We start from the raw sequence: 55770 nt of genomic DNA on the forward strand, positions 1-55770 counted from the left end.
CTCGAGGCCGGCAAGGCACCCGCGAGCGAGCTCGCATTGGCGCAGGCCGAACAGGCTGCGCTGCGTGCACGACAAGGCCGCAAGGACGAAGCGCGCAGCCTGCTCAAGTCGGCGCTGCCGCTCTTGCGCGAAGCCTATCTGCCGACCCAGGTCGGCTGTGTCGCCGCCGAACGACTGGCGCACCAACTCGGAATCCACTGATGTCGGGTGTCGAACACGCGCCGGCGCGCGCGACGCCCCGCCCCGACCTGATGCAGCGCCTCGCCGCGGAACGGTTGCGGCGCGAACAGGCGCAACTCCTGCGCCGGGTGCGAACCTGCATGCCGCAACAAGGCGCGTGGGTGCTGATCGAGGGCCAGCTTCAACGCGATTTTTCCAGCAATGACTATCTCGGTCTCGCGCGCGATCCGGCGCTGGTCGCGGCACTCACGCGCGCCGCGCATGCGAGTGGCGTCGGCGCCGGCGCCGCGCATCTGCTCGGCGGTCATCGCGACGAGCACGCGCAACTGGAAGCCGCGCTCGCGGAGTGGACCGGACGCGAGCGCGCGCTGCTGTTCTCGACCGGCTACATGGCCAACCTCGGCGTGCTCGCCGGCCTGCTCGAAGCCGGCGACCTGTGCGTGCAGGACAAGCTCAATCACGCCAGCCTGATCGATGGCGCGCGGCTGTCGGGCGCGACGCTGCGCCGCTATCGGCATGCGGACGTCGAGTCGGCGGCACGCCAGTTGGCGAGTCTGCCGCAGGCGGCTGCGCTGCTCGCGACCGACGGCGTGTTCAGCATGGACGGTGATGTCGCGCCGCTCGCGCAGCTCGCCAGCCTCTGCGCGGACACGGGTGCACTGATGCTGGTCGATGATGCGCACGGCTTGGGCGTGTTCGGCGCAGACGGCGCCGGCAGCCTTGCCGAAGCCGGCCTCGGACAAACTCAGGTGCCGCTCTTGATGGGCACGCTGGGCAAGGCACTCGGCTGCTTCGGCGCCTTCGTCGCCGGCCCGGCCATGCTCATCGAAGCATTGGTGCAGGGTGCGCGCAGTTTCATCTACACCACGGCGATGCCTCCTGCGCTCGCCTCGGCCACGCTCACCGCGCTCGGCATTGCACGCAACGACCACGAACGCCGCGCGCGTCTGCACGCACGCATCGCGCAGTTCCGCGACGGCGCACGGACGCTGAACTTTCCCGTGCTCGAATCGCACAGCGCGATCCAACCGATCCTGCTTGGTAACGCCCAAGCCGCGCTGACGGCTTCATCACGCCTCGCGCAACGTGGTTTCCATGTGCCGGCGGTGCGCCCGCCGACCGTGCCCGCAGGCCAGGCCCGCCTGCGCGTCACCCTGAGCGCAGCGCACTGCGAAGCCGATGTGGCGGCCCTGCTCGACGCACTCGCTGCGGTTGCGCGATGAGCGAGGCCGCCCGCGCCGAGGCACTGCGCGCCTTGTCGTGGCTGTATCTCGATCAGCCGCTGCGCGGAAACATCCGCTGCGCGCTGCCGATTCTGGCGGCCTCACCCTTCACGCTCGCGCAACTGCGCAGCCTCTTGCTCGATGAGGTCCATCCCATCCTGCACGGAAATCTGTGCGCCACGGCCGGCGTGTGGGACGCCTTCGATCCGGACTGGCTGGCCGCGCAGATCGCACGCAACCTCGCGCGGCCACGCTGGCTGCGCGCGCGGCCGCTGCCAGCGCACCCACGCGCAGCGACTGTGGCGACTGCTGGAGCCGCGCATCGTAAAATTGCGCGCTCAGGCCGCGTCCGGCGGCGGCAACACGCAAGCTTTGCACTGACATGCATATCGAAACCATGGGCGCGCATGATGCGCGCCACGACCTCGTGCTCATCCACGGCTGGGCGATGCACGGCGACATCTTCGCGCCGCTGCTCGAGCAGCTCGGCGATGATCTGCGCGTGCATCTGGTCGACTTGCCCGGTCACGGTCGCAGCAATGGCGAATCGCGCTTCGAACTGGCCGATTGCGTGGCTCGCATCGCCGCACGCGTGCCGCGCGCGATCTGGGTCGGCTGGTCGCTGGGTGGCATGGTCGCCCTGCGCGCGGCAATCGAGCATGCGCCGCAGGTCCGCGGCGTGGTGCTGATCGCATCGAGTCCGTGCTTCGTGGCCGCGCCCGATTGGCCGCACGGTGTACCGCTATCGGTGTTCAGCGGTTTCGAAAGCAGTCTGCAAAGCGATTATCGCGACACGGTCGAGCGTTTCCTTGCGCTCGAGACCGTGGGTTCGCCGCACGCGCAAACCGAACTTCGCGAGCTCAAGGCGCGCGTGTTTGCGCATGGCGAGCCTTCGCTGACGGCACTGCGCGATGGCCTGCGTGCGCTGGAAAGTCACGACCTGCGCGCGGAGCTTGCCGCGCTGAAGATGCCGAGCCTGTGGATTTCCGCGCGCCGCGATCGGCTGGTGCCGTCGACCGCGATGCAATGGGCGGCGCAGCGCACGCCTGCATCGCGATACCTCGAAATCAACAGCGGCCACGCGCCCTTCATCAGCCATCCGCGCGAGATCGCGACGGCGTTGCACGGCTTTGCCGCGGAGCTGCCGGCATGAGCGCGGGTCTTGATCCGGGCCAGATTCGCCATGCCTTCTCGCGCGCGGCGGCAAGTTACGAGGCGCATGCGGTGCTGCAGGCCGAGGTCGGCCGACGCCTGCGCGAGCAACTCGACGAGCGCGAATTCACACCGCAGCGCGTGCTCGATGTCGGTTGCGGCCCGGGCATCGGCGCCAGCGCCCTGCGCAAGCGCTGGCCGCAAGCGCAGATCATTGCGCTCGACCTCGCCCTGCCGATGCTGCAGCTCGCGCAGCAACGCGCCGGAACGCCGGCGACATTCGCCTGCGTCGCTGGCGACGCCCAGGCGCTGCCGCTGGCTGCAGCCAGCGTCGATCTGGTGCACGCCAATCTATGCCTGCAGTGGTGTGACGACCCGGGCCTCGCGCTCGCAGAGTTCCGGCGGGTGCTGCGACCCGAGGGCGTGCTCGTGTTTTCCACCTTCGGTCCCGACACGCTGCACGAGCTGCGCAGTGCGTTCGCATCGGTGGATGCCGCGCCGCATGTGAGTCGCTTCATCGACATGCACGACATCGGCGACGGCCTGCTTGCCAGCGGATTCCGTGATCCCGTGATGGAGCGCGAGGATTTCGTGCTCACTTACGCCGATTTGCGCTCGCTGATGCGCGAACTGCGCGCGATCGGCGCAACCAATGCCGATGCGCAGCGCAGCCGCAGCTTGATGGGCAAGACGCATCTCGCGCGCGTGATCGAGGCCTACGAAGTCTTCCGCCGCGACGGCGTGCTGCCGGCAACCTGGGAAGTGATCTACGCACTTGCGCTGGCACCGGCGATCGGCCAGCCGCTGCGCACCCTCGAGGGTGACGTGGCGAGCTTCTCGATTTCCAATCTGCGTGGCAGCCGGGTGCGCCGGTGAGCGCTCAATCGCGCCAGCATGAACTTCGCGCGGTATTGCTCGGCCTCGCCTCGGCGCTGTTCTTCACCTCGACTTATGTGCTCAACCGCGCGATGGCCAACGAAGGCGGCCATTGGGCGTGGTCGGCGGCGCTGCGCTACCTGTTCACCTTGCCCTTGCTTGCGATCGTGGTTGCCTGGCGCGGCGCTTTCGCGCCGGTATGGCGCGCGTTGCGGGCGCATCCAGTAGCGTGGCTGACGTGGAGCAGCATCGGTTTCGGCCTGTTCTGCGTGTGTCTGACCTGGGCGGCCGCGCATGCGCCGGCCTGGCTGGTGGCGGGCACCTTCCAGCTCACCGTGGTGGCCGGCATGCTGCTCGGCCCGCTGCTCTATCGCGACGAGCGTGCACGCCTGCCGCGCGCGGCGCTCGCACTGGGCTGCGTGATCGTGTTCGGTGTGGCGCTGATGCAAGCCGCGCATTTCGAGGGCCATCTCGATGCCGACGCCTGGCTCGCGCTGTTGCTGGTGGCCGCGTCGGCCACGCTGTATCCGCTGGGCAACCGCGCGATCCTGCTGCACCTGGAGCGCACCGGCGAACAGCTCGACGCCACCCAGCGCGTGTTCGGCATGACGCTCGCGAGCCAACCGTTCTGGTGGCTGGTCGCCGTGTTCGCATGGCAGGAAGCCGGGCCACCGCCAGCGATGCAGATGACACTCGCGCTGGGCGTGGCACTGTTCACCGGCGTGATCGCGACCGTGGTGTTCTTCCACGCAACCGGCTTGGTACGCAATCAGCCTGCCGCGCTCGGCGCAGTCGAGGCGATGCAGGCGGCCGAGTTGTTGTTCACCAGCGCCTTGGGCGTGCTGTTTCTCGGCGAAGCGATTCCGCGTGGCTGGGCCGCGCTGGGCGCTCTGCTGGTGGTCGCGGGGATCATCGCGCTGGGCGTGCTGGTTGGCCGCGACGCCGCACGCGATCGCCGCAAGCAGCAAGCGCTGCGCAGCGATCGCGGTGCTTGAATCTCGCCTTCGACCGGGATTCAGTCGCCGGCACCGACGCCGATCAATTCGGCCCCTTCCTCGCGCGCAATCTGGCGGGCGCGCTCCATGCCGACCAGCGACAGGCGCAAAGGAGGACGCGCATCGAGCGTGCGCATGCCGGGTGGGCCATGCAGTTCGAACCTGGCCATGCGCGCGCGACGCGCTGGCCCGAGTCGTGCGAAGGCACCGCGACGAAACGCGCCGTGCGCATGCCAGCTAGCCTTGTTGGGCGTCGCTTCGGGATCGAGCGCGCAGGCGTGGGTCATTTCATCCCACGCCAGGCAGTCGGTATCGGGCAAGAGGTAGAGCCGCGCGAGCGTGTTTCCCGCGGCGTCGGCAAAGCCGAGGAATTCGCGCAAACCCATGCTGGTCACGGTGGCGTGCGCGGTCACGCGGCTGGCTGCGACGAGCGCATCGAGTTGGCCGGACACGAGCAAGCCGCTGCGCGCGGCGCGGCGCGTCAGTCCGGCTTGGTCGTCTTGCTGCCGGGCGGCGCAGTCGAGCCACAGCACCGGTCCAAGTCGCGGCAGCAGCTCGGCCAGGCAGCCCAGTTCGAGGCCGCGCAGCGGCGCGGGCGCACGAGCGCGGCGGATCGCCGCGAGGTCGATGAGCTGCCAGTCCGAAGCCGTCGGTGCATCGAAGCTGCCGGTTTCCAGAATGCTCATGCATGCACCTCCTGGCCGCGAATCCGCGCCGGCGCGCCATGCGATGATGAGTTCGGCGCAGTCGCAGCGCCCGGTTCGGCTGCGGGTCGCCGCAGCTGGCACAGCTGCCAATCGTCGCGACGCTCGCGGCCCAGCTGCAGCAAACCGTTGCCAAGCTCGGGTTCATCACGCAGCCAATCGACCAGTTGCAACGAGTGGCTGCGCCGCCCTCGCGCAGCCATGAGGGTCGAAACCAGGCGGCTGGGTGCACGCAGGATGGAGCGGAGGAGTCGCACGCACACGGCACTTATTTCGTGAGGATGAGCTTGTCGTTGCGCGTCAGGCGCAGGTGGTACTCCTGACCCGCGTGCTCGATCACCAGTTCGCGCGCGCCGCCGAGCAGGCGCGCGCTGTCGATGCGCAGTTTGGTCGGCAGCGGGCGAGCGCTGTCGAAGACCGGGGACTGCGCCGCAACGGAGCCGGCGCCGGCGAAAGGCTGTGGTTCGAACATGGTCGCGCTCCTGTCGGGGTGGTCGTAAACGATAATGATTCGCATTTGAAAGTCAAGCGGGGACTTTGCCAACACCCGCGCGACGGCGGCGGCGCGCCCGGGACTGGCCGCGCATCAGAACGAGCCTTGCCGCCTGCTAAACTGCGCGGGCTCCATCGGGGAGTAGTCGGGCGCGATGAACGATCGCGTTGCGCGCGTCAACACACTTGGCGAACACGCCGTGGCGCGCGCCCGTTTCCGCACAGCGGATCGGTGGCCAGACCGTTGGTTCATGCCGCCGCACCAGGCCGGGGCCGCGCGCATGTACCTGCGCGTCCACAAGTCCCGGCCTGAATGGAGCTCCGATGCAAGCCCTCTACGTGTCCACTGCCGCGGTGGCGCTCGCCGAGATCGGCGACAAGACCCAGTTGCTCTCGCTCGTGCTTGCGGCGAAATACCGCCGGCCCTTGCCGATCTGCCTCGGCATCGCGATCGCCACCTTGCTCAACCATGCGCTCGCGGGCGCGCTCGGCGCCGCGCTCGCGCAGTGGCTGAGTCCGGACTTGCTCAAGTGGATCGTGGTTGCAAGTTTCCTCGCGATGGCGGTGTGGACGCTGATCCCCGACAAGCTCGACGAGGATGAAGCCACATCGACGCGCAGTCGTGGCGTGCTGCTTGCCACCGTGATCGCGTTCTTTCTCGCCGAGATGGGCGACAAGACCCAGATCGCGACCGTCGTGCTCGCCGCGCAGTACTCGCCGCTGTGGCAGGTGATCGCCGGCACCACGCTGGGCATGTTGCTCGCCAACGTGCCGGTGGTGTGGCTGGGCGCACGCTTCGCGCAGAAGCTGCCGATGCGCGCGGCGCACGTCGCCGCGGCCTTGCTGTTTGCCGCACTCGCGCTGTGGATTGCGCTGCGCTGAGGTCTACAACGCGTCCTGATCGGTCTCGCCTGTGCGGATGCGGATCACGCGTTCGAGCACGCTGACGAAAATCTTGCCGTCACCGATCTTGCCGGTGTTGGCCGCGTGACTGATCGCCTCGACCACGCGCTCGACCTGATCGTCGGCCACCGCGACCTCGAGCTTGATCTTGGGCAGGAAATCGACCACGTACTCGGCACCTCGATAGAGCTCGGTGTGGCCCTTCTGGCGGCCGAAACCCTTGACCTCGGTGACAGTGACGCCCTGCACGCCGACTTCGGCGAGGGCCTCGCGCACGTCGTCGAGCTTGAAGGGCTTGATGATGGCCGTGACCATGCGCATGGACGATTCCCATAGTGTGCCGCGGGCGACTATAGCCGATGCGCGCGTGTAGGAAATTTCCTGCACGAGAATCCGAAATGCACGTCTGGCGCCGCGTTATGCTCTGCGTAGACTGTCCTTCATGGGGCGGATGTCGATGGACAGACATCGCAGGGAGGCTGCAGCCGGCGGCGGTCAATCCACCGCCGGCTGCCCCGAGGGATCCCGCCATCAGAACACCCTGCTTCGAGGAATTCGCGCCATGCTCCACAGCCAGAACATCGACGAACTCGCGCGCAAGCTGGCCGAACTCGTGCCGCCGGGCCTGCGCGAGGCCAAGGCCGACCTCACCGCGAACTTCCGCAGCGCGCTGCAGGCAGGCCTGCGCAACCTGGACCTGGTCACGCGTGAGGAATTCGACGTGCAGCGCTGCGTGCTGCTGCGCACGCGCGAGAAGATCGAGGAACTCGAACAACAACTCGCCGCGCTTGAACGCTCGCTCGGCGTGACACTCTCGCAGCGCAACTAGGCCGCGCGGCCGCATGCCCGCGTACTGCGCCAGGGATCGGCTCGCATGTCGCCACACAGCGCCAGGATTTTCCCGGGAAGTCTGCCGTCACTGGCCCGTCACCCCCCGGCCGGGGCGGCAGACCCTTTCCCTCGTTTGAACCCACGCGCCGGGCTTGTTGCCAATCCGCCGGTTGCCGTCAGCGTCCGGTCCGATGGCGCGAGCACGTGCGCAGGGCTGCGGCAATGAGCCTTGCCGTGGTCTACACCCGCGCGCAGTCGGGTGTCGCCGCGCCGCTGGTTGCCTGCGAGGTGCATTTGTCGGGTGGCCTGCCCGGCACCTCGATCGTCGGCCTGCCGGAAACCGCGGTGAAGGAAGCGCGTGACCGCGTGCGCGCGGCGATCCTCAATGCCCAGCTCGAATACCCGCAGCGCCGCGTGACGGTGAACCTCGCGCCCGCCGACCTGCCCAAGGACGGAGGTCGCTACGACCTGCCCATAGCACTGGGCATTCTTGCTGCCAATGGCAGCCTGCCGCAGCAGGTGCTTGGCGAACACGAGTTCGTCGGCGAACTGGCGCTCTCGGGTGAACTTCGCGCGGTCAATGGCGTGCTGCCCGCGGTACTGCACGCCGCACGCAGCGGTCGGCGCGTGATCGTTCCACGCGGCAATGCCGCCGAAGCCTCACTGGTGCGCAACGCGCAAGTCCTGGTCGCCGACAACCTCCTCGCGGTGTGTGCCCATCTCGCCGGACGCGCGCAACTCGACCGCGCCGACAGCGTGGTCACCGCCCCGGCCGTAGTGGCCGCCATGCCGGATCTGGCCGAGGTCCGCGGTCAGCCACAGGCTCGGCGCGCGCTCGAAATCGCCGCCGCCGGCAGCCACAACCTCCTGCTGTGCGGCCCGCCGGGTACCGGCAAGACCATGTTGGCGAGCCGCCTGCCCGGAATCCTGCCGCCGCTGGAAGAAGACGAGGCACTCGAACTGGCCGCGGTTCGCTCGGTGGCCGGCCAGGCCAGCGATCCGTCGGCGTGGAAGCGCCGTGCGTTCCGCCATCCGCACCACACCGCTTCGGCGGTGGCGCTCGTGGGTGGCGGCTCGATTCCACGCCCCGGCGAGATCTCGCTCGCCCATCATGGCGTGCTGTTTCTCGATGAACTGCCCGAATTCGACCGCCACGTGCTCGAAGTGCTGCGCGAGCCGCTCGAATCGGGCCAGATCTCGATTTCGCGTGCGGCGCGCCAAGTCGATTTTCCCGCGCGATTCCAACTCATCGTGGCAATGAATCCTTGTCCCTGTGGGCATGCCGGCGATGCCTCCGATCGCTGCCGCTGCTCGGCCGAAGCCATTGCCCGCTACCGTGCGCGGATATCCGGACCCTTGCTCGACCGCATCGACCTCAAGCTCGAGATGCCGCGCGTGAGCCACCTGCAGTTGCGCGAAGCCGCCAGCGGCGAGTCCAGCGCCACCGTGCGCGAGCGGGTGGTGACCGCGCGTGCGCGCCAGCTCGCCCGCAGCGGGACAGCCAATGCCTGGCTGGGCAACCGCGAGCTCGAGCGCTGTTGTGCACTCGCCGACAGCGAACAGGCCTTGCTCGATCGCGCCTTCGAGCGGCTGGGCCTGTCGGCGCGCGCCTACCATCGCGTGCTGCGCGTGGCGCGCACGATCGCCGACCTCGCCGGACAGACCGACATCGGCGCCGGCCACCTGGCCGAGGCAATCCAGTACCAGCGGCAGGCGTTTGAGGCCCCGCCCTTGCGAACCTGACATACAGCACCGTTATGATCGACGCATGTCGACGATCGAGAGTCTGTACTGGGTATTTGCCGCCGCCGCCGCCTTGGTGCTGGTCGGCATTGCCTCGAGCCTCGTCGCAAGGCGCTTCTCGGCGCCCTTGCTGTTGGTGTTCCTGGTCATCGGCATGCTCGCGGGCACCGACGGGCCCGGCGGCATCGCCTTCGATGACTACAGTGGCGCCTATCAGCTCGGCTCGCTGGCACTGACGATCATCCTGTTCGACGGCGGCTTGCGCACGCGTCTGGAGAGCGTGCGCCGCGTACTCGCGCCAACCCTGCTGCTGGCCACGATCGGTGTGGTGCTCAGCGCGGTGCTCACCGGCATCGCCGCAAGCTGGTTGCTCGAGCTCGAACCCGTAGTCGGCTTTCTGGTCGGTGCGGTGCTGGCATCCACCGATGCGGCCGCGGTTCTGTTCCTGCTGCGCGCGGGCGGCCTGCGCTTGCGCGAGCGGGTTGGCACGACGCTGGAAATCGAGTCGAGTGCCAACGATCCGGCAGCGATCCTGCTGACGATGATGCTGGTCGAATACATGACCACGCCGTCGGGTTTGTCGCCGTTGACGCTCGTGCGCGAGTTCATCGTGCAATTCGGTGTGGGCGGCATCGCCGGCGTGCTCGGCGGCGGCGCAATCGCGCGCGGCCTGAACCACCTGCAACTGGGTCACGCACTGTCAGCCTTGTTTGCGCTCGCCGCCGCGGTGCTGGTGTTCGGCATCACCGGACAACTGGGCGGCAGCGGCTTTCTCGCGGTCTACATCGCCGGCTTGGTCGTCGCCGGTCGCGTACGCGGCGGCCTCACCAACCTGCTCGGCACGCTCGATGCGGCCACCTGGCTGTGCCAGATCGCGATGTTCCTCGTGCTCGGTCTGCTCGCTTCACCGCACCTGCTGTTGCAGTCCCTGCTGCCGGCACTCGGCGTCGCGGCCTTCCTGATGTTCATCGGCCGTCCACTCGCGGTGATCGCTTGCCTGGCGCCGCTGCGCCGCTATGGCAAGCGCGAAATCGCCTTCATTTCCTGGATCGGTCTGCGCGGCGCAGTCGGCATCTTTCTCGCCTCGATCCCGATGCTGGCGCAATTGCCGCATGCGCAGCTCGTGTTCAATGTCGCCTTCGTGGTGGTGCTGGCGTCGCTGCTCGTGCAGGGCTGGACGCTTGGCTTTGCCGCACGCCTGTTCGATGTCGCCCTGCCGCACCGCGAAAGCACCGTGCGCCGCGTCGAGCTCGACTTGCCGGGCACGCTCGAGCGTGAACTGGTCGGCTATCCGGTTGCGGCCCAGGCACGCGTGCTCGCCGACGCGCCCTTGCCCGAATGGGCACAGCTGACACTGATTGTGCGCAGCGGTGAAATCCTCACACCCGAGCGGGGTGGCGCACTGCATGCGGGCGACTACGCCTACATGCTGGCGCCACCCGGACGCGTGTATCGCCTCGACTGGTTGTTCGCACCGCCCGAGGAAGCGCGCGAGGCGGAGCGCGAGCTGTTCGGCGAATTCAGCTTCGACGCCGATGTGCATCTGGGCGAGATCGCCGAGTTCTACGCCCTGCCGGTGCGTGCGCGCGATGCGCCGCTCACGCTGGCCGAACATTTCGCCCAGCGCTTCGAGCACACGATCGAGATCGGCGACCATGTGCGTCTGGGCGCGGTCACGCTGATTGCGCGCGAACTCGGCGACGAGGGCGTGCGCAAGGTCGGCCTCAAGGTCGATCGACTCGGCAAGGTGCTGATGCGGCCGCGTTGGCTCAGGCGCCTGCTGCCGCGCGGCTGACGCACGCGGCCACGCGCGGGCCGGGGGCGCACATCGTCGCGCACTATTTCTTCAGGCTCGTGGCTCTTTCAAGACATGAGAACTGACGCCGCAGCGCACTACATTTGGCGTAGCATCCATGCGGCGAAGTGAGCACTGCCAAGGAGAATAGGTGATGAAGATCCATCGTTGCGCTCTGGTCCTTTGTTCGCTTTCAGTGGGCTTTCTTGCGAGCTCCATTGCCTTGGCGGATGAGACCTGCGGCCTTCCATCCACGTTCGACGTGATCTTCATCGACGGATTCGACGGCGCAGCTGCCACCGCACTGGCGAACCCGACCGTCGCGCAGCTTGAACAGCGTCGAAGGGCGCGCGTGCTGACGGCACCGACGATTGCGATCACGTACCCCGTGTCGGGCGCAACCATCGCCGACACCAAGATCGATGTCGTTGGAACCTACACCGGGCCGGACAACACCGGCATCGCCATAGGCTCGGCGGTCGCCTACGTCCAGAACGGGCAGTTTGTCATCCCGGCGCTGCCCCTGGCGTCGGGCAGCAACACGTTGACGGCGGTCGCAACGACGCTGGACGGACAAACCGCGTCGGCATCGGTCGGCGTATCCGGCGCGTCGACCTCGGCGGCGTTGACCCTATCCGCCAACCAACTCGCCGGCTTTTCGCCGTTCACGATCACGTTCCGCAGCGCGTTCCGCGGTGGCACTATTCAGTCCGTCGCAGTGGACTACGACGGCAACGGAACCGACGACTACACGGGTTCGTCGTTGCCCAGCCCGTTCTCGCACACGTACAACTCACCTGGGATCTACCCGGTGCGTCTGACCATCCACGCGGTGGGAGGCTCGGTCTATACGGCAACGCAGCGCGTCGTGATTCAGGACCTCGAAGCGGTCAAGACGACGGTGTGCGGCGTGTTCGGGTACTTCCGCGAAAACCTAGCAGGCAATCAGATCGCGACGGCGACGCAGGCGCTCGGTGATGCGGCCAAGGAGCGCTACACCCCGTTTCTCAACGGACTTGGCGCCACGAACGCAGCCCAGGTTGCCACGCAACTGGGCACGATCGCCAACGGCGTGTTCGGTGTGGACACGACATCCCTCATTGTCGTCGCGACGGTGAACAGTGAGTTGTTGGGGTTCACGGTCGGCATCAATCGAGGCGATGACGGCGTGTGGCGGATCACGGATCTCTGAGGGGGCTGTGTCATGTCAGAGGGGACTCAGGGGATCGCTCGTCCACCACGTCGATGGTTGAAGCGCATCGGCATCGGCATCGGCGTGTATCTGCTCGTGGGATTCCTAACGAGCTTTCTCGGTTTCAACTTGCTTGGCGCCGTCTTCACGTCCGGTCCTCTCGTTGGTCGCGTGATCGATGTGAACGGGCACGGCATACCCGGTGCATTCGTTTCGTACGAATGGAAGGGGCAGTCCTACCACGGTACGACGGGATGCAAGGCGGCGGCGGTCGTCCGATCAGGGGCTGGCGGAATCTATTTCATCCCTTGGCAAGGTTGGCGCCTTGTGTTTGCAACCGGGTGGGGCATTTCTCCAGCGGGGCCGGCTGTCTGGGCGCCAGGATACGTTGCGAAGAACGGGCCGAATGCCACGACGATCTATGTCCCGGAGAACGATGCCGCAGCCCGTTCCGGAAGCGATGCGACGAACAGCGTAGACAAGGGCTCCTGTTTTGGTTGGTTCTACCGATCGCGGTGGGTTGAGCTGCGAACTACACGTTTCGCAGCAGACTACGATCGATTGTGTCGATCCAGTGGCGACGGTCTGATGGTGTCCGATCTCAACACGTTGAAATCATCGTACATGGGCGTTTTGCTGGCTCGCGCCGGTGATCCATCAAGCGAGCCGGGCCCAATCGCTGAAGTCAGAAGACAGCTGGAAACCATGTTGAATCAAGTCGCCGCGCCCAAGCCGCCTTACGCGTCCGACGCAAAGGTGACACCTGAGTTGAAGAGCGCATTTTGTGCACTGGTCAAGGCAGACAACACGACATCTGGAGGTCAGTAGTATGCGCCGCGAACGCAGCAAGGCTTCTTGGCTAGTTCTTGGATTTTTTCTTTCTTCGTCTGCGCTTGCCTACGAGGTAGGGACGCACGCTTGGATGACGAACGAAGCATATCTGCGTTCGAAACTTGCGCAGTCCGGGCCGGGTTCGTTGCGCGAAAGACTCGGGTTCGATCGGCTCGAAATGAGTTCCGTTTTCGACTCATTGCTTGTTCCAGACACGACAGAAGGCGATTGCGCGGATGTGACGTCAAGCAGCAATCCACTTCATTGCTACTACGACAATATCGCTACGGATCAGGCCTATTTCTTCCGGCGAGATCCGTACTCTACCTTCGAGCGGACTATCCTTACGGATCTCGCAAAAGCGCGAGCGCTTCGGGACTCGGATGGCAACATCATTCCAGGAAGTGCAACACAGGAACCAGATCCCGCAGATGTTCGGCGCGTCGCTTTTGGGCTTGGTGGATGGTTGATGCGTGGCGCCATTCGCGAAGACGACTTGGCGCCGCCGTCGATGGCGGACCATGACCACGACCCGCGCGGCGACATCTATCGAGTGTTCAACCATTTTTGGGATCCCATCCACGACTTGGGTATGTCGGCCGTTGCCGGCTGTCCGCCCTTGGCGCCGGGACAAGTCTGTACCACCGCCCTGAAGTGGGCGACGGGTTTGCAGGATCCGTTGGGGCCGGCTCCTTCCGAGGATACGGGTCGGCGTCAGCATTTTTCCTACAAGGACGCGACGAACGACTACTGGTGGGCTCTCACCCGTCAACGCAGCAGAGAACCAGGCGGTTCGAGTTTTACGAAGACGGATGACTCGCGCGAGCGCACGTTCCGTTGGGCGACCACGTTCCGCTCTCTCGGAACCGTCGTGCATCTTTTGCAGGACATGGCGCAACCGCAGCACTCTCGGTTGGATCCGCACAGTCCGTTGCAGCCGCCCATTCGGCAGATCTACGAAGCGTTCACTGAAGCTCGTGTGCTGCGACTCTCCGCGGATGCAGTCGGCTGGACGTCGCCCTTGCGTACCATCGAAAACGGCATTCCGTCGCCCGATCAGGTGCCGGCGCCGGCTGCAGGATGCTACCCGACCACTGCGTTTTCCACGGTGCGCAAGTTCTACAGTAACCAACAGTCCGGCGACTCGGTTGCGACGCGCATGGGCCTCGCGGACTACGCCAACCGAGGGTTCTTCACGCAAGGCACGCTGCCTGACAACCAGGCTGGGTCTCCGGTCTACGATGATCCACCCCGCACCTTTTTCGATGGCAGCGGGAACCTGATCAACGGCTACTCACGACTCAAAGGGCCTACACATCTGGCCCTGTTGACCGGAGGCGCCGCCGTGGCGCGCGTGTCGAGCTACTTCCTGATGCATGCCGTACCGGACGCCGTGTCCCATCCGTCGTGCGCCGATAACTTGCCGGCCACCTACGGCGGGAAGGCCCCCTTGGCGACGGAGAACATCTTGCAGCGGTTCGCCACGCTGTCGATCGGCGTTCCAACCGAAATGGTGACCTACACGCTCGGAGCCGAGAACTACATCCGCATGGGCGATCTCTTGATACCGCGTGCGATTGCGTATTCCAGCGGCGTGTTCGATTTCTTCTTCCGAGGTCAACTCGACGTCGTGGCGCCGGAGGGACGCGTCATCGGCGTCTTGAATCAAGGTGTGCCGCACTTGGCGTCGAACGGTTACCCGATTCGCACCGATGCGCAAGGTGGCGTACTGGGCTTCGAGAAAATCCGCCTGAAGGTCCGCAACAGCACGCTTCCCATCGACCAATCGAGCGGAGGCGCAGCCGTTGTCCAATCAACGGGCGGGGCGGGATCGCAGCTTGTTGCGATCGCGAGGTACCACCGCAACTCCTGCTACAAACCCGATCTGTCGGGCGAGCGCGTGCAAAGCTACGCACCGCCGCCGGGCCTCATCATCGCCGAGCCCACATGCGGGCCGGGCGAAGTCGTGAGAACCGAGTACCAGGAGATCGCCACATCGGCGCCGCTGACCGTCGCCGCCGGTGAACTCGACGTCGCGGCCGGCTCCGAAGTTGAGAAGGTGTTCGATTTCTCTCAGGACCCCATTCCTGCGAACGCGACGGATTTGTTCTTTCAGGTCGCGTACCGCGGCAAGCTGGGCGATGACGCGGACGCCGTGGCGGTCGGCACGCTCGATGTCAGAGAGCCGACGTTCGTCACCTACTGGAACAACACCGACTACTGGTGGAACGGGGGCACGTGGTTCCCCTACAGCTCCACCTATCCGCTGGATGCGGCGAAGGACTTCTGGGCGTGCGCGGGCGGTAGCCCCGTCAAGTTGGTCTTCTTCTATCAGGGGGCGAACGGTTCCCCTGCGATGACGTATCCCACGCCGGGAAGCCCCGCCGGTATCGTGCGCCTTGGGTTCATCTTCCCGTACCCCGACGCCGGCATCCCGGGACAGCGGAAATCGATTCGAGGGGTTCCAGTCCCCTATTCCATTGCGGGCATACCGCGGATCCCCCAGCGTTCGACGTTTACCTCCGGTGCGTTCCGGCAAGCCAACCGTGAGCGCGTTTTGGCCGCGACGTTGGCTGCTCCCTCGAATACCTGTGCGGCGGGCCTTCCGAACACGCCCGAGTATTGGTGTTTCGACACGGTTGCGAAGGAAAGGAGCCAGATCATGGGTGCGCCGGCGCAGCCGCTCTATTTGGAACCCGCCGGAACGGGAACAACGCCTCCCGACGTCGACGCGCCACCGGCGCAGTCGGCCATTGCTGGGCTCACACCGCTGGCTACCGGAACGATTCGGTTCAATACGGATGCGACGCTGGCGAGCTGTCCCGCGCAGCCCACGATGGCGGGTCAGCCGGACGATGAAGAGCACACGCGGCGCCTGGAGTTGGAGGAAGAAGCCGCGTCGCTGGGCATCACGGACGACGACTGAAGCCTTCGCGTGCTGCGCAGTTTCGAGCTGCGCAGCACGCTTCGATTTCGCGGTGGATCAGATCGGCTTGTAGAACAGGCTGTCGAGCAGGGCAGCGCGATGGTCCCAAATACGAGCGTCCATCCTTGAAGCCGGACGCGGATGGTTCCACCAGGTGCTCAACGTGATGGGGACCACGATCGAAGGCCAGTAGTTGTCGAGCGTCAACGTTGTCGGCGCGATGCCCAAAGCGGCGCACAGCGTGTTTCGATTCGCGTTGTTCACCGCCACAAACCAGTCGGGATGCTTCATCGCGAGGAGCCGGGACGCTGTTGCGACGCCGCCCTTGTGCGGCTTGTCGTCGAACGCTTCGCGAAAGCGAGTTGCGAACTGCTCGTACTGGGCTTCGGAGACATCTCCGGACATCGGAATGTGATCCAACGCGCTGGACAGACCGCTGGGGGATTGGTTTACCAGGTTCTTGAGGTCTCCTTGTCCGAACATGGTCCCGAAGCATCCCCAATCCAGATCGCTCGATTGGAGTTCGACACGCCCAAAGGTTCCGGCGATTGCCCTCCGATCAACTTGAGGCGTGCGCTAAAACAGTCCATGTTAAAGGAAAAGTTCGCGTGCGCGTTTCAGGATCGCGGAGCGCTTCTCTTCGCTGCTGTATTAATCGTCTCGAACCCCATCGACGAACGTCTTCCACGTCATGGTCAGCGGTGAGGGGCTTCGTCGATCGCGAGGCCGTTTGATCAACCGAAAGGATTCGAGCGCGGCGATCCTGCATTGGTTGGCCTTGTACTGAAGCTCGTACGAAGAAAGGAAGTTGTCGTCCTCGATCGGGTGCGCGCTCTTCCAGGCACTCTCGACGAACTCCACGATGCTGCGCAAGGCAAAGTCCGAAGGCTTGCTCGTGAACATCACGCTGGCTTCGACGTTCCGTCCTTCAAACGCCGATGCCGTCAAGTTGTGACTTCCCACCACGACGGACAGCTTGTTGTCATGCCAAGAGGCGTAGGCCTTCGGATGGAAGAGTTTCCCACTGGGAGGCATGTAGCGAACGCTGGTGCTTTCGTTGACGTCGCGGAGTAGATCGGGGGACGCTTGATACGGATGGGTGCCGATGACCCCGCACTATTTCTTCAGGCTCGCCAGCGAGGGAAACTTGTCGCCATCGTAGCCACCGACTTCGAAGGTCAGGGTGCGCGGCGCCTTGCCTTTCTCGCTGACCTTGAGGGTGAGCTTTTGCGCCGCCGCGAGCCTGGCAATGAAGGCCTTGTCGTCCTTGATGAAGATCGCCGGCTCACCGCTATCGGGCAGAAAGGCGGCGAGCTTGACCGGGGTGTCGTCGAAGCTTGCATCGAGCTTGCACACGCCCTTGCAGACGAAGCCCTTGCCACCGCCGAACAGGTAGACGCTCTGGCCCCACTTGGCATGCCGACGCAGGATCAGGCGCACGCGATCGTTGGCATTGCGGTCGCTGCTGTAGATCGAGGCGGTGAGCTGGTCGGCGCCGGATTCCTGGCTCTTCTGATAGATCCACAGCGCGGTCAGGCGGCGCTTGCTGCTCGCTGCATCGGCCTTGGCGGTGGCGTCGGCCAGCGACTTCTGCACCTCGGTCGCGGCGGCGCTGCCCGGATATTTCTCGACGATCTCCTTGCCGATCGGCGCGGCCAGCTCCCACTGCTGCGCGTCGAGCATCTGCCGGTACATCGTCAAGGCCTTGGTCTGCGCGGCATCGACGACCAGCGCTGCAGCAGGTGCGCCTTGCTGCTGGGGCGGCGCCGAAGAGGGCGAGCAGGCCGCCAGCACGAGCGTGCCGACGAACAAGACCAGGCTGCGTGGGGTGAGAGACATGGACGACTCCGCTGGGAAACCAGCGCCCATCCTAACGACCCGCTCGGCAATTCGGGTAGACAAAACGCGATGCAATGCGGGGTTTGGGTTGTTGTGAAGCGGCGGCGGTGCACGCCGCCGCCTGCCTGGTCTGCTTGTCGAGCCAAACAGGCTGCTGAAAAACCCATTTCAGCAGCCTGCTAGCGCAGTGCAAGGATGCACTGCATGCGAATCGATCACGCAAGTGATTGATTAGTCGGAGACGAGTACGGGCATGTACCGGACTCGTCGAGCTGAAGAAGTCCAGGATGGACTTTTTCAGCACCCTGCTAAGGCGAAGCGCATGCTCGTGGGAGTCACGCTCGAGTACGTCACAGCGTTTGATGAGGTGTGTCTTTCCGCATTTCAACGGATCGGCATCGCAGCCAGACGGACACCGAGCGCGGCCATCACGCGTTGGATCGTGTCAAATCGCGGATGCGCCCCGGCCCGCAGCGCCTTGTAAAGCGCTTCGCGCGCAAGCCCGGCGTCCTGGGCCACCGCCGTCATGCCGCGCGCACGAGCGACGGTGCCCAGTGCATCGGCCAGCGCGGCGGCATCGTTCTCTTCGAGCACGATGGTCAAGTACTCGGCAATGGCCTGCTCACTGTCGAGCATTTCCGCCATGTCAAAGGTCTTGAGATCGGCAATTCTTGGCACGGGTCAATCCTCCAGGGTTGCGGCCAGTTTTTTCGCGGCCGCAATGTCGCGCACCTGCGTGGCCTTGTCGCCACCACCGAGCATCACGATGAGCACATCTCCACGCTGCACGTAGTACATGCGCCAGCCTGGCCCGAAGTGCTCACGCATTTCGCTCACGCCTGCGCCGACAGGCTCCACGTCGCCGAGGTTGCCGGTCTGGGCTTTTTCAAGGCGACGACCGAGCCGACGCCGTGTCATGCCGTCCTTGATGGCATCAAGCCAAGCCGTGAATTCATCGGACTGCTTGATCGTGAATGCGGCCATATTGTAATCGAAGGATTACATCTGCACAAACCACCGTGCCCGATGGCGCCAGGATGGACAGGCGCGGCAAGTGGATGGGTGAGACTCAGCTCAAGCATCAGAAGCGCCGGCATGGATCGCGTCCGAGGTTGCGCTCATAGGTTGATACGCGGTCATCGCGCTCATGGCCGCTGCGTGCGGGGTGCTCGATGCGGCGGCAGGCTTCGGTGCGGGAGACTTCGCTTGCGCGCACGTGAATTGCCGGCGCACCACGTGTACCTCGGATCGAAGTTGGACAACGGTCGTGGCGGTAGAACACCTCGCCATTGATGGCGCGACACTCGAACGAGCGCGGCTCGGTTTCGCGCGGTCGACGCGCGGGATGTGGCGCCGCTCGCCTTTGCCGGGGCAGCGGGGTGGCGTATTCAGGCGATGGCTGAAACGGTGGCGCCGCCTCGATCACGACGTCGCGTTGCGTCTGATCGCTTCGGCAGGGTCGATCCTGATAGGCGATCGCGCCGCGCGCATCGACGCAGCGAACCACCGATTGCGCGTGCAGTGGCATCGTGGCGGCAAGTGCGAGCAAGGACAGCGATGCAAGGATGGGGGCACGAGGATTCATGGGTGGCGCTGCCGCTGCAGGTTCGTCGCAGTGTCCGGCAAGCTCGATCGCGCCGCGATGGTCGGCAGCCGCGCTCGCGTGTAGGACAATCGCGCATCCGCGTGTCGGCCATGAATGCGCGGCACTGGCAATCCGGCTCGAGCGCGCATGCACAAGTTCATCCACATCGACATGGATGCGTTCTATGCCTCGGTCGAGCAGCGCGACGATCCGAGCTTGCGCGGGCGGCCGGTGGTGGTCGCCTGGCGTGGCGCGCGCTCGGTGGTGTGCGCGGCAAGTTACGAGGCACGCACGTTCGGTGTGCGCTCGGCGATGCCCGCGGTGCGCGCCGAGCGCCTGTGTCCCGATGCAGTGTTCGTGCCGCCCGATTTCACGCGCTACAAGGCGGTGTCGCAGCAGGTGCGCGCGATCATGCTGCGGCATACCGATCTGGTCGAACCACTGTCGCTCGATGAAGCCTATCTGGATGTCACCGCGCCCAAGACGGCACTTGGCAGCGCGACTGCGATCGCGCGCGAAATCCGTGCGCAGATCCGCGACGAAACCGGCCTCACCGCCTCGGCCGGCGTGGCACCCGCGAAGTTTCTCGCCAAGATCGCCTCCGACTGGCGCAAGCCCGACGGCCTGTTCGTGATCCGCCCGCACGAGGTGCTCGATTTTCTCGCGCCCTTGCCGGTCGCGCGCATCCACGGCGTGGGCAAGGTGATGGAAGGCAAACTCGCCGCGCTGGGCATCACCACGGTCGGCCAGTTGCGGGCCCGCGACGTGCATGCGCTCGAAGCGCAGTTCGGTCGCTACGGGCGCCGCCTGTCCGAACTCGCGCACGGCATCGACCACGGCGAGGTGCGCCCCGACCGACCGACGCAGTCGATCTCGACCGAGGACACCTTCGAGCGTGACCTGCCGCTGGCTGCGCTCGATGACACGATCCGTGACCTCGCCACGCGCACCTGGGCCGCGCGGGGGCGTACACCGCGCATTGCGCGCACCGTGGTGCTCAAGCTCAAGACGCGCGAGTTCCGCATCCTCACACGCAGTCACACGCCCGAGCAGCCGCCTGATTCGGCGGCAAGCCTCGCGCGCATCGCGCTCGCGCTGTGCGCGCGCGTCGAGCTGCCGGGCGACACGCTCTACCGCCTCGTCGGCGTGGGCCTCGGCAACTTCTTCGATCCCGACGACACGCCTGGGCAGGCCGAACTGTTCGGCCCGCCCTGAGGCGATGACACTCAGCGTCCGCGCGCGCGGGCGAAGGCGTCGGCTAGTGCGTTGTTGACGGGCGCTGGCACAGCCGACGGCCTGCGCGGAGCGGTGTTGCGTGCGGCGCCGGGCGGCGTGCTTGGTGTGCCACGTGAATCGCGCGCACTGCGCGCCTCGCCGGGTACATCGTCGAGGCGCATGCTCAAGGCGATGCGTTGACGCTGCAGGTCGACTTCCATCACCTTGACCTTGACGATGTCGCCGGCCTTGACCGCCTCGCGCGGATCGCGCACGAACTGGTGCGAGAGCGCCGAGACGTGCACGAGGCCATCCTGATGCACACCGATGTCGACGAAGGCGCCGAACGCGGCGACATTGGTGACACGGCCTTCGAGCACCATGCCGACGACCAGGTCCTTGAGATCCTCGACACCCTCGGCAAAGCTCGGCGCGATGAACTGCGGACGCGGGTCGCGGCCGGGTTTCTCCAACTCGCGCAGGATGTCGCGCACGGTGGGCAGGCCGAAGCGTTCGTCGGTGAAACGTGCGGGATCGAGGCTGCGCAACAGCGAGCCGTCACCGATCACCTCACGCGCTTGCCGCCCGCAGGCTGCGAGCATGCGTGCGACCAGCGGATAGGCTTCCGGGTGCACGCCACTCGCATCGAGCGGTTCGCTGCCGTTGGCGATGCGCAGGAAGCCCGCGCACTGCTCGAAGGCCTTGTCACCCAGGCGCGCGACTTTCTTGAGCGCGATGCGGTTGCGGAACGGGCCATGCTCATCGCGATGGCGCACGATGTTGTCGGCGAGCGTCGCACTCAGGCCGGCCACGCGCGCAAGCAGCGGCGCCGAAGCGGTGTTGAGATCGACGCCGACCGCGTTCACGCAGTCCTCGACGCGCGCATCGAGTGCGCGTGCGAGCTTGATCTGGTTGACGTCGTGCTGGTACTGGCCGACGCCGATCGCCTTGGGCTCGATCTTGACCAGTTCGGCGAGCGGATCCTGCAGCCGCCGCGCGATCGACACCGCGCCGCGCAGGGAAACGTCGAGATCGGGGAATTCGCGCGCCGCGAGCTCCGAGGCGGAATACACCGAAGCACCCGCCTCGCTGACGACGAGCTTGGCGATCTGCGCGCGCTCGCCGAGCTTCTTGATGAGTTCACCCGCGAGCTTGTCGGTTTCGCGCGAGGCCGTGCCATTGCCGATCGCGATCAGGTTGACGCCGTGGCGCAGGCACAGCGCACCGAGTTCGGCGAGTGACTGATCCCACTGCCGGCGCGGCTCGTGCGGATAGACGGTGCTGGTGGCCAGCAATTTGCCGGTGGCATCGACCACCGCAACCTTTACGCCAGTGCGGATGCCCGGGTCCAGGCCCATCACGGTTTTCGCGCCTGCGGGCGCGGCCAGCAGCAGATCCTTGAGGTTGTCGCCGAACACGCGAATCGCTTCGGCTTCGGCCGCTTCGCGCGCGCGACCGAACAAGTCGAGGGTGAGCGTGAGATGCAGCTTCACGCGCCAGGCGAGTCGGCAGGTGTCCATCAACCAGGCATCGGCGGCGCGACCACGCGCGGCGATGCCGGCAGCCACGGCCACGCGAGCGATAGCCTCGGCATGTGCCTGTTCGGCATCGCTGCCGGGCTCGAGTTCGAGCGCGAGCACGCCTTCGTTGCGCGCGCGCATCAATGCGAGCAGGCGATGTGAAGGGATCTTGCCGATCGCCTCGGCGTGATCGAAATAGTCGCGGAACTTCGCGCCTTCCTCCTGCTTGCCATCGATCACCTGGGCGCGGATCTGGCCGTGTTTCCACGTCCATTCGCGCAGGCCATCAACCAGAGCGGCATCTTCGCTGATCGACTCGATGAGGATCTGGCGTGCGCCGTCGAGTGCGGCCTTGACGTCGGCGACCCCCTTGTCGGCATCGACGAAGGCGGTCGCGCGCTCCTCGGGCGCGATCGACGGATCGTCACGAAGCGCAAGCGCGAGCGGTTCGAGCCCGGCTTCGCGCGCGATCTGCGCCTTGGTGCGCCGCTTGGGCTTGTAGGGCAAGTAGAGATCTTCGAGGCGCGCCTTGGTGTCGGCTTCGAGGATGCGGCCGCGCAGCGCCTCGTCGAGCTTGCCCTGCTCCTCGATGCTGGCGAGGATCGCCGCGCGGCGGTCCTCGAGCTCGCGCAGGTAGCCGAGTCGCTCTTCGAGCAGGCGCAACTGGTTGTCATCGAGACCGCCGGTGACTTCCTTGCGATAGCGGGCGATGAAGGGCACGGTGGCGCCACCATCGAGCAATTCGACGGCGGCGTGTACCTGTGCCGGTTGCGCGGCGATGTCCTGGGCGATGCGCTGTTCGATCGAAAGCATGTGTTGCGGGTTTCCTTGCGCTGTTGAATGGTTGGATGAGGGAGCGCGCCTGCCCGGTCCGGACCGCGAGCAGCCGCACAGTGTAGCCGCGCCCGCAAGGCGCATGCCGCGTCAGCGTGCGCGCTTGAATCCCTGCACCGGCGCAGGCTCCGCTTCAGATGCGAATGAATACGCCGCGTCGGTCCAGCGCCGACGCGATCAGCCACCACAGGAACACGAAGGCGATCGCCCAGGTCAGCGAGGCGAGGTGCGCGCCTGCGAGCGGTGTGAGCCAATCGGCGAGCAGGAAGTGATAGAGCGGCACTTGCCAACCGAAAGCCGGCAACAGGATCTGCATGAGTTCCGATCCGGCATAGGCGGCGATCGCGTTCACACCGAAACGTCGGCCCCAGGCAGGCCAGCCGCGCACATCGATCGCCCAATGAAACGCGAGCAGGGCCAGACTCGCCCAACCCGCGGTCCACAGTGCAAACGAGGACGTCCACAGATTCTTGTTGAACGGTTGCCAGAATGACCAGACGAATCCGAGCGCGAACGCCGCGATGCCAAGGAGGCCGATCGCACGCAAGTTGCGCACGCGCAGCCAATGCCCGGCGAGCAGGCCGAGCAGGGTGGTCGCGAGCGCAGGCAAGGTCGAGAGTAGTCCCTCGGGATCGTGGCCGCGGCCCGTAGCGGCATCGATCTGGTACACGGTCGAGCCGAACACGACGTGATCGAAGCGGCTGGCCACGTTGTCGAACGGTGCGAGCGTGCCACCCCACTGCAGCAACAGGCCATAGCCGACGAGCAGGGCGATGAGCACGAGCCACTGCGCGCGCGGCCGCAGGTACAGCGCAATCGCCGCCACCGCCGCAAAACACAGACCGATGCGCTGGAGCACACCGGGCAGACGCAGATGTGCATTGGGCAACAGCCACCACGCCAGAAGATTGATCGCGAGCCCGAGCGCAATGATGCGCGCCGCGCGCCACAGCGCCGCCTGCAGCATCGGCGTGCGCGCCGCCTGCCGGTCCAGCCGCGGGCCGAAGGCGAGCGCGCTCGACACACCTACGATGAAGAGGAAGAACGGGAAGACCAGATCGGTCGGCGTGCAGCCATGCCAGGTCGCATGTTCGAGCGGCGCGTAGACGGCGTCCCAACTGCCCGGATCATTCACCAGCAGCATCGCCGCGACCGTGCAGCCGCGCAGCGCATCGACCGAGGCGAGCCGCGCGGTCGCGGTCATGCGGCGGCGGCTCGTGGCCAGCGTGGCATCGCACATCGGGTTCGGTTCAAGGCTGCGGGTAAGGCGTCGATCCTAACCGCTGAACACGGCCTGCGGATGCCCGCGAAACGATCGCCGCACGCGCGCCGCGTACGGCGATAGGTTTCGTGATTCCGCGCAGGCCTCAGCGCCGACCCAGCGCGCGCGCAGGCTGCGGGACCATGCGCAGCGTCGCGGAATCGAAACCGTTCTTGAAGATGAGATCGCTGCTCGCCGCTTCGAGGTTCAGCGTCGCCGTGTTGTTCGAAGTGTCGGGATCGACCGCAGGCGCATTGACCACCGCGGTCATCGAATTGCCGAGCGTGCCGGTGGTGCCGCTGGCCACCGTGCCGTTGACGGTGAAGCTGATCTGGCCGCTCGCGGGCAGGTTCGCCGCACCGATGATGTTGCCGTTGCCGCCCGCGGGGCAGGTCGCGCCGGGACTGGCCTGGCAGGTCCAGGTCGGCGACTGGAACGCCGAGGGGAAGGTATCGACGAGGGTCACGCCATTGGCCGCAGCCGGCCCGGCATTGGCAACCACGATCGTGTACTGCAGTGGCGAGCCGGCTGTGTAGGCGCTCTGGTCGGCGTTCATCGTTACACCGACGTTGGCATTGTTCGAGCCGGCCTGGCAGTTCACCACGCCGCGGATGACCCAGTCACCTGCCACGCCGAAGGCCGAACTGTTGAACCATACGAAATTGCCGTTGATATTGGCATAGATCGCATTGCGACCGTTGGTGTTGCCATCGGTATCGCGTACCACGCTCGGATCGGAATTGGCCTGTGGTGCCTGCGCGAACTCCAGCGCGACGACCAGGGTTTCATTGGCCGTGACCGGAACGCTCAACGGCAGGGTGTTGTTCTCGTCGAGAAAGCGCCATTCGTTGAGCGCATTGTCGTTGAGCACCGGGCCGCCGATGTCCTGTGCCAATTCGCCCGGCTCGGGGAAGGTTCCGCTGCGGTAGATGTGGATCGCGTTGGCGATCGTCGCCGCCGAGGTGCCCGATGGCGAGCGCCAGAAGATCTGCACCGCAACGAGGTTGCCGTCGCAGGGACTGGTCAGCCACGATGCCGCCATTTCACCGGCAACGAAACCCCAGACAATCGAGGCGCTGCCGAAATCGGTCAGCGAGTCGTTCTTGATCGTGACCTCGGCGGCGCTGGCGCCGCCGCTCAGGGCACAGACCAGTCCAAACCACAGGGCTTTGCGCATGGTCGATCTCCGTTGATGGCGCCGAGGTGAAGCATAGGCTTGGCCAGAGTGCGTGCAGCGTGACACGGATCGCAGATGGCCGACAGGGTGGCCCGATCATCGTCGCACCGGCCCCGCCGAATACAATGGGCGATCTGTTTCGTCCGGGATCCAAGAATGTCGATGCTTCCACCCTGCCCGCACTGCCGCATGGAGAACACGTATCCGGACGGCGAGCTGCTGATCTGCGCCGACTGCGGCCATGAGTGGTCGCCGGCCGCGCCAGGCGTGAGCGAGTCGGCGCTGGTCGTGCGCGACTGCAACGGCAACCTGCTCGCCGACGGCGACAGCGTGGTGGTGATCAAGGACCTCAAGGTCAAGGGCTCGTCGATCCCGCTCAAGCAAGGCACGCCGATCAGGAACATCCGTCTGGTCGAGGATGACGCCGAACACATCGAAGGCAACTCCGACAAGATCAAGGGCCTCGTGCTCAAGACCTGTTTCCTGCGCAAGGCTTGAGGTCGGGATGGCTCTGATGTCGATGGAGAACTTGCCATGCGAGATCATCGTTTCCTGCTGATCGCGGCCACGGTCCTGTCCGGCGCTTTCGGTCTCGCATCGGCGCGGAGCGATGACCCGTCGATCGTGCGCAACGCTTCATTCATCGCTGCCCATCCCGACCTGTTCTGGCGCGAGCGCGGCATCTTCGAGTACACCAGCGGCCACTTCGTCGCCGCGCGCACCGACTTCCGTCGCGCCGCAGGCTTTGCCGACAAACCATCGCAGGCGCTGCTGGCGCAGATGTTGTGGAACGGCGAAGGTGGCGCGGCCGATCGCATCGCTGCCTACGTGTGGGCGGATCTGGCCGCCGAACGCGCGTACCCGGACTTCATCGCCACGCGCGAACGCATGTGGAAGGAACTGTCGGCGCAGCAGCGCGGCGCGGTGCAGGCTGCCGGTGAACCGGTCTTCGCGCAGTTCGCGGACGCGGTCGCCAAACCACGCCTGGAGCGTGAATTGCGCCGGCGGCGGCTGGATGTCACGGGCAGTCGGACCGGTCGGGTCGGCACACTTTCCGTCATGGCGGTGAACCCGGACGGCACCATGGGACCACCGATCGACGGCTCGCTGTATTACGCGCCTCGTTACTGGAAGCCGGAAGACTACTGGCGTTGGCAGGACCAGCCGTTCAAGCAGCCCCCGCGCGGCCATGTCGATGTCGGTCCGGTCAGTACGACACCCGACCAGCCGGACTGAACGGCGCGGGCCTGCGCATCAGGGCAGGGCGAATTGCATCAAAAGTCGATCACGGTGCGGATGCCCTTGCCCGCATGCATGAGCTCGAAGGCCTCATTGATGCGCTCCAGCGGCAGCCGTGCGGAAATGTATTCGTCGATGTGCAGTTCGCCGGCGAGGTATTTGTCGACATAGCCGGGCAACTGCGAGCGTCCCTTGACGCCGCCGAAGGCCGAGCCGCGCCAGACGCGGCCGGTCACGAGCTGGAACGGTCGCGTGGAGATTTCCTGGCCGGCGCCGGCGACGCCGATGATGGTCGACTCGCCCCAACCCTTGTGGCAGCACTCCAGCGCCGAACGCATGACGTGCACGTTGCCGATGCATTCGAACGAATAGTCGACGCCGCCATCGGTGAGTTCGACGATGACTTCCTGAATCGGCCGATCGTAGTCCCTTGGATTGATGAAATCGGTCGCGCCCAGCGCCTTGGCCATCACGAACTTGTCGGGGTTGGTGTCGATCGCGAGGATGCGCTGCGCCTGGGCCATCACCGCGCCCTGGATTACCGACATGCCGATGCCACCCAGACCGAACACCGCCACGCTCGCGCCGGGCGTGACCTTGGCGGTGTTGAGCACTGCGCCGATGCCGGTGGTGATGCCGCAACCGAGCAGGCAGACCTTGTCGAGTGGCGCGGCTGGATTGACCTTCGCCACCGCGATCTCGGGCAGCACGGTGTACTGCGAGAAGGTGCTTGTGCCCATGTAGTGCAGGATCGGTTTGCCCTTGAGCGAGAAGCGCGAAGTGCCATCGGGCATCAGACCCTTGCCCTGGGTCGCGCGGATCGCCTGGCACAGGTTGGTCTTGCCCGAGCGGCAGAACTTGCACACGCCGCACTCGGGCGTGTACAGCGGAATCACGTGGTCGCCGACCTTGACACTGCTCACGCCCGCGCCGATCTCCTCGACGATGCCGCCGCCCTCGTGGCCGAGGATGGCCGGGAACGCACCTTCCGGATCGGCGCCCGAGAGCGTGAACGCATCGGTGTGGCACACGCCGGTGGCGACGATGCGCACCAGCACTTCGCCCGCGCGCGGGCCTTCCAGATCGACTTCCTCGATCGACAAGGGTTGGCCGGCGGCAAACGCGACGGCGGCACGGGTTTTCATGGTCGGCGCTCCGTTCTTGGGAACGATCACCTTAACGCTTTGGCGTCACGATCCTCAATCCGCGGTTCTTGCCTGCGCACGCATGTAGACGATGAATTCCCAGATCTGCTGCTCGCGCAACAGGCTCGCGAACGGCGGCATCTCGCCTTGCTGCGGCTCATGTCCTAGGCGCCGGTAGCCGTGTGCACGCAGCGCCTTGCTGCCATCGCGGATGAGAAAGAACAACGTGGTGTCATCGTTGCCGTAGATCCAGGTCGTGTTGACCAGCGCGGGACCGAGGCCGCCTTCGAGCCCGTCGCCATGACAGGCCGCGCAGGAATAGCTCGCATACACCTGCGCTCCGGCTGCGCGCGTCGGCTCATCGTCGGGCAGTGGATTGCGCAGCAGCGGCAGACCCTGCGCGTTGAATGCACCGGTCGCAGCCTGCGGCACGCGCAGCGGCTCGGTCTGATCGCCAGCCGAACACGCACTCAAGGCAGACAGGCCGATTGCGATGACGGAGCGCAAAAAGGCCCGCCGCGCGTCCATCTCAGACCGGCAAGTCCTGCATGCCGTCGATCTCGACCAAAAGCTCGCGCCGGCAGATGTCGCCGCGCAGCAGCAGCACCTCGCCCAGCTGCGCGGCGTGGGTCGCGATGGCCTGCCTCACACCTTGCGCATCGGCGGCGTCGCGCACATAGGCCTTGAGCACGGCACGCTCGCCAAATCGCCCCTGCGCGGCAGCGACGAGGCTGTCGAGGTTGGCCAGGGTTTCGCTGATTTGCGCGCGCAGGTCCTGATCATGCTGCGAGGCATGACCGACCACGGCAGCCGTGCCCGAAATCAGCAGCTGGCCGGCCGGCGTGGACATCGCCCGCGCAAAGGTCGGCGCGGTGCGACCGTACTGGCGCGGATAGCGCCAGGCGCTGACCTGACGCGGATTCTCGATCGGTGTTCCGGCCTCGCGCGCGGACAAGCCATACACGAGCAGGCGCCGGCGGCCATCGTGGCCACCGATCGCGGTCGCAGCGGGATAGCAGGCGTCATGGAACTGCGCCATGCCGCGCGCCCGGCCTTCGCAGAAACGGCGGTAACGCTCGTCGTCGCCGTCGCCTTCGTTGATCGCGTCGATGAAGTTCCACAGGCGCAGGATGTGCGGCGTCGTGCTCGCCTCGACATGTACGAGCAGCTGCCGGTAGGCCGCCTGCGCTGCCGCGCCGATATCATCATCGACCTCGTCGATTTCGATCGCGAAGAAGCCGTAGTCGCCATCGTTGCTCCAGCACAGCGCGCCATCGCGGCCATGCTCGACGCGCGCCGTGCTGCGCCAGACCTCCACGCAGGGCTGCGACATCGGCTCGAGCGCTACGCGCAGCACGCGCGGATCCGTGCCCGACTCGAAGGCAGCGCCGTAGCCGATCACCGCGAGCACGTCGTCGCCCGGCACGGCAGCAGTCACCGGCTCGTAGCGCACGTCCAACGGCGGCAGACTGGCAACGCAAGGGCGCATCGTTTCGAGCATCGAGGCAGGGCGGACGGCGGGAAAACAGCCGCCAATGATACACTGGCGTACCCAGCAACCGCGGCGAAACCGTCCTTTCCTCCGATGCAAACGGCTACCAGCAGCAGTCCCGGCGCACAGTCGCCCGCCGAATCCGAACTCGCGCAACTGATTGTCGACAGCCTCAACATCGATTGGATCAAGGCCGATGCCATCGCGCCTGATGCGCCATTGTTCGGTGCCGGTGAGCTCGGTCTGGATTCGATCGACGCCCTTGAGCTGGCGTTGGCGATTTCCAAGCGCTATGGCTTCCAGTTGCGTTCGGACAACCCCGACAACCGGCAGATCTTCGGCAGCTTGCGCGCTTTGTCTGCGCACATCGAGACACATCGCGCGGCCAGCTGAGGCCCAGACGCCGGTGATGCCCACCGCGAGCCCGCCCGAAGCGACCCTCCCCGATCCCGTGGTCCGCCGCTCGCGCGTGCTGCTGCTCGCGGTCGCGCTCTACCTCGGCTTGGGTGCCTGCGCGCTGGCGAGCGGTCACGCCTTGCTTGCGGTCGCTGCGGTCTACGGCCTGATCGTTGCCCTGCTGGTGCCGGCCTTGCGTCGCGGCCGTTGCCTCGCCTGGCTCGGTTTGTTCGTGATCGGCGCACTGCTCGCGTGGCTGATGCGCATCGGCGCCGGCTGGTTGCTGATGGATCTGGTGCCGGTGCTGGTCAACCTGGGTTTGTGCGTGCTGTTTGCACGCACGCTGCGACAAGGCCACGAGCCGCTGATCGCACGCTTCATCGCAATCCTCGAGGGTCGCGAGCGGCTGCGCGATCCGGCCGTGGCCCGCTATGCACGCGGACTGACCCGGGCATGGGCTTTGGTGCTCGGTCTGCAGGCGCTTGTGCTCGGCTTGATCGTGGCGTTCATGCCGCATGGCCTGCTGCATGTGCTGGGCATGGGCGGGCCACGTCTCACCGCGACGTTCTGGCTCGCCTATCTGCATGCCGGCAGCTATGGCCTGGTGGCCGGTTTCATGCTGTTCGAGTACGGTTGGCGTCGCTGGCAGCTGCGTCACCTCGAGCATATGGGCTTGGTCAAGTTCCTGCTCGCAGTGGTGCACCGCTGGCCGGCGCTGCTGCGCAGTCTGTCCGACCCACGGCATGTGGCGGGTCCATGAACGAGCCGCGAAGCGCCAGCACCGTCATGCGCATCGAGGCCGATCATCCTGCCTTGGCCGGTCACTTCCCCGGCCGGCCCGTGATCCCCGGTGTGGTGCTGCTCGACCGCATCGCCGCTCTCGCGGAATTGGCAGGACTGGGGCAGTTGCGCCGGATCGCAATGCTCAAGTTCCTGTCTCCGGCCTTGCCAGAGCAGGTGCTCGAGCTGCAGATCGAGCGTGAGGGGATGCGCGCGCGCTTTGCGGTGAAGCGCGATGGCCAGACGATCCTGCGCGGCGAGGGCGAAATGACATGAGCGAGCATTGGCGCGAGCGCAAGGAAGGTGGTGGCCGTTTCGCGATCTGGTTGATCAGCAGGATCGGGTTGCGATGCGGGCGCGGCGTGGCGCGTTTGTGTCTGTATCCGATCACGATCTACTTCTATTTCCGCCGCCCTTACGAACGTCGCGTTTCCTACGCGTTCTTCGAGCGCATCGACGGCCGACGCCCGGGTGTCGGCAAGGTTCTGCGCCACATCCACCGCTTTGCCGCGACCCTGCTCGACCGTGTGTTCCTGCTGGCCGAAAGCAAGGCACGTTTCGATGTGCGGATGCATGGGCTCGACGAGCTGATCGCGCGCATGCAGCCGGGTCGCGGCGTGCTGCTGCTGGGTGCGCACGTGGGCAGTTTCGAGGTGTTGCGCGCAGCCACGCTCGGCCACCCCGAAGTCAAACTGCGGGTGGTGCTCGATACGCAGAAGACGCCGGCGCTGACCCGGTTGCTGCATGCGCTCAATCCGGAGATCGGCCTGGGCGTGATCGATGCTTCGCGGCCTGGCAGCGAAATCGTGCTGGCGATGTCCGAAGCGCTCGCCGAAGGCGCGCTGGTGACCTTGCTCGCCGACCGCGTGCGCGACGCCGAACGCACGGTGGCGGTCGACTTTTTCGGTGCGCAGGCGCTGCTGCCGATCGCGCCGTTCGCGCTGGGTGGCATCCTCGACGTGCCGGTGGTGTTGTGCCTGGGCCTGTATCGCGGCGGCAACCGCTACGATCTGTATTTCGAACCGCTCGCCGATGCGCTGCCGCGCGCCCGCAGCGAGCGCGATGGCGCGGTGCGGGCACTTGCCCAGGCCTACGCCACCCGCCTCGAACACCACGTCCGACTCGATCCCTGCAACTGGTTCAACTGGCATGATTTCTGGAATCCTCAAGGTGGTGGCGTCGATCGGCATGAGCCTGCCGGGCAACTCGCCGGCAGTGACGCGCGCGACGCCGCCTGAAGCACCACTCGACGCGGCGCGGTTGGTTGCCACGCTCAGGCGCGAAGCGCCGGCGCGTACCGCCTATGTCGAAGTGCGCTTCTCGGGCATGCTTGAGCGACCGCTGATCCTGCGCGGCGAAATGGAGTATCTCGGCCCGGGTCGGCTGGCGAAGCGGGTGGATGCGCCCTGGCACGAATACACCGCGGTCGATGGCGGTACCGCGAGCCTGCAGCGTGGTGACAAACCCGCGCGCACCCTGCCGCTGGCGCAGGTTCCCGAACTCGAGGGTTTCCTGCGTGGTTTTTCGGCCCTGCTTGGCGGCGACCCGGCCACGCTCGCGCGCGACTTCAGCCTCGCCGCCAGTGGCAACCCGGGGCGCTGGCAACTCGTGCTCAAGCCGCGCGAAGCCCGGCTCGCGCGACGAGTGGTTTCGCTGCGCGTCGACGGCAGCGGCACGGAGCCGTGGTGTTTTCGTACCGAGGATGCCGATGGCGATGTCGGCTTCCTGCTGGTGGGGCCGCTGGCGAGCAGCCCGGTGCCGGCACGCGTGTCCGCGATCCAGGTCGATGGGCTATGCCGCGGCATCGCGCTCAAGTGAAGATTCGGCCAGGCCAGCGATGAAGCCTCGTGCAACCCGGCGGCAACCCCATGGGCATTGAGCTGCGCAAACCGGCGTTGGTGGCGGTATGGCTGCTCGTACTTGGCTTGCTCGGGGCGCTGGCCTGGCGCGGCCTGCACATCAGTGGCGATCTGCGCAGTTTCATGCCGCCTGCGCAGACACCCGACCAGCAATTGCTGATGGAGCAGATCGGCGACGGTCCCGGCTCTCGCTTGCTCATGCTCGCCATTTCCGGCGCCGACGAAGCCAGCTTGGCGCAACTTTCGCGCGGCTTGGTCGAGCTGCTGCACACGGATGCGCAGTTCGAACAGGTCTACAACGGCAGCTTTGATCCCGCCACGCTCGATCCGCACTGGTTGCCTTATCGCTGGTTGCTGTCGCCGACGCTCGACACGCATGCGCTCGACGCAACCTTTCTCGCCGATCAACTGCAACAACGCGTAGCCGATCTCGCCTCGCCCGCGGCGAGTCTGCTCAAACCGTTGCTCGCGCGCGATCCGACTCTTGAAGTCCTTGCGCTCGCGCAGCGCTGGTCGCCGCCGAAGGCGCCGCAAAGCCGTGATGGCGTGTGGTTCTCCCGCGACGGCCGTGCGCTGTTGCTGGCGCAGACGCGCGCCGCGGGTTTCGATCCCGTTGCGCAGCACGCAGCCATTGCCAGCCTGCAATCCGCCTTCGCCGCTCTGCCCGAACGCGGCCAGGCACAACTGGAAATCAGCGGGCCGGGTTGGTTCAGTGCGCAGATACAGGCCCAGACCCAGGCTGAAGCCGATCGCATCGGCGCGGCGAGCACGCTCGGTTTTCTGCTGTTGCTGCTGCTTGCCTATCGCAGCGTGTCCGCGCTGCTGCTGGGCGCCTTGCCCGTACTGAGCGGCGCGGTGTTCGGCGTCCTCGCGCTCGCCCTCATGTTCGGGCAGGCGCACGGAATCACGCTCGCGTTCGGTTTCACCTTGCTCGGCGTAGCGCAGGAATATCCGCTGCGCGTGCTCAGCCATCGGCGGGCGGGCGAGGATGCGCTCACCAGCGTGCGGCTGTTGTGGCCGCTGCTTGCAACCGCGATCGTCTCGGCTGCGATCGCCTATCTGGCTTTTCTCGCCTCGGGCGTGCCCGGGCTGCAGCAGCTTGGCGTGTTCACGATTGCCGGTTTGCTCGCGGCGGGTTTGTCCACGCGCCATCTGTTGCCGCGGGTGTTGCCGCTGCGCGTTCACGATGTCGCCGGCTCGGGCTGGCTGCTGGCGGCAACCACCTGGCTCGATCGCGTGCCGCGGCTGCGCTGGCTGCCGTGGCTGCTGCTCGTGGTTTCCGCCGTCGTGCTGCATCTCGCGCCGGGCCCGATGTGGCAGAACGATCTGGCCGCACTGACACCGGTGCCGCGCGCACTGCTGCAGCGCGACGCGGCGTTGCGCGCGGAACTGGGCGCGCCCGACGTGCGCTATCTGCTGGTGCTGCATGGCGCGGATGCCGAAGGCGTGCTCGCCCTGTCCGAGCGCGTCGAGCCGGGTCTGGCCGCGCTCGTCGACCGCGGCGCGCTCGATGCGGTCGAATTGCCGAGCCGCTATTTGCCGAGCATCGCAACGCAGAAATCCCGCCAGGCGAAATTGCCTGATCGGGCAAGGTTGGCCGAGGCACTGGCTCGTGCCAGCGATGACTTGCCGTTCCGAGCCGGTCTGTTCGCACCGTTTCTCGACGATGTCGAAACCGCGCGCGGGCTCACGCCACTGACGCCCATGGAATTCGCCAAGGCGCCGTTTGGCGCGCGGCTGGCTTCGATGCTGGTCGAGCGCAACGGCGAAACGCTCGGTCTGGCGACGCTTTCGGGTGTGCACGATGACCGCGCACTGGATTCCTTCGCCCAGGCCAGCGGCGGCGCGCTGCGCCTGCTCGATCTCAAGTCCGCCTCCGAGTCATTGGTGGCGGACTATCGCACGCGCATCCTGCGTGCACTCGGTGTGGCTTTGCTCTTGCTCGTGATCACGGTCGGCGTCGCGTTGCGGAGCTTTCGCCGCGCCTGGCGCGTGCTTGCGCCAATGTCGCTGGCGACCTTGCTGGTGGTGGTGGTGGAGCGCGGCTGCGGCATTTCGTTGTCGTTGTTCCACTTGGTCGCGGTCACGCTCGCGGCCGGGCTCGGCCTGCATTACGCGCTGTTTTTCGAACATCGCTGTCACGATGCCGCCGCGGCGCAACGCACCCTGCATGCCACGCTGGTATGCGTCGCCGCTGCGCTGCTGGTGTTTGGTCTGCAGGCACTGTCCTCGCTGCCGGTGCTGCGCGCGATCGGCCTCACCGTTGCGCTCGGCGTGGGATTCCACTTCTGCCTGTCGATCCTGATGGCGCGCGACGGCAAGTCGTGAAACCGCTGATTGCCGCGGTCGACCGCGACAGGCAAAAGCCATGACTTTCGGCCTACGCGATCACGATCTCGCGCATGCGAGAGACGTTTAGACGTCCGTCTGCTTGTGACACTGCGTGTCGGTTACGCGCATTGTCGGCGGGCCGCATTCGGGCTCCGTCATGCACGCCTGGGGCGTTGTGTGCGCTGCATCACGCTTTTTGATTGGCGCCACGTCCGGAGCACCGCTGGCCCGCTTCTTGCTTTGCTCATGCAGTCAGCTCTTCCCCGCCCAACCCCATCCTGGGCCCGGGGCAACGCCGGCATCGGAACGTCCACTTCGGAAGCACCCTCCCCAGCGGCTCCGGAGTTCTCTCCCTCTCCCGTTCCGATGCCGGTGAGCTGCCTTCCCCGCCCGCAGCGTCAGCACTCCGCAGCACCCCAGACCACGCCGAGCGGATCGAACTCGATCTCCTCGCGCTGCGCCGCGCGCAGGCCGAAACCGCACACCGCAAGCGGTCCCTCATGGCGCGGATCGAGCCCGAAGGCGCGTTCGATGTCGACTTCGTTGATCGCCGCGGTGATGAAAGCCGCCAGGCCCAGTTCGGTCGAGGCCAGATAGATCGTGTGCGACAGGTAGCCTACATCGAGTGTGAGCGCACGATAGGCCTTGGCGTGGTTGCGGTACTTCCAGAAGTTGCGCTCGAAACGGCTGACCGCGATCACCAGCACATGCGCATGGGCGAAATAGTCCTGACCGGCGACGAAGGTGCGCGCCAGCGCGGCCGCAGCGTCGCCCTCGAGCAGGCGCATGGGTTCGAGCGCGTGCCTGACCGCCTGGTAGTGGTAGAGGCCCGGCGCCACCCCTTCGACCCGCTGCACCAGCAGATACGCCTCGGTCGGATGCAGGCCGCCGGCCGAGGGCACGCCCTTCTTGAGAATGTGCACGCCCGGCGCGGTCTCCACCACGGCGCGTGCGGCGAAGCTGCGATGGAGCACGGCGGCAAAGTCGAGCAGGGGCAGCTCGCGCGTGGTGTCGTAGTTGCGGCAGGTCACGCGGCGCAGCAGCAGTTGGTCGAATGGCGTCGACGGTGGCACCGGCAGGAGCCGTTGCTCGGGTTCGGGCAAATGCTCGCGTACCGGCGTGGGTGGCGCGCCCAGATAGGCGAGGATCGGCTGGTTGGCATGTGCGGCGAACTCACGCGCAAGCTGTTTCGAATCAACACCCTGCCACCTCGACATCGCATGCATCACCGCGGCTGCAGGCCGCCAATGCGTCGCACGCACACCCTGGTCGTCGGCGTCGGCCGTGCTGCCCTGCTCGATCAGCAACCGTCGCTCGAGCAAACCGGCGAGCACCGTGCATGGATGCTGCGTTGCAAGCTCGTCCAACTCCACCCAGTTCGTTGGCGACAGTTCGCCGAGGACGCGCACGTGGTCTTCGTCAAGTTCGCATTCCTGATCCAGATGCGGCGCCAGCGCGAACCAGGCGCGGCCGCTGCGCAAGCCGCTGCCACCAGCCACCAGCAAGGCAAGGTCGAACACGGCGTGTTCGCGCGGCTCCAGCATGACGATGGCGCAGCGGCGTACCAGCATGATCGGTCTCCTTTGGAATGGTCGCAGCGTAGCCCAGTCATTGCAGCGTGGGCAGGCGGGCAATCGACGTGGCGATTGTCCACGCGGGTCCGCCTTGCCCTGACAGGGTGCCGAGAAAGTCCATCGTGGATTTCTTCAGTTCGACGAATCAATCACCTGCATGACCGATGCGCGTGCAATGCATTCCTGCGCTGCGCGAGCTGGCTGCTGAAAAGGGTTTTCCAGTAGCCTGCTAAGATCGCGGAAGGCATGCGTCTCGGACCCAGCGCGTGCGACCGTTCAAGACAATGGTCCGATCATGATCAGGGGAACCCGCATGGCCAAGGCCACATTGACGACAGAACAAACCCGCCAGCTGGTGCATCGGCTGGCCACGGACGATGCCTATCGCAGCCGTTTCGAAGCCAATCCCGCCAAGGCACTCGCGGAGCTGGGCGTTGATGGCAGCGTGATCGACGGCCTCGATGCCCAGTGCCTGCAGGCATGCAAGCTCGGCAGCAAAGACGTTTTCCAGAAGGCCAACGCGAACCTCGACGAAGCCACCGCGCAGGCATATTCGTCCTTCCTCGTACCGGCGCTGCGGATCGGCAGTCCGCGCTGAACGCCAGTGGGCGCCGGCTGGGCAAGGCCGGCTTTGCCCAGCTGCTTCGATCCCGCCGGTCAGGGTGTGGCTGATTTCAGGCGCGCGCGGAGTGCGGCGATGCGCTTGGCCAGGCCCGATTCGGTCGAGGTTTGCGGCCAGGCGCTCGTGAAGGACTCCAGATCGCTGCGCGCCGCAGCCAAGTCTCCGCTGCCGGCCGCGAGCTCGGCGCTGCGCAACAGCGCCAGTGTCGACTGGGCGACGTTGTAGGGTCGCAGCATCCAATCGCCATTGAATTCGGCATAGGCGCGTCCACGATGGCTGGCCAACCATTGCGCCTGCGCGCGCGCGGCCTTGGCATCGCCGCTGTCGGCGAGTGCATCCATCAACACCACATGGTTCAGGCAAAGCGCGCTGTCGTCGATCGGCTGGGCGCGCAGCAGATGCAGCGCATCGTCCGGCTTGCCCGAACGCCGTGCCAATTCGGCTTTGGCTGCCACATGCAGGCGGCTGAGCACGGGATAGTCGGGCGATGCCCAGGTCGGACCGAGTTTCCTGAGCGTCTCTTCCGCGAGGTGGGTATCCCCGGCATGGGCGGCCAGATAGGCGGCAAACATCAACTGGAACGCCGCGTCGGAACGATCGATCGGCGTCTCCTTGTCGAAGCCCGCCTCGACAGTGCGGATGAAGCCGCGCAAGGCAGCCATGTCGCCAGCGCCGCTTGCCGAGAGCAATGAACGCAGGCCCAGCTCGATCGTTTCGAGCTTGCGCGCAGTACGAACCTGGGCAGTGGGCACGGCTGCTTTCTGCTCTGCCAGCAGCGGCCAGACGTCGGCCCACTTGCCCTGATCCAGGGTCAGCGCAAGGCGTGCATTCTGGGTGGTGGCATCCTGACCGCGCAGGTCCTTCGGATCCTGCTTGAGCCGATTTAGGTCTATCTTGTCGAACTGGCGTCGCGCGGCATAGGCGGCAAAACGGTTTTCCACCGCGTCCAGTCCCATTCGCCGCGCCGACTCCAGATGCTTCTCGGCGGCATCGTAATGTTCGCTACCCAGCTCGAGGATGCCGAGCATGCTTTCGATCCAGCCCTGATGCGGCGTCCCCGGGGTGATCGAAGCGGACATCGCCTGTTTGGCATCGGCAAACAGGTTCTGTTGCCAGGAGTAGTAGCCGACCGAACCGCTGGCGATCGAGAAATCGGGATAGATTCTGGCCAGCGCACGCCATTTCTCGATTGCCGGCAACGGTGGGCCGAACTGTGCTTTCCACGCGTCGACGAACAGGGCGTCGCGTGCGGACAAGCGCTCTCGGGTCGCCGCCGCACGCTCGATTTCACGTTGCGCGAGTTCGAAATTGCCGACGTTGTAGTAAATCGCCGCGATCGTGGTGCGGGCCAGTGCGAAATCGGGATCGAGCGCCAGCGCCTGCTGTTCGAGGGCGAGCGCTTCCTTGAGGTTGTAGGCGTAGTAGGCTCGCCGACCCAGCGAAAACGCCCGCAGGGCATCGAGGTTGGCGGTGGTCGCGCGGTCGAGGGGTCGGGAGTTTTCCGACACTGCCGCCAGCGCTTCACCGAGGCGGATGCGCAGTTTCTGGTTGACCCGGTCGAGCGAGGGAAGCACCGATGCTTCGCCGAGGCCATCGGCTGACTCGGCAAACACGGTCGCCTGGGTCTTGGGATCGACCACCTCGGCCGTCACTCGCACGCGCCCGCCGATCTCGGCGATGCTCGGCAGGATCAAGGCCCGCGCGCCATCCCGCAGGGCGATTTCCGATCCCACACTGCGGTCGACCGCAGTGGTCTCCGGATCGCGCTGCATGAGCTTGAGCGTCTCGCGCGTCTTCAGATCGGGGATCACGTTGACGTAGCGCGACTGCTCCAGCGCGATCCGAAACGCGGCTTGCAGGGAGTCGTCGAACTTGGTTTCGCCGGTGAGGTTGTGCAGGTCGCCGACCACCACCCAGTCGCGGTTCGCGAACGCGATCGCGGGCTGCGGTCGCAGCAGGTAAAACACCGGCACGAGAATCACCGCCAGCAGCAACAGCACTTCGGTGCCCAGCACGGTGGGTCGCCGCCAGAACGGTATCTCTCGATGGGCCTTGCTTGACCACGGTGGCGGCTTGAGCGGGGCGATGCCTTCTTCGCCGATCTCGAATACCGGCACCGGATCGGGCACCCCCTTGAAGGCGTAGCGTCCATGCGCAAGCCAACGCACCTTGTCGAGCTTGCTGCCCAATTCACCTTGGGCGCGGCGGGCGATGTCGTAGACCGTACCCGAGAGCAGCACTTGCCCGGGCAAGGCGAGCTGGGCAAGCCGCGCGGTCACCGGCTTGGCCATACCCTCCAGTTCGGTGCGCTTGGCGCCGCGATCGACATCGCCACTTTCGTTGTCCCAGACCACGACGTCGCCGACATGGATCCCCACGCGCGCGCTCAGCGGCAGTTGCTCCCGCGCAGACAGCTCGGCGAGCTGGCGTTGGTAGTCGAGCGCGAAGGCGACCGCCTGAATCGGCCGCTCGAACACCAGCAGAAAGCCATCGGTCTTGTCGATTTCGCGTCCGCCGTGGGTCGCCACCAGATCGCGTGCCAGGCGGTCATGGCTGCGAATCAGCGCGGCTGCAGCGCGGTCACCCAGACGCTCGATCAGTGCCGTCGAATCGGCGAGATCACACAGCACCAGCGTGCGCAGCAACGCCGTAGGCGTGGGCGCGAGCGGGGTCGTCTCGCCAAGTGCCGTCATGGCCCGGGTGGTCTCCAACGCGATTCGTCGCCGATTGTGCAACGCCTTCGCCCCGGTTGCCAGCGCGGCGGGACGCGGGCCGGGCCGGCCGCGTGCGCCTGAACGGGTGCCTAGTCGTCGGCGCGGCCGGCGTTCTCGGCCGCCATGCAGCATCCATCCCCGCCGCGACCCTTGGCTTGATACAGCGCTGCGTCGGCTTCGCTGTACCAGTTCGCCCATCCGCCTCGCGGATCACACAGCGCGCCGCCGACACTCACCGAGATTGTCAGCTCATCGCCACCGCCACTCAGGCGCAGCGATCGCACCGCATGCACGATCTGGCTGGCCCGTGCGATCAGCTCATCCTGTCCGCTCACTTGCATCAGCAGGGCGAATTCGTCCCCTCCGAGTCGGCACGGCAAGTCGGCAACTGCGGCGGCGCCCTGAACTTCGGCGGCGATCGCGCCAAGCACCTGGTCGCCCATGAGATGTCCGTGGCGGTCGTTGATTTGCTTGAAGCGGTCGATGTCAATCAGCAGCAAGGCGAGCATGCTGCCGGCAATGCGCTGTTGTTCGAGTTGATCGAGGAAGCGGTACAGGCCGCGGCGGTTGCACAGGCCGGTGAGTTCATCGGTACGCACCAACTGCTGCGCAACCGACAGTTGGGTGCGTGCGTGTTGCAGGGTGTCGAGCGTGACCATCAGGTCTTCGTTGCGCCGTTTCAGGCTCTGGATCAATTGCTGTTCGCTGGCGACCAGATAGGAAAACGAGCGGCGCATGAATTGCGCGAGCAGGGTCGGATCGCTGGCAACCAGCGCATCGAAAGCACCGCGGTCGACGATGCGCAGTGCCACCGAGCCGATTGCCACGGCATTGGCGACCCGCGTATGGCTGCCGATGAACAGCACGAGTTCACCGAAGAATTCGCGCGGCCCGATGATCTTGTCGGGCAGGCCGTCACCGAATTCCAGACGAACCTCGCCCGATTCGATCACGAACATCGCCCGGCCAAGCTCGCCGCGACGGAAGATCACGTCACCCGGCCGGATGTCGCGGCTGCTGCCGTGCCGGGCAAACAAGTCGGCCTCGGCCTCGGACAACTGGCGTGGCAGCCGCCGCACCGGCGTGGCGACGGCACTTTCGATCACGGACACGACCTTCCCCTGCTGATGTCACCCTGCATCCTAGGGCAAGCCCGATCCAGTGTCACAAGCGACACCACATTTGCCGGCGCGGGCGGCGCTGCGGCACGGCCATGCAACGGCCGTGCGCATGGGCGCACCGAGTGCATCCCGCACTGACGGATTGATGGCCTGCGCTGATGCCTTCGGCGCAGGCGCTGGCAGCGACGACCGCAGACGGGCGCCCAAGCGCCGGTCTGCGGCACGGGATCAGGCCGCGGCGAGGGTCTTTGTGGCGTGGAACTGTTCCTCTTCGGTCGAACCCTTGAGGGCCAGCGTCGAGGATTGCCCTTGGCCTATCGCCTGGGTCACGGCGTCGAAGTAGCCGGTGCCGACTTCGCGCTGATGCTTGACCGCGGTGAAGCCGCGATCGGCGGCGGCGAACTCGGCCTCCTGCAGTTCAACGAAGGCGCTCATCTGGCGACGAGCGTAACCATGAGCGAGATTGAACATGCCGTAGTTGAGCGCGTGGAAGCCTGCCAGCGTGATGAACTGGAATTTGTAGCCCATCGCCGCCAGTTCGCGCTGGAATCTGGCGATGGTTGCGTCGTCGAGGTTTTTCTTCCAGTTGAAACTCGGCGAGCAGTTGTAGGCGAGCAACTTGCCTGGGTATCGGGCATGGATGGCCTCGGCGAAGGCGCGTGCGAAGGCAAGATCGGGCTTGCCGGTTTCGCACCAGACCAGATCGGCATAGGGCGCATACGCGAGGCCGCGCGAGACGGCCTGGTCGAGGCCCTTGCGGGTGCGGAAAAAGCCCTCGACGGTACGCTCGCCGGTGGTGAAGGGGCGGTCATTCGGATCGACATCGCTGGTGACCAGGTCGGCGGCTTCGGCGTCGGTGCGCGCGACCAGCAAGGTCGGCACGCCGAGCACGTCGGCTGCCAGACGGGCGGCGTTGAGCTTTTCGACGGCCTCGCGCGTGGGCACCAGTACCTTGCCCCCCATGTGACCGCACTTCTTCACGCTCGCAAGCTGGTCCTCGAAATGCACGCCCGCTGCGCCTGCCTCGATCATCGCCTTCATCAACTCGAAGGCATTGAGCACTCCGCCGAAGCCGGCTTCCGCATCGGCGACGATTGGCTGCAGATAGTCGACGCCGTCGTCACCTTCGGCGTGGGCAATCTGGTCGGCGCGCAGCAGGGTATTGTTGATCCGGCGCACCACCGCGGGCACCGAATCGGCCGGATACAGTGACTGATCCGGATACATCTGGCCGGCGAGGTTGGCGTCGGCGGCGACCTGCCAGCCAGACAGATAGATTGCCTTGAGGCCGGCCTTGACCTGCTGCAACGCCTGATTGCCGGTGAGGGCACCCAGCGCATTGACGAAGTCCTCGCGTTGCAGCGAAGCCCAGAGCTTGTCCGCACCCAATCGGGCCAGCGAGTGTTCGATCTGCACCGTGCCGCGCAGGCGCACGACATCTTCGGCGCGGTAGTTGCGCGTGACACCGTTCCATCGCGGATTGTTGCTCCAGTCTTGCTGAATCTGTGCGGCCGTGGGAAGCGCGTTGTTCATGACATGACCTCGTGACGGTGGATAGCGATGGGGAGGTTGGCAGCCCGTGGCTGGAGCAGTCCCCGGCTGCTCCAAGGGCAATGGGGTGAGCGCCTGGATCAGTGCGCAGCGCAGTTCGCGCCGACCGCCTGGGCAGCTTCGAGTTGGTCGTAGGCGGCGAGGGTGAGGAATTGGGCGAGCTCTTCGGCGCGGGTCAGGCGGTCGAGCAGCGCCGCGGCATCGGCAACGCGGGCGCGACCGGGAATTGCCTGCGCCGACAGCCGCGCGCGCGATGCCGCGAGTTCATCGGCGAAATGGCCAAGGTGGATCGCAGCACCATCGTCGAAGCACGGTGCCCGCGCCACGTGCAGCCACTGCCAGAGTTGGGCGCGCGAGATTTCGGCGGTTGCCGCGTCTTCCATCAGATGATGAATCGGAACGCAACCCTGACCATCGAGCCAGGCGGCGAGATAGCGCAGGCAGATCTCGATGTTGGCGGCGAAACCGGCACGCGTGATGCTGCCGGCACAGGGCGCGAGCAAGACGTCGCGTTCGGCGCTGACGTCGTCCCGGCTGACATGCAGTTGGTTGGGCGTGGGCATCAGCTCGTCGAAAATCTCGCGTGCAACCGGTACGAGCGCCGGGTGTGCGACCCAGGTACCGTCGTGGCCGGCAGCGGCTTCGCGTCGTTTGTCGGCACGCACCTTGTCGAGTGCGGCCGCATGGGCCTGGGCATCCCCGTTGATCGGGATCTGCGCGGCCATGCCGCCCATCGCGAAAGCGCCGCGGCGATGGCAGGTGCGGATCAGCAGCTCCGAATAGGCCTTGAGGAAGGGCACGCTCATCACCACCTGCCCGCGCTCGGGCAAGACATGATCGGGATGCGCGCGCAGTGTCTTGATGTAGGAAAAGATGTAGTCCCAGCGCCCGCAATTGAGACCGGTCACGCGGTCGCGCAGCGCGTGGAGGATCTCGTTCATCTCGAACACCGCGGGCAGGGTCTCGATCAGCACGGTCACTTTGATCGAGCCGCTCGGCAGTCCGAGTTCGGTCTCGGCATGGCGCAGGACCGCGTCCCACAGCATGGCTTCCTCGTGGCATTCGAGCTTGGGCAGGTAGAAGTACGGACCGCGGTCGCGCGCATGCAGGGCGGCTGCGTTGTGAAAGGCAAACAAGCCGAAGTCCAGCAGCGCGCCCGCGAGCGGCTCGCCATCGATTTCGACATGGGCTTCGGGCAGGTGCCATCCGCGGGGTCGCACCATCAGCACCGCAGGGTCGGCGCCTACGCGATAGTGCTTGCCCTCGGGTGAGAGGTATTCGATTGCCCCGGCGACCGCATCGCGCAGATTGCGCTGGCCATCAAGCAGGTTGGTCAGGCTCGGAGCCGTGGAGTCCTCGAAGTCGGCCATGAACACCTTCGCACCCGAGTTGAGCGCGTTGATGATCATCTTGCGGTCGACCGGGCCGGTGATTTCGACGCGGCGATCGAGCAAGGCCGCGGGAATCGGCGCAACGCGCCAGTCGCCATCCCGGATCGCCCGGGTATCGGCGCGGAAGTCGGGGAGGACACCCGCGTCGCGTTGTGCCTGCCGCTGCCTGCGCAGATGCAGCAGCTCACGCCGGCGCGGTTCGAAGCGGCGATGCAGATCGGCAAGAAACGCGAGCGCGGGTTCGGTCAGAAGGTCCGCGTGGTCTGCGGACAGCGGCGCGCGGATCTCGATCTGCGCGGGGAGGATTCTGGATGCCGGCTGGGCCATGAGACTGTCCGTTGTGCTGTGCGGCAATCCTCGGTTGAAATTTTGGCTTTGACAAAGAAAATGATTCAATGCATATCATTGACTATTTCAATGCCATGCAACACGCTGAAAGACATGAAGAAACCTGATGCGTCCAGGAGCAAGCGCACCAAACGCAAGCAACGCGACACTCACAGCCACGAGAAGACGCTTGTTGCAGCGCGGTTCTATTACAAGGGCAGCCGCCTCAAGCAGCTGCGTGCGTTCTGCATGATCGTCAAGCTCGGCACGCTGTCCCGAGCGGCCGAGGCCCTGTTTCTGTCGCAACCTTCGATCAGCCTGCAGTTGCGCGCGCTGGAAGCCGAACTCGGTGTGGCCCTGATCGAGCGTCGGCGCCGGCGCGTGGCGCCGACGCGCGAGGGTCAGACCCTGTATGAACTGGCATTGCCCGTGGTCGAGGGACTTGAATCGCTGGACCGCCGCTTTCACGCGCGCTGCAAGGGTCTGGCGGGTGGCGAACTGCGCATCGCCGCGGGCGCAACGACGGGCCAATACCTGCTGCCACCCTGGATCGCCGCGTTCCGCAACCGCCATCCGGACGTCCACGTGCAAGTGCGCAGTGGCGTCGGCAGCGAAGGCATCGCCCAGTTGCGCGCCGATCAGGTCGAGCTGGCGATCGGCTCACTGATCGATGTGCCGCAGGACCTGGCCTACGAAGTCCTGCACAGCTTCGACCCGATTCTGATCATGGCCCCGGACCACCCGCTGGCGCACAAGGCGGAGTTGCGGCTCGAAGACCTCTCGGCGTTCGGACTGATCCTGCCGCCGCAGCGACAGACCACGTTCCAGCTGGTGGATCTGGTGTTTCAACAGCGCAAGGTGCCGTTCCACGTCGCGCTTGAAGTAGGCGGCTGGGAAGTGATCAAGCGCCATGTCGCTCAAGGGCTCGGCATCTCGGTGGTGCCTGGATTGTGCATGCAGGACGACGACGGGGTTCGGCTGCTCGCACGCAATGTGCGCGCCTTGTTCCCGCGCCGGAGTTACGGCGTGATCATGCGCAAGGGGCGGTTCCTGAGCACCGAGGCGCGGGCCTTTCTCGACTCGCTGCGCCCCGATCTGTTCACGCGGCGCGCCGATGGCGCCGGCACCGGCCAATCCGAGCGCTGAGCCGATCAGGAGCCCGCAACCGATGCGCGTCGGCCCAGCAGGCGGCGTGTGACGCGCGCAATGAAGCGCCACAATTTGGGCAAGGCCCAGGCCAACAGCAACAGGAACAACAGCAGGCAGATCAGGAACACCAATGGGTGCGCGAGCGCGAGCCACAGGCCAGCCAGCACGATGCCGTCTTCGCTGGCGCTGGCGGTCCAGTTGCTGAAGGGTTCGGGCGAGGTGTTGAGCAGGGCGCGCGTGCCGCCTTTGGCCAAGTGCGTCCCGCCGGTGATGAGTCCACCCAGGATCGCCGCGGCGACCTGGGCTGCGGGCGTTGCATCACCCATCGCGCCCCAGGCCAGAAAAGCGCCCGCCGGAATGCGGATGAAGGTGTGCAGCGCGTCCCAGAATGAGTCGAAAGCGGGCACCTTGTCGGCGACGAACTCCCCGACCGTCATCACCGCTGCCGCTGTCAGAACCCAAGGGTGCTGCAGTACTTCGAGCGCAGGCGGCAGATCGAGGTAGCCGAAATGGCCGAGCAGGCCGACGATCAGGAGCGTGGCGTAAAGGCGAATGCCGCTGGCCCAGGCCAGGGCCCCGGTCAAGGCCAGTTCGGACAGGCCGCTCATTGCCCACCGCTGGCTTTGCCGCTGATCGGCGATCGGCGGCGGTTCGCTGCAAGGAACGTTTCTGCTAACTTGGGCAGCGCTTTCGAGTCGACACGGTGAAACATGCTGCGCTGGATCCTGCTCGGGCTGAGCCTAGTGTGCCTTGTGGTTGCGCTCACCACCAAGAGCGCGTTTGCGCTGGGCATCGTGATGCTGGTGGGCTTGGTGGCCGTATGTGGCTTCATCTTTTCCCTGCTTTCCGACCGTGTTTCCTCGGTATTGCGCCCGGAAACATCGATGGCTTCGAGTGAGCATCTCGCCGCACTGGCCGCGCGCAGCAAAACCAGGCAGGACGCTCGGCCCAATCCTGCGGCGCCGGCGCTGAACCCGCCCGAATCGCCGACGCAGGCGCCCTGAGTCGCCATTGGGCCTGATTGCCGGTCCGTGTGTTCATGGCTGCGGCCACCCCACCGACCCTTGACGTTGCGCGCGCTGATGCGTGCTCCCGACGGAATGGGCACACGGCGGGGATCTTCGGGCGGCACGCGTTGCCGCCACTGGCGCAGGATGAGATTCACCTTTGGCGGCTGGGCGTCGGCGCGCTTGAGGTCAGGCCGCAACCGCAAGGCAGCACGGCGCTCCTGCGCGAGCTGCTTTCCGGCTATGCCGGTACCGATGCCTTCGTCATCGAGCGTGATGCGCACGGAAAACCCCGGGCACCGGCCTTGGGTGGACTCGAGTTCAACCTCAGCCATTGCCGCAACGTGCTGGTGATCGCGGTCACGCGTGAGCAAAGCCTCGGGGTCGACATCGAAACCCCGCAGCGGCGTGTCCGGTCCGCGGCGTTGGCACAGCGCTTCTTCACTCGCGCAGAAGCCACGGCACTCGCAGCGTTGGATGAGGCGGTGCGCGCGGCTGCCTTCGTGCGCCTGTGGACACACAAGGAAGCCGTACTCAAGGCCATCGGCTCAGGCCTTTCATTTGGCCTCGCCCGGCTTGAGTTCAGGCTCGACGCTGCGGGCGAGGTTTGCCTGCTCGAATCCATCGCCGCCGAGGCCGGCCTGGCAAAGGACTGGCGCCTTCATCGATTCGAACCCTGCCCTGGTTTCGTTGGATGTCTGGCATGGCGGGGACCCCCACGCCGTGTGCGGCATCTGCCTGCGGTGGATTGAATTCGATGCGACGAACGGTGGCGGTCGATCGTCCTGTTCCCATCATGGCCGATGGCAGCATTCCAGACGTGCGCGCAGGAGTGACCCGCAGCGACTTCGCGCAGCACCTCGACGAACGGACCTTGCGAGGCGCACGCAATGGCGACCGCAGCGCATTCGCAGCAATCTATGATCGATTCGGGCCCGCTTGCTACAACTTGGCGCTGCGTATCCTCGGCGAGCCGGCGGCGGCGCAGGACATCGTGCACGAAGTGTTTGTGCGTCTGCTCACCGGCTTGCGCGGTTTCCGTGGCGACGCACCGTTTGGTGCCTGGCTCAAGCGCATGGTCACCAATGCGACGATCGACACCTTGCGCAGTCGCCAGCGCCTTGTGGACACCGGCGATGAGCTGCTGGAGCGGGTTGGCGAGGCGGCCGAGATGGCGCAGCAACGCGCCGACGTCTGGGCATTGCTGATGAAGTTGCCGCCGCGGGTGCGAGCGATCGTCGTGCTGCACGAAGTGGAGGGTTATACGCACAGGGAATTGGCCGAGCTGTTCGGCCAGAGTGAAAGTTATTCCAAATCGATCCTGTCGCGGGCGCTGTCGGTTTTGCAGAAGGGCTTGCACGAGGAAGCTGGAGATTCAGATGCAGGCGCATGATCGTGGTCACGTTTCGGATTCTTGCTTGAAGCTGCCGCAATTCGCGCCGGACCCAGGCTTGCGCGCGCGGGTGCTCGCTGCCCATGAGCGTCACTGGCGGCGCCGGCGAATGTGGCGGATCGCGCGCATGGGTGGTCTGGCGGCTTCGGTTGCCGCGGTCGCGCTGCTGCTGCAGGCACACTGGCGTTCTGCGGGTGGGCCGGTGTCGATGGCCCTGGACACCAGCCCTTTGGCTTTGTCGCAGGCGCTGGAGCAGGAATGGTTCGAGGCTGACGCCACTTCACTGGCGCCGGGCAGCGCGTCTCGTATGCGTGCCATTGATGCGCAACTCCAGGCCGCCTATGACCGGCATGCGGATGCGGCGCAACTCTCAGCCTTGTGGACGCAACGCAATGCGGCCTTGCGCGGATTGATCCGGGCCGCGCGCCATGACGGTGCCGTTGCGAGCGAGCCGCGTGCCACGCGTATCTGAGATTCCGAGGTGAGGGCAATGAGGTCGAATTTCCGCACGATGATTTGCTTGCTGCCGATGCATGCCGTGCTCGGCGTGCTGGCGTGCTGCGCATTGGGTACCCGCGCGATGGCGCAGACAACCGCCGCGTCGGCTTCCGCTGCGCGGGAACCCGGACTGGAGCAACTGGGCGATGAATTGCGGTCCGCCATCTCGGCGCTCGCGGATGCGGGCGCATTCGGCGCGGTGAGGCTCGAGGATCTCCATCTGGACCTGCGGATTCCCGCGCACCGAATGAACGATCTGGGGCTCGTCGTTGACAGTGCCTATCCCGCGCAGGATGGCGTGCTGGTGCTCGGTGTCACGCCTGGGTTGCAGGCCGGGAAGATGGGCGTGCGCGCGGGTGATCGAATCGTCGCGATCAACACGGTTTCGTTGTCTGGTGGCGACCAGGCGGTCGCGCGCCTGCGCGAAGTGGTCGCGGGGCTGCCCGACCGTGCAGCCATCGCGCTCACGGTATCGCGGGGCGGCCAGCCCCTTGAGCTGAAGGGTGCGGTGAGCAGCCGACGCCTGCCTGCGATGCGCCTGCAGGTGGGCGAGGCCCCCACCACAGCGGATGCCACGGCAAGGCCTGCAGCCGGTTGCGGTCGGATCAGCGATTTCGATGTCGCTCCGCGCCAGCGCCAGTTGCACGCGGCGCGGGTGCTGACGATCGACGGCCAGCTTGCTGGGCCGAGCGATTCGCATGTCTTCCGTGTCGGCGCGGGTTCGCACACGCTCGAGGTCGGGGAACGGATTGATCCGAAATATCTGCCGTTCAACGACCGTCAGCGCCAAGCGGGTGAACGCGGGCATGCGGGCAAGAAGCTCGAGGTCGTGGTTGCACCAAACACGACCTTGATGATTGCGGCGCGCCTGATTCCGGCGAAACTTGGCGACTGGCGCGGTGGGGCCTACTGGGAACCGGTGATGTGGAAGAGTAGCGAAGAAGCCTGTCCTTAGCGTTCTGGCCTGCCAGAGCGTGAACGACATCGGTCGAGCTTCGCCAAGATCGATGCCGCCGTGGTGGTCCAACGGAGCGGCTGGCAGCGGGCGTTGCCGTTCCGTACGAGGCGATCCATTCGCTTGGCGAGTTGTCCCATGCTTTTGAAAGAACAGCGGCGGATGGCCTTTTTGGTGATGCGGCCGAAGGAGCGCTTATCCTGATGCGGTTCGATGGGTGTTCCCGGGTGGCAATTCGCGTCGCGACATCGCCTGGGAAAATTGCGGCAAGCAACTGCGGTGTTGATTGCGTGTGGTTGCGGGAGATGACATCGGATGCAGTGGGCAAGGGATGCGGCGCGTGTCTTTCGGCAAGGGTCGCATCGACACGCTGGCATGCTTGCGCGATGATCGACGCATGACCGCGCTCAGTGTCAACGTCAACAAGATCGCCGTGCTGCGCAATTCGCGCGGCCATTTTCTGCCGGATCCGCTGACGGCTGCGCAGGTTGCGATCGCCGCAGGCTGCCACGGCATTACCGTGCATCCGCGCCCGGATGAGCGGCATATCCGCGCGGACGATGTCATGCGCATCGCCGCGGCGTTGCCCGATACGATCGAATTCAACATCGAGGGCAATCCCTTTGCGCATGCGCGGGGTGGCTATCCCGGTTTGCTCGAACTGGTCCGCGCCAGTCGCCCGGCGCAAGTAACCCTGGTACCCGATGGCGATGGCCAGCTCACCTCGGATCATGGTTTCGATTTGGTGCGGGACGCCGAGCGCTTGGCGCCTTTGGTACGCGAGTTCAAGGCGCTGGGGTCGCGGGTGAGCCTGTTCGTCGATCCCGATGTACGCGATATCGGGAGGGCTGCGGACATTGGCGCAGACCGGATCGAGATCTACACCGAAGCATTCGCGCGCGCGTTTGCGGCGGGTGACTCACGCAAGGCACTGGCCGACTGCGTGCGCACCGCCGAGCAGGCGCTCGCGGCCGGATTGGGCGTGAATGCGGGCCACGATCTCGACCAGCGCAATCTCGTCGCGCTGATCGCCGCGATTCCGTTCCTCGCCGAAGTATCGATCGGCCATGCCCTGATCAGCGAAGCCTTGTACGCGGGCCTTGCTTCGACCGTGGCTGCCTATCTTGCTGCGCTGGCGCAAGCAGGTCGCACAGCCAAGCGCTGAGCGGCGCGAGCTTGATTGCGGCGGCAAGCCGTCGAGACTGCTCGGGTCAAGGCGTTGCAGTTCCTTCGATACGAATGGATTCCAGCCCGCTCGACTGTGCAATGCCGAGTGCCGCTGCGACCGCTTCGTAGCGTGTCTCGCGATCGGAATGGATTTCGAGCACGGGTGGCGGGGCTTGCTGTGCCCAGACCGAGAGCGTCTTGCCAAGTGCACTGCGGTTCACGGCGTGACCATCGAGGAACAATTCACCGGTTGAGAGGATCGAAAGCGTCGCCGTACGCGGTGACGGCGCGGCTTGACCACCTGCCAGCGGCAGCGGGAGTTTCTTCATCGTCAGCGGCGCCGCGATCATCAGGATCACGACCAACGCAAGCAGGACGTCGATCAAGGGCGTGACATTGATTTCGGCATGCGCGTGCGCGGCTTGGAAGCGAAGGCTGGAGCTCATCGTCGTTCTCCCGTGAGTTGCCCGGCGATCTCAGGCTACGCCTGTCCAGCGAACATGCGCAAGCCGGCCGCAAACAAGAACGGCGCCGCGGGTGAGGCGGCGCCGTCCTGAACTTGCGATTGCGCTTCGACCTTACTGGTCGTTCGCCCCGGTCGTCATGAAGCCGAGCTTGACCATGCCTGCGCTCTTGGCTTCGGCCATCACGGTGGCGATCTTCTGCCATTGGGTCGGCTTGTCGGCCCGGATCTGCAATTCCGGCTGCGGGCTCTTCTGCGCCGCAACGCGCAACTGGGCCTGCAGGATCGCATCCGTCACCGGCTCGTCGTTCCAGTACAAATCTCCGTTTTCCTTGATCGCAAGATCAATGGGTTCCGGTGGGTTGTCCTGCTGGACGTTCGGATTGGCCTGCGGCAGGTCGATCCGGATCTTGTGCGACATCAAGGGCGCCGTGATCATGAAGATGATCAGCAGCACCAGCATCACGTCGACGAGCGGCGTGACGTTGATTTCCGCCATCGGGCCACCGCCCGAACCACCCGCGCTCATGCCCATGGCTTACTTCCTCGCTGCGACCGGTGCGACGCCGGCTTCGACACGCGAACCGGTGGCAAAGAAGTCGTGCAGGTCATGTGCGAATTCGTCGAAGCGCGCATAGATGATGCGGTTCTGACGCACGTAGAAGTTGTAACCGAGCACGGCCGGAATCGCCACGAACAGACCAAACGCGGTCATGATCAAGGCTTCGCCCACCGGACCAGCCACCGCTTCCATCGAGGCGTTGCCCGAGGCGGCGATCTTGATCAGGGCGTGGTAAATGCCCCACACGGTGCCGAGCAGACCGACGAATGGTGCCGAGGAACCGACCGTGGCAAGCAGGGTCATGCCGCCTTCCAAGCGCAGGCTCTCGCGGGCGACCGCCTGGCGCAGGGCGCGATCGATGAACTCGGAACGGTTGAGGGCCTCGACCAGTCGGCTGCCCTCGTTGCGCTGGTGGTGCGCGGCGGCTTGCGCGGCGTCGAGCGCGATCTTCGAGAACGGTTCGCTGCGCGGCTGATCCTCGAGGAAGCGCACGGCATCCTGCGCCGAAGGCGTGTCCCAGAACGTGCCAATGACCTTTTCCATGCGCGCCCGGATCATGCTGTTACGCAGGAAGTTGGCGACAATGAAGTAGATCGAGCCGATCGACATCACGACCAGCGTGACAAACACGATCCAGCCGAGGACGTCGAAATTGTGGATGAGGTCGCTGAACCCCATCTGGCTCATGGCGGCGGCGTTGCCGCCACTGCCGGGAACGACAGCAGGCTGAGCCGCTGCGGTTGACTGAGAGGCATCTTGCTGCATGGCTCTACCCTACTCGTTCAAGTTGAAGTCAATCGGAACCAAGGCATAACCCTGCGCGGGCTTGCCACCCTTAGAACCCGGATTGAACTTCCAGGTCTTCACTGCTTCGATCGCGGCCTGGTCAAGCAAGCGGGATCCGCTGCTCTTCTGGACCGTGACTTCCACTGCACTACCGTCTTCACCCACCAGCACCCTGAGGATCACCTTGCCTTGCTGGCGCTGGCGCAACGCCTGCGGCGGATACCGCGGCGGACGCATCTTACGGTAGCTGATGTTTTCGCTCGGTGCGATGTCGGCCGGCGGTGGCGGCGGTGCCGGTGGAGCCGGCGGCGGTGCCGGAACCGACATCGGCGTTTGCTCTTCGACGATCGGCGGAGCCGGTGGCGGCGGCGGCGCCTTCGGCGGCGGCTGCACCTTCTCGATGATCTTCGGCGGCGGCTTCTTCGGAGGCTCCGGCGGCGGCGGTGGTGGTGGTGGTGGTGGTGGTGGCGGCTCGATGAACTCGACCATCACCTTCTTGTCGACGGTCTTGTCCTTGCTCGGCGGCGGCGCGACGGGCGCCATGATCATGGCGAACGCAAAGGCGTGCAACGCGAATGCACTGCTGAACGCGGTCACGCGCTGCCAGCTGAACTGCTTGCCGCCAGATTGGGAATGATCTGCCATCAGAGATTGACCAACGAGATTATGTCTGTGCGGCCGCCCAAGCGCTGCTCGACTTCGACCCGTCGAAGCCGCAGCGAAAGAACGCGAGTCCGACACGGTACAACACCGCATGCCGGTCCGACAAGCGCCCGGGCGGGCTTCCCGGCCCGTTGACGCTTCTTTTCGTTCTCACGAGACGCGCCAATGGTTCCATTCGCAAGCATGGCAACGCAGCCCAGTGGGTTCAGGGGTTATTTTTTCTTGCCGGCGTGAATCTTGGCGCCCTTCTTGACAGCCTGTAGCCGTTGGTCGGCCATCGTCTTGGCGCTCGGAAAGGAAGCCGCTTTTTGCCAGTCCGCGGTTGCGGCCGCGGTTTGCCCGAGGTCGTTCTGGGCATCGCCGCGCAGCAGGTAGGCCTCGCCTTCCTGACGCAATCCACCCTTGCTGATCGCCTGACTCAGCGAGTCGACGGCAGCCTTCGAATTGCCGGCATAGAACTGCAGGTAGCCGAGCTGGTATTGGACGTTGCCGTCCTTGGCCAGTGGTGCGGCCTTGCCATAGGCGTCAAGCGCACAGGGATCGTCTTCGGCCTGCATGCACAGGTCGCCGAGCAACTTGTAGTTTTCGAGATCGCCTTTCAGGACGTTGTTGGCGAGGCCTTCCTTGATGATGGCAGCACCATCCTTGGGCTTATCGGCCATCGAATACAACTTGGCCAGCTGTGAATAGTCATCGGCGGTGTTGAACAAGCCGTCGGCCTTGGCCTTCGCCAACACCTGCAGTGCCTGATCGGGCTTCTCGCCCTGGATGTAGACCTGGGCAAGCTGGTTGATCAGCTTCTTGTTGTTCGGGTCCTTCGCCAGCATGCCCTGCACGACCTTGGCGGCCTCGTCGTACTGATCGAGTTCGAAGTAGCTCGCCATGAGGATCTGCGACCAGCTGTCGTTGGGCTTTTCTGCCGTCGCGATCGCCTGCTTCATGTTGTCAATCGCCGGCTGAAACTTGTCGAGGCGATAGTAGGCATTGGCCTTGAGCGCAAGTTCATCGGCGTTCTGCGAGCCGGTCAACTTTTCCCATTGCTCGAGGCTTGCGAGCGAGTCTTCGTATTTTTCGCTCTGCAGCTGCATCTGGGCGAGACGATAGAGCAGACTGAACTGCGACTTGTTGGGCAGCGCATCGAGTGCCAGGGCCTTCTTGTAGCCGTCGATCGCTTCGTCGGACTTGTCCGCATTCCATGCGATCGTGCCCAGCAATTCATTGGCGAACGCCTTGGCGTAGGGGCTGGCCTTGCCCGAAGCAAGCACCTTTTCCGCATAGGGCCGGGCTTCGCTGTCCTTGCCGTCATTGAGCAAGTCCGCGGCCTTGTTGAGCGCGGTCTGCTCACTCGAACCGAGCGAAACCTTGGGTTCCTTGCGAGTCGCGTGCGGGTAAGCGTCGACGTCCTTTTTCGCGTCACGGGCAAAGGTGGCGGTCGAGAACGCCAAGCCGATTGCGCACAATGCCATCAGGAAACCATTCACGCGTTTCATGCGATTACCCCATAAGTACGAAAACTGTCGTTTGTATCGCTTGGTGAGTGGGCGAGCGTAGCGCTTCGACGGTGGCGCATACAAGCAAGCCTCGCCGTTGGATTGCATTTGGTGCGATGCGCAAAAGGCCGTTCAGACGTCCAAATTGGCGACCCGCAGTGCATTCTGCTCGATGAAGTCGCGCCGTGGCTCGACCACGTCGCCCATCAAGGTGGAGAAGATCTGGTCGGCGGCGATCGCATCCTCGATGCGCACCTGAAGCAGCCGGCGCGTATCGGGGTTTACCGTGGTATCCCACAGTTGTTCCGGGTTCATTTCACCCAGGCCCTTGAAGCGCTGGATCGTGCGGCCGCGCTTGGCTTCATCCATCAGCCAGTCGAAGACCTGTCCAAAACCGGTGACGCCGCGACTCTTTCCGCCGCGCCGCACCTGCGCACCCGGCTGGATCAGTGTGGCCGTTTGGCTGGCGGCGTCGCGGATAGGCTTGAACTCGACTGATGCGAACAGGCTCGAAGGCAGCACCTGGGTATGACGCAAGCCGTGCTGGTCTCGATCGACGACCAAGGCGGCAGGGTGATCGTTCTGCGCCGGCTGGACGCGCAGTTGGTAGCGCGGTCGTCCCAATCCGGTTGCCGCGAGTGATGCACCGATGCGCGCCAGCCAGGCTGCCTGTTCGGTCGCGTCACTCCAGGTCGAGGCTTCCTGCGGCGCATCCAGCAAGGCTCGCAACAAACCTTCGTCGAAGCGGAACGCCATCCGTTCGATCTGGTCGAGCGCGGCGCGCCAGGTGAGCATCAGCGCTTCGAGGCCCGCACCGTTCACCGCCGGCACGTCGGGCGCGTAGACCAGTTCGGCGCCGTCGACTGCACTGGAAATCAGATACTGATTGAGTGCCGCATCATCCTTGAGATAGAGCTCCTGCTTGCCCTGCTTGAGTTTGTAGAGCGGCGGAAGCCCGATGTAGACATGGCCGCGCTCGATCAGGGCCGGCATCTGCCGATAGAAAAAGGTCAGCAACAAGGTGCGAATGTGTGAGCCATCGACATCGGCATCCGTCATGATGATGATGCTGTGGTAACGCAGTTTGTCGGGATTGAATTCATCCTTTCCGATCCCGGTGCCGAGCGCAGTGATCAAGGTGCCCACTTCGGCAGAGCCGAGCATGCGGTCGAAACGCGCCCGCTCGACATTCAGGATCTTGCCTTTGAGCGGAAGAATCGCCTGATTCTTGCGGTTGCGGCCCTGCTTGGCCGAGCCACCGGCTGAATCGCCCTCGACGATGAAGAGCTCCGAAAGGGCCGGGTCGCGTTCCTGGCAATCGGCGAGCTTGCCGGGCAAGCCCGCGATATCCAGCGCACCCTTGCGCCGCGTCATTTCGCGCGCCTTGCGTGCCGCTTCGCGCGCGCGCGCGGCGTCGACGACCTTGGCGGCGATCATGCGTGCTTCGTTGGGGTGCTCGAGCAGGAATTCGCCGAACTTTTCGTTGACGATCGCCTCGACGATGCCCTTGACCTCACTGGAAACCAGTTTGTCCTTGGTCTGCGAGGAGAACTTCGGATCGGGCACCTTGACCGACAGCACCGCGATCAAGCCTTCGCGCATATCGTCACCGGAAAGCGCAACCTTGGCCGTCTTCTGGATGCCGGCAGATTCGATGTAGTTCGACAGCGTACGCGTCAGCGCGGCTCTGAAACCGGCGAGATGGGTGCCGCCATCTCGCTGCGGAATGTTGTTGGTGAAGCAGAACGTGGTTTCCTGGTAGGCGTCGGTCCATTGCATGGCCAGATCAACCGTGGTGCCCTCGTGTTGCGCGGTAATGCT

At 65.4% G+C, this 55770-nt stretch carries 56 protein-coding genes and 1 pseudogene (2 of these 57 running past the window's edge); 30 read left to right on the forward strand and 27 right to left on the reverse strand.

What is annotated here, in order from left to right:
* The 6 genes and pseudogenes from KF759_RS00960 to KF759_RS00985 form a co-directional block, all read left to right on the forward strand.
* Positions 1 to 201, forward strand: the 3' end of a protein-coding gene (locus KF759_RS00960; protein WP_291222337.1) for a serine/threonine-protein kinase. The gene continues 2538 nt to the left of window position 1, outside the view; the window shows 201 of its 2739 coding nt (coding positions 2539-2739); the start codon falls outside the window, past its left edge; it ends in the stop codon at positions 199 to 201.
* Complete coding sequence (bioF, locus tag KF759_RS00965) at positions 201 to 1403, forward strand: 8-amino-7-oxononanoate synthase (RefSeq protein ID WP_291222339.1); 1203 nt, start codon at positions 201 to 203, stop codon at positions 1401 to 1403. Before KF759_RS00960 ends, bioF begins: the two co-directional genes overlap by 1 nt.
* Positions 1400 to 1784, forward strand: a pseudogene (locus KF759_RS00970) (hypothetical protein). The gene bioF and the pseudogene KF759_RS00970 overlap by 4 nt, the downstream one beginning before the upstream one ends.
* Position 1785: 1 nt before the next feature.
* Positions 1786 to 2556 carry a pimeloyl-ACP methyl ester esterase BioH gene (bioH, locus tag KF759_RS00975; RefSeq protein WP_291222341.1) on the forward strand — a complete coding sequence of 257 codons (771 nt, stop codon included), beginning with the start codon at positions 1786 to 1788 and terminating at the stop codon, positions 2554 to 2556.
* Positions 2553 to 3431, forward strand: coding sequence for a malonyl-ACP O-methyltransferase BioC (gene bioC / locus KF759_RS00980; protein ID WP_291222343.1), 879 nt, complete (start codon positions 2553 to 2555; stop codon positions 3429 to 3431). Before bioH ends, bioC begins: the two co-directional genes overlap by 4 nt.
* Positions 3428 to 4426 (forward strand): multidrug resistance efflux transporter family protein, encoded by a 999-nt coding sequence (locus KF759_RS00985; RefSeq protein WP_291222345.1) that lies wholly within the window; start codon positions 3428 to 3430, stop codon positions 4424 to 4426. The genes bioC and KF759_RS00985 overlap by 4 nt, the downstream gene beginning before the upstream one ends.
* A gap of 20 nt (positions 4427 to 4446) precedes the next feature.
* Here KF759_RS00985 and KF759_RS00990 read toward each other — a convergent pair whose 3' ends face one another.
* Together KF759_RS00990 and KF759_RS00995 are read right to left on the reverse strand one after the other, a co-directional pair.
* Complete coding sequence (locus KF759_RS00990) at positions 4447 to 5112, reverse strand: hypothetical protein (protein ID WP_291222347.1); 666 nt, start codon at positions 5110 to 5112, stop codon at positions 4447 to 4449.
* Between the two features lie 286 nt (positions 5113 to 5398).
* A complete protein-coding gene (locus KF759_RS00995; RefSeq protein WP_291222348.1) occupies positions 5399 to 5602 on the reverse strand; it encodes a hemin uptake protein HemP in 204 nt (67 codons plus the stop codon).
* Positions 5603 to 5946: 344 nt separating this feature from the next.
* On the opposite strand from KF759_RS00995, the gene KF759_RS01000 reads away from it, so the two are divergent.
* Positions 5947 to 6504: a TMEM165/GDT1 family protein gene (locus KF759_RS01000; RefSeq protein ID WP_291222350.1), complete on the forward strand. Its 558-nt coding sequence runs from the start codon at positions 5947 to 5949 to the stop codon at positions 6502 to 6504.
* Between the two features lie 3 nt (positions 6505 to 6507).
* Here KF759_RS01000 and glnK read toward each other — a convergent pair whose 3' ends face one another.
* Entirely contained in the window at positions 6508 to 6846 is a 339-nt protein-coding gene (glnK, locus tag KF759_RS01005) for a P-II family nitrogen regulator (protein WP_291222352.1), read from the reverse strand.
* 241 nt (positions 6847 to 7087) lie between these two features.
* Here glnK and KF759_RS01010 point away from each other — a divergent pair, with 241 nt between their 5' ends.
* The 6 genes from KF759_RS01010 to KF759_RS01035 all read left to right on the forward strand — a co-directional run bounded on the left by KF759_RS01010 (position 7088) and on the right by KF759_RS01035 (position 15843).
* Positions 7088 to 7354 carry an accessory factor UbiK family protein gene (locus KF759_RS01010; RefSeq protein ID WP_291222354.1) on the forward strand — a complete coding sequence of 89 codons (267 nt, stop codon included), beginning with the start codon at positions 7088 to 7090 and terminating at the stop codon, positions 7352 to 7354.
* Positions 7355 to 7578: 224 nt separating this feature from the next.
* Positions 7579 to 9099 (forward strand): YifB family Mg chelatase-like AAA ATPase, encoded by a 1521-nt coding sequence (locus KF759_RS01015; protein WP_291222356.1) that lies wholly within the window; start codon positions 7579 to 7581, stop codon positions 9097 to 9099.
* Between the two features lie 25 nt (positions 9100 to 9124).
* Positions 9125 to 10894, forward strand: coding sequence for a potassium/proton antiporter (locus KF759_RS01020; RefSeq protein ID WP_291222358.1), 1770 nt, complete (start codon positions 9125 to 9127; stop codon positions 10892 to 10894).
* Between the two features lie 154 nt (positions 10895 to 11048).
* Complete coding sequence (locus KF759_RS01025) at positions 11049 to 12086, forward strand: hypothetical protein (RefSeq protein WP_291222360.1); 1038 nt, start codon at positions 11049 to 11051, stop codon at positions 12084 to 12086.
* 57 nt (positions 12087 to 12143) lie between these two features.
* Positions 12144 to 12914, forward strand: a complete 771-nt coding sequence (locus KF759_RS01030; RefSeq protein ID WP_291222362.1) for a hypothetical protein — start codon at positions 12144 to 12146, stop codon at positions 12912 to 12914.
* 1 nt (position 12915) lies between these two features.
* Positions 12916 to 15843 carry a hypothetical protein gene (locus KF759_RS01035; RefSeq protein ID WP_291222364.1) on the forward strand — a complete coding sequence of 976 codons (2928 nt, stop codon included), beginning with the start codon at positions 12916 to 12918 and terminating at the stop codon, positions 15841 to 15843.
* A gap of 57 nt (positions 15844 to 15900) precedes the next feature.
* Here the strand turns inward: KF759_RS01035 and KF759_RS01040 are convergent, their stop codons facing one another.
* The 6 genes from KF759_RS01040 to KF759_RS01065 all read right to left on the reverse strand — a co-directional run bounded on the left by KF759_RS01040 (position 15901) and on the right by KF759_RS01065 (position 19267).
* Positions 15901 to 16326 (reverse strand): hypothetical protein, encoded by a 426-nt coding sequence (locus KF759_RS01040; RefSeq protein ID WP_291222365.1) that lies wholly within the window; start codon positions 16324 to 16326, stop codon positions 15901 to 15903.
* Between the two features lie 168 nt (positions 16327 to 16494).
* Positions 16495 to 16878, reverse strand: coding sequence for a hypothetical protein (locus KF759_RS01045; protein ID WP_291222367.1), 384 nt, complete (start codon positions 16876 to 16878; stop codon positions 16495 to 16497).
* 81 nt (positions 16879 to 16959) lie between these two features.
* Positions 16960 to 17682 carry a hypothetical protein gene (locus tag KF759_RS01050; protein ID WP_291222369.1) on the reverse strand — a complete coding sequence of 241 codons (723 nt, stop codon included), beginning with the start codon at positions 17680 to 17682 and terminating at the stop codon, positions 16960 to 16962.
* Between the two features lie 384 nt (positions 17683 to 18066).
* Positions 18067 to 18351 (reverse strand): addiction module antidote protein, encoded by a 285-nt coding sequence (locus KF759_RS01055; RefSeq protein ID WP_291222490.1) that lies wholly within the window; start codon positions 18349 to 18351, stop codon positions 18067 to 18069.
* Between the two features lie 12 nt (positions 18352 to 18363).
* Positions 18364 to 18666, reverse strand: coding sequence for a type II toxin-antitoxin system RelE/ParE family toxin (locus tag KF759_RS01060; RefSeq protein WP_291222371.1), 303 nt, complete (start codon positions 18664 to 18666; stop codon positions 18364 to 18366).
* A 97-nt stretch (positions 18667 to 18763) separates the two neighbouring features.
* Positions 18764 to 19267 (reverse strand): DUF4124 domain-containing protein, encoded by a 504-nt coding sequence (locus KF759_RS01065; RefSeq protein WP_291222372.1) that lies wholly within the window; start codon positions 19265 to 19267, stop codon positions 18764 to 18766.
* A 147-nt stretch (positions 19268 to 19414) separates the two neighbouring features.
* Between KF759_RS01065 and dinB the strand changes: the two genes are divergently transcribed.
* Positions 19415 to 20482: a DNA polymerase IV gene (gene dinB, locus KF759_RS01070; RefSeq protein ID WP_291222373.1), complete on the forward strand. Its 1068-nt coding sequence runs from the start codon at positions 19415 to 19417 to the stop codon at positions 20480 to 20482.
* A gap of 11 nt (positions 20483 to 20493) precedes the next feature.
* On the opposite strand, the gene KF759_RS01075 is transcribed toward dinB, so the two are convergent.
* From KF759_RS01075 to KF759_RS01085, 3 genes are all read right to left on the reverse strand, one after another.
* On the reverse strand, positions 20494 to 22815 hold the full coding sequence (locus tag KF759_RS01075; protein WP_291222374.1) for a Tex family protein: 2322 nt from the start codon (positions 22813 to 22815) through the stop codon (positions 20494 to 20496).
* Between the two features lie 154 nt (positions 22816 to 22969).
* Positions 22970 to 24040 (reverse strand): heparan-alpha-glucosaminide N-acetyltransferase domain-containing protein, encoded by a 1071-nt coding sequence (locus KF759_RS01080; RefSeq protein ID WP_291222375.1) that lies wholly within the window; start codon positions 24038 to 24040, stop codon positions 22970 to 22972.
* Positions 24041 to 24203: 163 nt separating this feature from the next.
* Positions 24204 to 25274, reverse strand: coding sequence for a hypothetical protein (locus KF759_RS01085; protein ID WP_291222376.1), 1071 nt, complete (start codon positions 25272 to 25274; stop codon positions 24204 to 24206).
* A gap of 156 nt (positions 25275 to 25430) precedes the next feature.
* Here KF759_RS01085 and KF759_RS01090 point away from each other — a divergent pair, with 156 nt between their 5' ends.
* Positions 25431 to 25772, forward strand: coding sequence for a zinc ribbon domain-containing protein YjdM (locus KF759_RS01090; RefSeq protein WP_291222377.1), 342 nt, complete (start codon positions 25431 to 25433; stop codon positions 25770 to 25772).
* Positions 25773 to 25808: 36 nt separating this feature from the next.
* Positions 25809 to 26510 carry a hypothetical protein gene (locus tag KF759_RS01095; protein ID WP_291222378.1) on the forward strand — a complete coding sequence of 234 codons (702 nt, stop codon included), beginning with the start codon at positions 25809 to 25811 and terminating at the stop codon, positions 26508 to 26510.
* Positions 26511 to 26548: 38 nt separating this feature from the next.
* Here the strand turns inward: KF759_RS01095 and KF759_RS01100 are convergent, their stop codons facing one another.
* From KF759_RS01100 to KF759_RS01110, 3 genes are read right to left on the reverse strand one after another with little or no spacing between them, the layout of a single operon-like run.
* Positions 26549 to 27658 (reverse strand): S-(hydroxymethyl)glutathione dehydrogenase/class III alcohol dehydrogenase, encoded by a 1110-nt coding sequence (locus tag KF759_RS01100; protein ID WP_291222379.1) that lies wholly within the window; start codon positions 27656 to 27658, stop codon positions 26549 to 26551.
* Positions 27659 to 27712: 54 nt separating this feature from the next.
* Positions 27713 to 28165 (reverse strand): c-type cytochrome, encoded by a 453-nt coding sequence (locus KF759_RS01105; RefSeq protein ID WP_291222380.1) that lies wholly within the window; start codon positions 28163 to 28165, stop codon positions 27713 to 27715.
* A gap of 22 nt (positions 28166 to 28187) precedes the next feature.
* Positions 28188 to 29147, reverse strand: coding sequence for a pteridine-dependent deoxygenase (locus KF759_RS01110; RefSeq protein WP_291222381.1), 960 nt, complete (start codon positions 29145 to 29147; stop codon positions 28188 to 28190).
* Between the two features lie 96 nt (positions 29148 to 29243).
* Between KF759_RS01110 and KF759_RS01115 the strand changes: the two genes are divergently transcribed.
* Genes KF759_RS01115 through KF759_RS01140 form a run of 6 tightly spaced genes read left to right on the forward strand, consistent with a single transcriptional unit; the run spans position 29244 to position 34513 of the window.
* Positions 29244 to 29543 (forward strand): phosphopantetheine-binding protein, encoded by a 300-nt coding sequence (locus tag KF759_RS01115; protein WP_291222383.1) that lies wholly within the window; start codon positions 29244 to 29246, stop codon positions 29541 to 29543.
* Positions 29544 to 29559: 16 nt separating this feature from the next.
* Positions 29560 to 30306 (forward strand): xanthomonadin biosynthesis protein, encoded by a 747-nt coding sequence (locus KF759_RS01120; RefSeq protein ID WP_291222385.1) that lies wholly within the window; start codon positions 29560 to 29562, stop codon positions 30304 to 30306.
* Between the two features lie 26 nt (positions 30307 to 30332).
* Positions 30333 to 30602, forward strand: coding sequence for a hydroxymyristoyl-ACP dehydratase (locus KF759_RS01125; protein ID WP_291222386.1), 270 nt, complete (start codon positions 30333 to 30335; stop codon positions 30600 to 30602).
* Entirely contained in the window at positions 30599 to 31564 is a 966-nt protein-coding gene (locus tag KF759_RS01130) for an acyltransferase (protein WP_291222388.1), read from the forward strand. The genes KF759_RS01125 and KF759_RS01130 overlap by 4 nt, the downstream gene beginning before the upstream one ends.
* On the forward strand, positions 31476 to 32144 hold the full coding sequence (locus KF759_RS01135) for a LolA-related protein (protein WP_291222390.1): 669 nt from the start codon (positions 31476 to 31478) through the stop codon (positions 32142 to 32144). The genes KF759_RS01130 and KF759_RS01135 overlap by 89 nt, the downstream gene beginning before the upstream one ends.
* 50 nt (positions 32145 to 32194) lie before the next feature.
* Positions 32195 to 34513: an MMPL family transporter gene (locus KF759_RS01140; protein WP_291222391.1), complete on the forward strand. Its 2319-nt coding sequence runs from the start codon at positions 32195 to 32197 to the stop codon at positions 34511 to 34513.
* A 401-nt stretch (positions 34514 to 34914) separates the two neighbouring features.
* On the opposite strand, the gene KF759_RS01145 is transcribed toward KF759_RS01140, so the two are convergent.
* The gene (locus KF759_RS01145; RefSeq protein WP_291222393.1) at positions 34915 to 36087 is read right to left on the reverse strand and encodes a putative peptide maturation dehydrogenase; all 1173 of its coding nucleotides are present in this window, start codon (positions 36085 to 36087) and stop codon (positions 34915 to 34917) included.
* Positions 36088 to 36385: 298 nt separating this feature from the next.
* Here KF759_RS01145 and KF759_RS01150 point away from each other — a divergent pair, with 298 nt between their 5' ends.
* Positions 36386 to 36688 (forward strand): NHLP-related RiPP peptide, encoded by a 303-nt coding sequence (locus KF759_RS01150; RefSeq protein ID WP_291222395.1) that lies wholly within the window; start codon positions 36386 to 36388, stop codon positions 36686 to 36688.
* Positions 36689 to 36747: 59 nt separating this feature from the next.
* Here KF759_RS01150 and KF759_RS01155 read toward each other — a convergent pair whose 3' ends face one another.
* From KF759_RS01155 to aceB, 4 genes are all read right to left on the reverse strand, one after another.
* Positions 36748 to 39405: a putative peptide modification system cyclase gene (locus tag KF759_RS01155; protein WP_291222397.1), complete on the reverse strand. Its 2658-nt coding sequence runs from the start codon at positions 39403 to 39405 to the stop codon at positions 36748 to 36750.
* A 110-nt stretch (positions 39406 to 39515) separates the two neighbouring features.
* Positions 39516 to 40538 (reverse strand): diguanylate cyclase, encoded by a 1023-nt coding sequence (locus KF759_RS01160; protein ID WP_291222398.1) that lies wholly within the window; start codon positions 40536 to 40538, stop codon positions 39516 to 39518.
* 237 nt (positions 40539 to 40775) lie between these two features.
* The gene (gene aceA, locus KF759_RS01165; RefSeq protein ID WP_291222400.1) at positions 40776 to 42080 is read right to left on the reverse strand and encodes an isocitrate lyase; all 1305 of its coding nucleotides are present in this window, start codon (positions 42078 to 42080) and stop codon (positions 40776 to 40778) included.
* Positions 42081 to 42178: 98 nt separating this feature from the next.
* Positions 42179 to 43816, reverse strand: a complete 1638-nt coding sequence (aceB, locus tag KF759_RS01170) for a malate synthase A (protein ID WP_291222402.1) — start codon at positions 43814 to 43816, stop codon at positions 42179 to 42181.
* A 114-nt stretch (positions 43817 to 43930) separates the two neighbouring features.
* Here aceB and KF759_RS01175 point away from each other — a divergent pair, with 114 nt between their 5' ends.
* Entirely contained in the window at positions 43931 to 44962 is a 1032-nt protein-coding gene (locus KF759_RS01175) for a LysR family transcriptional regulator (RefSeq protein WP_291222404.1), read from the forward strand.
* Positions 44963 to 44967: 5 nt separating this feature from the next.
* Here the strand turns inward: KF759_RS01175 and KF759_RS01180 are convergent, their stop codons facing one another.
* Positions 44968 to 45573 carry a DUF4126 domain-containing protein gene (locus KF759_RS01180; protein WP_291222406.1) on the reverse strand — a complete coding sequence of 202 codons (606 nt, stop codon included), beginning with the start codon at positions 45571 to 45573 and terminating at the stop codon, positions 44968 to 44970.
* Positions 45574 to 45675: 102 nt separating this feature from the next.
* Between KF759_RS01180 and KF759_RS01185 the strand changes: the two genes are divergently transcribed.
* From KF759_RS01185 to KF759_RS01210, 6 genes are all read left to right on the forward strand, one after another.
* Entirely contained in the window at positions 45676 to 45969 is a 294-nt protein-coding gene (locus KF759_RS01185; protein ID WP_291222408.1) for a hypothetical protein, read from the forward strand.
* Positions 45970 to 46100: 131 nt separating this feature from the next.
* Positions 46101 to 46724, forward strand: a complete 624-nt coding sequence (locus KF759_RS01190) for a 4'-phosphopantetheinyl transferase superfamily protein (protein WP_291222409.1) — start codon at positions 46101 to 46103, stop codon at positions 46722 to 46724.
* 5 nt (positions 46725 to 46729) lie between these two features.
* Entirely contained in the window at positions 46730 to 47365 is a 636-nt protein-coding gene (locus KF759_RS01195; RefSeq protein WP_291222411.1) for a sigma-70 family RNA polymerase sigma factor, read from the forward strand.
* Between the two features lie 25 nt (positions 47366 to 47390).
* Positions 47391 to 47837, forward strand: a complete 447-nt coding sequence (locus KF759_RS01200) for a hypothetical protein (RefSeq protein WP_291222413.1) — start codon at positions 47391 to 47393, stop codon at positions 47835 to 47837.
* An 18-nt stretch (positions 47838 to 47855) separates the two neighbouring features.
* The gene (locus KF759_RS01205; RefSeq protein WP_291222415.1) at positions 47856 to 48818 is read left to right on the forward strand and encodes a PDZ domain-containing protein; all 963 of its coding nucleotides are present in this window, start codon (positions 47856 to 47858) and stop codon (positions 48816 to 48818) included.
* A gap of 397 nt (positions 48819 to 49215) precedes the next feature.
* A complete protein-coding gene (locus KF759_RS01210; protein WP_291222416.1) occupies positions 49216 to 49983 on the forward strand; it encodes a pyridoxine 5'-phosphate synthase in 768 nt (255 codons plus the stop codon).
* Positions 49984 to 50029: 46 nt separating this feature from the next.
* On the opposite strand, the gene KF759_RS01215 is transcribed toward KF759_RS01210, so the two are convergent.
* The 6 genes from KF759_RS01215 to gyrB form a co-directional block, all read right to left on the reverse strand.
* Positions 50030 to 50431 (reverse strand): biopolymer transporter ExbD, encoded by a 402-nt coding sequence (locus KF759_RS01215; protein ID WP_291222417.1) that lies wholly within the window; start codon positions 50429 to 50431, stop codon positions 50030 to 50032.
* Between the two features lie 132 nt (positions 50432 to 50563).
* A complete protein-coding gene (locus KF759_RS01220) occupies positions 50564 to 50983 on the reverse strand; it encodes a biopolymer transporter ExbD (protein ID WP_291222418.1) in 420 nt (139 codons plus the stop codon).
* Between the two features lie 3 nt (positions 50984 to 50986).
* Complete coding sequence (locus KF759_RS01225) at positions 50987 to 51697, reverse strand: MotA/TolQ/ExbB proton channel family protein (RefSeq protein ID WP_291222419.1); 711 nt, start codon at positions 51695 to 51697, stop codon at positions 50987 to 50989.
* 87 nt (positions 51698 to 51784) lie between these two features.
* Positions 51785 to 52393: an energy transducer TonB gene (locus KF759_RS01230; RefSeq protein ID WP_291222420.1), complete on the reverse strand. Its 609-nt coding sequence runs from the start codon at positions 52391 to 52393 to the stop codon at positions 51785 to 51787.
* A gap of 278 nt (positions 52394 to 52671) precedes the next feature.
* A complete protein-coding gene (locus KF759_RS01235; protein WP_291222421.1) occupies positions 52672 to 53949 on the reverse strand; it encodes a tetratricopeptide repeat protein in 1278 nt (425 codons plus the stop codon).
* A 132-nt stretch (positions 53950 to 54081) separates the two neighbouring features.
* Positions 54082 to 55770 carry the 3' portion of a DNA topoisomerase (ATP-hydrolyzing) subunit B gene (gene gyrB / locus KF759_RS01240; RefSeq protein ID WP_291222423.1) on the reverse strand. The gene runs 720 nt beyond the window's last position, so 1689 of the gene's 2409 nt are visible here — the last part of the coding sequence; its start codon lies beyond the right edge, outside the window — the gene reads right to left on this strand; its stop codon occupies positions 54082 to 54084.

The organism is Dokdonella sp., from assembly GCF_019634815.1.
In the GTDB taxonomy this organism is placed as follows: domain Bacteria; phylum Pseudomonadota; class Gammaproteobacteria; order Xanthomonadales; family Rhodanobacteraceae; genus Dokdonella_A.

Excerpts from the sequence above, each read along its gene's own strand:
- bioF (WP_291222339.1), top strand. The coding sequence starts at position 201 with ATGTCGGGTGTCGAACACGCGCCGGCGCGCGCGACGCCCCGCCCCGAC.
- bioH (WP_291222341.1), top strand. The coding sequence starts at position 1,786 with ATGCATATCGAAACCATGGGCGCGCATGATGCGCGCCACGACCTCGTG.
- bioC (WP_291222343.1), top strand. The coding sequence starts at position 2,553 with ATGAGCGCGGGTCTTGATCCGGGCCAGATTCGCCATGCCTTCTCGCGC.
- KF759_RS00990 (WP_291222347.1), bottom strand. The coding sequence starts at position 5,112 with ATGAGCATTCTGGAAACCGGCAGCTTCGATGCACCGACGGCTTCGGAC.
- KF759_RS00995 (WP_291222348.1), bottom strand. The coding sequence starts at position 5,602 with ATGTTCGAACCACAGCCTTTCGCCGGCGCCGGCTCCGTTGCGGCGCAG.
- KF759_RS01000 (WP_291222350.1), top strand. The coding sequence starts at position 5,947 with ATGCAAGCCCTCTACGTGTCCACTGCCGCGGTGGCGCTCGCCGAGATC.
- glnK (WP_291222352.1), bottom strand. The coding sequence starts at position 6,846 with ATGCGCATGGTCACGGCCATCATCAAGCCCTTCAAGCTCGACGACGTG.
- KF759_RS01010 (WP_291222354.1), top strand. The coding sequence starts at position 7,088 with ATGCTCCACAGCCAGAACATCGACGAACTCGCGCGCAAGCTGGCCGAA.
- KF759_RS01015 (WP_291222356.1), top strand. The coding sequence starts at position 7,579 with ATGAGCCTTGCCGTGGTCTACACCCGCGCGCAGTCGGGTGTCGCCGCG.
- KF759_RS01020 (WP_291222358.1), top strand. The coding sequence starts at position 9,125 with ATGTCGACGATCGAGAGTCTGTACTGGGTATTTGCCGCCGCCGCCGCC.
- KF759_RS01025 (WP_291222360.1), top strand. The coding sequence starts at position 11,049 with ATGAAGATCCATCGTTGCGCTCTGGTCCTTTGTTCGCTTTCAGTGGGC.
- KF759_RS01035 (WP_291222364.1), top strand. The coding sequence starts at position 12,916 with ATGCGCCGCGAACGCAGCAAGGCTTCTTGGCTAGTTCTTGGATTTTTT.
- KF759_RS01040 (WP_291222365.1), bottom strand. The coding sequence starts at position 16,326 with ATGTTCGGACAAGGAGACCTCAAGAACCTGGTAAACCAATCCCCCAGC.
- KF759_RS01045 (WP_291222367.1), bottom strand. The coding sequence starts at position 16,878 with ATGCCTCCCAGTGGGAAACTCTTCCATCCGAAGGCCTACGCCTCTTGG.
- KF759_RS01050 (WP_291222369.1), bottom strand. The coding sequence starts at position 17,682 with ATGTCTCTCACCCCACGCAGCCTGGTCTTGTTCGTCGGCACGCTCGTG.
- KF759_RS01060 (WP_291222371.1), bottom strand. The coding sequence starts at position 18,666 with ATGGCCGCATTCACGATCAAGCAGTCCGATGAATTCACGGCTTGGCTT.
- KF759_RS01065 (WP_291222372.1), bottom strand. The coding sequence starts at position 19,267 with ATGAATCCTCGTGCCCCCATCCTTGCATCGCTGTCCTTGCTCGCACTT.
- dinB (WP_291222373.1), top strand. The coding sequence starts at position 19,415 with ATGCACAAGTTCATCCACATCGACATGGATGCGTTCTATGCCTCGGTC.
- KF759_RS01075 (WP_291222374.1), bottom strand. The coding sequence starts at position 22,815 with ATGCTTTCGATCGAACAGCGCATCGCCCAGGACATCGCCGCGCAACCG.
- KF759_RS01080 (WP_291222375.1), bottom strand. The coding sequence starts at position 24,040 with ATGACCGCGACCGCGCGGCTCGCCTCGGTCGATGCGCTGCGCGGCTGC.
- KF759_RS01085 (WP_291222376.1), bottom strand. The coding sequence starts at position 25,274 with ATGCGCAAAGCCCTGTGGTTTGGACTGGTCTGTGCCCTGAGCGGCGGC.
- KF759_RS01090 (WP_291222377.1), top strand. The coding sequence starts at position 25,431 with ATGTCGATGCTTCCACCCTGCCCGCACTGCCGCATGGAGAACACGTAT.
- KF759_RS01095 (WP_291222378.1), top strand. The coding sequence starts at position 25,809 with ATGCGAGATCATCGTTTCCTGCTGATCGCGGCCACGGTCCTGTCCGGC.
- KF759_RS01100 (WP_291222379.1), bottom strand. The coding sequence starts at position 27,658 with ATGAAAACCCGTGCCGCCGTCGCGTTTGCCGCCGGCCAACCCTTGTCG.
- KF759_RS01110 (WP_291222381.1), bottom strand. The coding sequence starts at position 29,147 with ATGCGCCCTTGCGTTGCCAGTCTGCCGCCGTTGGACGTGCGCTACGAG.
- KF759_RS01115 (WP_291222383.1), top strand. The coding sequence starts at position 29,244 with ATGCAAACGGCTACCAGCAGCAGTCCCGGCGCACAGTCGCCCGCCGAA.
- KF759_RS01120 (WP_291222385.1), top strand. The coding sequence starts at position 29,560 with ATGCCCACCGCGAGCCCGCCCGAAGCGACCCTCCCCGATCCCGTGGTC.
- KF759_RS01125 (WP_291222386.1), top strand. The coding sequence starts at position 30,333 with ATGCGCATCGAGGCCGATCATCCTGCCTTGGCCGGTCACTTCCCCGGC.
- KF759_RS01130 (WP_291222388.1), top strand. The coding sequence starts at position 30,599 with ATGAGCGAGCATTGGCGCGAGCGCAAGGAAGGTGGTGGCCGTTTCGCG.
- KF759_RS01135 (WP_291222390.1), top strand. The coding sequence starts at position 31,476 with ATGATTTCTGGAATCCTCAAGGTGGTGGCGTCGATCGGCATGAGCCTG.
- KF759_RS01140 (WP_291222391.1), top strand. The coding sequence starts at position 32,195 with ATGGGCATTGAGCTGCGCAAACCGGCGTTGGTGGCGGTATGGCTGCTC.
- KF759_RS01145 (WP_291222393.1), bottom strand. The coding sequence starts at position 36,087 with ATGCTGGTACGCCGCTGCGCCATCGTCATGCTGGAGCCGCGCGAACAC.
- KF759_RS01150 (WP_291222395.1), top strand. The coding sequence starts at position 36,386 with ATGATCAGGGGAACCCGCATGGCCAAGGCCACATTGACGACAGAACAA.
- KF759_RS01155 (WP_291222397.1), bottom strand. The coding sequence starts at position 39,405 with ATGACGGCACTTGGCGAGACGACCCCGCTCGCGCCCACGCCTACGGCG.
- aceA (WP_291222400.1), bottom strand. The coding sequence starts at position 42,080 with ATGAACAACGCGCTTCCCACGGCCGCACAGATTCAGCAAGACTGGAGC.
- aceB (WP_291222402.1), bottom strand. The coding sequence starts at position 43,816 with ATGGCCCAGCCGGCATCCAGAATCCTCCCCGCGCAGATCGAGATCCGC.
- KF759_RS01175 (WP_291222404.1), top strand. The coding sequence starts at position 43,931 with ATGAAGAAACCTGATGCGTCCAGGAGCAAGCGCACCAAACGCAAGCAA.
- KF759_RS01180 (WP_291222406.1), bottom strand. The coding sequence starts at position 45,573 with ATGAGCGGCCTGTCCGAACTGGCCTTGACCGGGGCCCTGGCCTGGGCC.
- KF759_RS01185 (WP_291222408.1), top strand. The coding sequence starts at position 45,676 with ATGCTGCGCTGGATCCTGCTCGGGCTGAGCCTAGTGTGCCTTGTGGTT.
- KF759_RS01195 (WP_291222411.1), top strand. The coding sequence starts at position 46,730 with ATGCGACGAACGGTGGCGGTCGATCGTCCTGTTCCCATCATGGCCGAT.
- KF759_RS01205 (WP_291222415.1), top strand. The coding sequence starts at position 47,856 with ATGAGGTCGAATTTCCGCACGATGATTTGCTTGCTGCCGATGCATGCC.
- KF759_RS01210 (WP_291222416.1), top strand. The coding sequence starts at position 49,216 with ATGACCGCGCTCAGTGTCAACGTCAACAAGATCGCCGTGCTGCGCAAT.
- KF759_RS01215 (WP_291222417.1), bottom strand. The coding sequence starts at position 50,431 with ATGAGCTCCAGCCTTCGCTTCCAAGCCGCGCACGCGCATGCCGAAATC.
- KF759_RS01220 (WP_291222418.1), bottom strand. The coding sequence starts at position 50,983 with ATGGGCATGAGCGCGGGTGGTTCGGGCGGTGGCCCGATGGCGGAAATC.
- KF759_RS01225 (WP_291222419.1), bottom strand. The coding sequence starts at position 51,697 with ATGAGCCAGATGGGGTTCAGCGACCTCATCCACAATTTCGACGTCCTC.
- KF759_RS01235 (WP_291222421.1), bottom strand. The coding sequence starts at position 53,949 with ATGAAACGCGTGAATGGTTTCCTGATGGCATTGTGCGCAATCGGCTTG.